This is a genomic window from Pseudoalteromonas sp. APC 3694 (assembly GCF_030407565.1).
In the GTDB taxonomy this organism is placed as follows: Bacteria; Pseudomonadota; Gammaproteobacteria; order Enterobacterales; family Alteromonadaceae; genus Pseudoalteromonas; species Pseudoalteromonas tetraodonis.
Window position 1 is genome coordinate 39,921 of sequence record NZ_JASDDE010000009.1, and the last position, 57,671, is coordinate 97,591.

General features: G+C 40.0%; 53 protein-coding genes and 3 pseudogenes (1 of these 56 only partly in view). 29 read left to right on the top strand and 27 right to left on the bottom strand.

Annotated features, from left to right (window positions below; translation table 11 throughout):
• Positions 1 to 177: 177 nt before the first annotated feature.
• A complete protein-coding gene (locus QMA00_RS05225) occupies positions 178 to 1,359 on the bottom strand; it encodes an FAD-dependent oxidoreductase (protein ID WP_138627458.1) in 1,182 nt (393 codons plus the stop codon).
• Positions 1,360 to 1,615: 256 nt separating this feature from the next.
• Between QMA00_RS05225 and miaB the strand changes: the two genes are divergently transcribed.
• The 5 genes from miaB to lnt are packed head-to-tail and all read left to right on the top strand — an operon-like array spanning position 1,616 to position 7,075.
• Complete coding sequence (gene miaB, locus QMA00_RS05230) at positions 1,616 to 3,061, top strand: tRNA (N6-isopentenyl adenosine(37)-C2)-methylthiotransferase MiaB (RefSeq protein WP_069439958.1); 1,446 nt, start codon at positions 1,616 to 1,618, stop codon at positions 3,059 to 3,061.
• A 54-nt stretch (positions 3,062 to 3,115) separates the two neighbouring features.
• Complete coding sequence (locus QMA00_RS05235; RefSeq protein ID WP_069439957.1) at positions 3,116 to 4,174, top strand: PhoH family protein; 1,059 nt, start codon at positions 3,116 to 3,118, stop codon at positions 4,172 to 4,174.
• 4 nt (positions 4,175 to 4,178) lie between these two features.
• On the top strand, positions 4,179 to 4,637 hold the full coding sequence (ybeY, locus tag QMA00_RS05240) for an rRNA maturation RNase YbeY (RefSeq protein WP_008115159.1): 459 nt from the start codon (positions 4,179 to 4,181) through the stop codon (positions 4,635 to 4,637).
• Between the two features lie 22 nt (positions 4,638 to 4,659).
• Positions 4,660 to 5,544 carry a CNNM family magnesium/cobalt transport protein CorC gene (corC, locus tag QMA00_RS05245; RefSeq protein WP_036982057.1) on the top strand — a complete coding sequence of 295 codons (885 nt, stop codon included), beginning with the start codon at positions 4,660 to 4,662 and terminating at the stop codon, positions 5,542 to 5,544.
• A complete protein-coding gene (gene lnt / locus QMA00_RS05250) occupies positions 5,525 to 7,075 on the top strand; it encodes an apolipoprotein N-acyltransferase (protein ID WP_290156290.1) in 1,551 nt (516 codons plus the stop codon). The genes corC and lnt overlap by 20 nt, the downstream gene beginning before the upstream one ends.
• 77 nt (positions 7,076 to 7,152) lie before the next feature.
• On the opposite strand, the pseudogene QMA00_RS05255 reads toward lnt, so the two are convergent.
• From QMA00_RS05255 to QMA00_RS05275, 6 genes and pseudogenes are all read right to left on the bottom strand, one after another.
• Positions 7,153 to 7,371 (bottom strand): annotated as a pseudogene (locus tag QMA00_RS05255) (2OG-Fe(II) oxygenase); the annotation flags it as partial.
• Between the two features lie 19 nt (positions 7,372 to 7,390).
• Positions 7,391 to 8,357 (bottom strand): IS630 family transposase gene (locus tag QMA00_RS05260; protein ID WP_290156333.1). Its coding sequence is split into 2 segments (ribosomal slippage): positions 7,391 to 7,963 and positions 7,965 to 8,357, totalling 966 coding nucleotides; the frame shifts between segments, so codons are not numbered across the junction.
• Positions 8,358 to 8,483: 126 nt separating this feature from the next.
• A pseudogene (locus QMA00_RS18930) lies at positions 8,484 to 8,613 on the bottom strand (2OG-Fe(II) oxygenase); the annotation flags it as partial.
• 34 nt (positions 8,614 to 8,647) lie between these two features.
• Positions 8,648 to 9,034 (bottom strand): FxLYD domain-containing protein, encoded by a 387-nt coding sequence (locus QMA00_RS05265; protein WP_290156292.1) that lies wholly within the window; start codon positions 9,032 to 9,034, stop codon positions 8,648 to 8,650.
• A gap of 82 nt (positions 9,035 to 9,116) precedes the next feature.
• A complete protein-coding gene (locus QMA00_RS05270) occupies positions 9,117 to 9,695 on the bottom strand; it encodes a hypothetical protein (RefSeq protein WP_008467987.1) in 579 nt (192 codons plus the stop codon).
• A 3-nt stretch (positions 9,696 to 9,698) separates the two neighbouring features.
• Positions 9,699 to 10,274, bottom strand: a complete 576-nt coding sequence (locus QMA00_RS05275; protein WP_290156295.1) for a hypothetical protein — start codon at positions 10,272 to 10,274, stop codon at positions 9,699 to 9,701.
• 147 nt (positions 10,275 to 10,421) lie between these two features.
• Between QMA00_RS05275 and QMA00_RS05280 the strand changes: the two genes are divergently transcribed.
• On the top strand, positions 10,422 to 10,946 hold the full coding sequence (locus QMA00_RS05280; protein ID WP_290156296.1) for a CIA30 family protein: 525 nt from the start codon (positions 10,422 to 10,424) through the stop codon (positions 10,944 to 10,946).
• Between the two features lie 22 nt (positions 10,947 to 10,968).
• On the opposite strand, the gene QMA00_RS05285 is transcribed toward QMA00_RS05280, so the two are convergent.
• The 5 genes from QMA00_RS05285 to QMA00_RS05305 all read right to left on the bottom strand — a co-directional run bounded on the left by QMA00_RS05285 (position 10,969) and on the right by QMA00_RS05305 (position 15,317).
• Positions 10,969 to 11,244 (bottom strand): hypothetical protein, encoded by a 276-nt coding sequence (locus QMA00_RS05285; protein WP_290156298.1) that lies wholly within the window; start codon positions 11,242 to 11,244, stop codon positions 10,969 to 10,971.
• A 236-nt stretch (positions 11,245 to 11,480) separates the two neighbouring features.
• Positions 11,481 to 11,738, bottom strand: a complete 258-nt coding sequence (locus QMA00_RS05290) for a hypothetical protein (RefSeq protein WP_290156301.1) — start codon at positions 11,736 to 11,738, stop codon at positions 11,481 to 11,483.
• Positions 11,739 to 11,879: 141 nt separating this feature from the next.
• Positions 11,880 to 12,356 carry an FKBP-type peptidyl-prolyl cis-trans isomerase gene (locus tag QMA00_RS05295; protein ID WP_036982055.1) on the bottom strand — a complete coding sequence of 159 codons (477 nt, stop codon included), beginning with the start codon at positions 12,354 to 12,356 and terminating at the stop codon, positions 11,880 to 11,882.
• Entirely contained in the window at positions 12,353 to 14,782 is a 2,430-nt protein-coding gene (locus QMA00_RS05300) for an AAA family ATPase (RefSeq protein WP_290156302.1), read from the bottom strand. The genes QMA00_RS05295 and QMA00_RS05300 overlap by 4 nt, the downstream gene beginning before the upstream one ends.
• 76 nt (positions 14,783 to 14,858) lie before the next feature.
• On the bottom strand, positions 14,859 to 15,317 hold the full coding sequence (locus QMA00_RS05305) for a zinc ribbon-containing protein (protein ID WP_214552859.1): 459 nt from the start codon (positions 15,315 to 15,317) through the stop codon (positions 14,859 to 14,861).
• A gap of 621 nt (positions 15,318 to 15,938) precedes the next feature.
• On the opposite strand from QMA00_RS05305, the gene leuS reads away from it, so the two are divergent.
• From leuS to QMA00_RS05375, 14 genes are all read left to right on the top strand, one after another.
• The gene (gene leuS / locus QMA00_RS05310; protein ID WP_290156305.1) at positions 15,939 to 18,527 is read left to right on the top strand and encodes a leucine--tRNA ligase; all 2,589 of its coding nucleotides are present in this window, start codon (positions 15,939 to 15,941) and stop codon (positions 18,525 to 18,527) included.
• 1 nt (position 18,528) lies between these two features.
• The gene (gene lptE / locus QMA00_RS05315; RefSeq protein ID WP_016898943.1) at positions 18,529 to 19,020 is read left to right on the top strand and encodes an LPS assembly lipoprotein LptE; all 492 of its coding nucleotides are present in this window, start codon (positions 18,529 to 18,531) and stop codon (positions 19,018 to 19,020) included.
• Entirely contained in the window at positions 19,020 to 20,060 is a 1,041-nt protein-coding gene (gene holA / locus QMA00_RS05320; protein WP_076922169.1) for a DNA polymerase III subunit delta, read from the top strand. The genes lptE and holA overlap by 1 nt, the downstream gene beginning before the upstream one ends.
• A gap of 12 nt (positions 20,061 to 20,072) precedes the next feature.
• The gene (nadD, locus tag QMA00_RS05325) at positions 20,073 to 20,702 is read left to right on the top strand and encodes a nicotinate-nucleotide adenylyltransferase (protein WP_076922170.1); all 630 of its coding nucleotides are present in this window, start codon (positions 20,073 to 20,075) and stop codon (positions 20,700 to 20,702) included.
• Between the two features lie 62 nt (positions 20,703 to 20,764).
• On the top strand, positions 20,765 to 21,082 hold the full coding sequence (gene rsfS / locus QMA00_RS05330) for a ribosome silencing factor (protein WP_013465348.1): 318 nt from the start codon (positions 20,765 to 20,767) through the stop codon (positions 21,080 to 21,082).
• A 37-nt stretch (positions 21,083 to 21,119) separates the two neighbouring features.
• Positions 21,120 to 21,590 (top strand): 23S rRNA (pseudouridine(1915)-N(3))-methyltransferase RlmH, encoded by a 471-nt coding sequence (rlmH, locus tag QMA00_RS05335; protein ID WP_008109455.1) that lies wholly within the window; start codon positions 21,120 to 21,122, stop codon positions 21,588 to 21,590.
• 9 nt (positions 21,591 to 21,599) lie between these two features.
• The gene (gene mrdA / locus QMA00_RS05340; protein WP_076922171.1) at positions 21,600 to 23,480 is read left to right on the top strand and encodes a penicillin-binding protein 2; all 1,881 of its coding nucleotides are present in this window, start codon (positions 21,600 to 21,602) and stop codon (positions 23,478 to 23,480) included.
• Positions 23,477 to 24,583, top strand: a complete 1,107-nt coding sequence (rodA, locus tag QMA00_RS05345; protein ID WP_076922172.1) for a rod shape-determining protein RodA — start codon at positions 23,477 to 23,479, stop codon at positions 24,581 to 24,583. The genes mrdA and rodA overlap by 4 nt, the downstream gene beginning before the upstream one ends.
• Positions 24,583 to 25,344, top strand: a complete 762-nt coding sequence (locus QMA00_RS05350; RefSeq protein WP_028834084.1) for a septal ring lytic transglycosylase RlpA family protein — start codon at positions 24,583 to 24,585, stop codon at positions 25,342 to 25,344. Before rodA ends, QMA00_RS05350 begins: the two co-directional genes overlap by 1 nt.
• A 53-nt stretch (positions 25,345 to 25,397) precedes the next feature.
• Positions 25,398 to 26,558: a serine hydrolase gene (locus QMA00_RS05355; protein WP_029609897.1), complete on the top strand. Its 1,161-nt coding sequence runs from the start codon at positions 25,398 to 25,400 to the stop codon at positions 26,556 to 26,558.
• A gap of 210 nt (positions 26,559 to 26,768) precedes the next feature.
• Entirely contained in the window at positions 26,769 to 27,047 is a 279-nt protein-coding gene (gene ybeD / locus QMA00_RS05360) for a DUF493 family protein YbeD (protein ID WP_016898950.1), read from the top strand.
• Positions 27,048 to 27,066: 19 nt separating this feature from the next.
• Positions 27,067 to 27,720 (top strand): lipoyl(octanoyl) transferase LipB, encoded by a 654-nt coding sequence (lipB, locus tag QMA00_RS05365; RefSeq protein WP_076922191.1) that lies wholly within the window; start codon positions 27,067 to 27,069, stop codon positions 27,718 to 27,720.
• Positions 27,717 to 28,682 carry a lipoyl synthase gene (lipA, locus tag QMA00_RS05370; RefSeq protein ID WP_013465357.1) on the top strand — a complete coding sequence of 322 codons (966 nt, stop codon included), beginning with the start codon at positions 27,717 to 27,719 and terminating at the stop codon, positions 28,680 to 28,682. The genes lipB and lipA overlap by 4 nt, the downstream gene beginning before the upstream one ends.
• A gap of 167 nt (positions 28,683 to 28,849) precedes the next feature.
• Positions 28,850 to 29,089: a hypothetical protein gene (locus QMA00_RS05375; RefSeq protein WP_008109433.1), complete on the top strand. Its 240-nt coding sequence runs from the start codon at positions 28,850 to 28,852 to the stop codon at positions 29,087 to 29,089.
• Positions 29,090 to 29,194: 105 nt separating this feature from the next.
• Here QMA00_RS05375 and QMA00_RS05380 read toward each other — a convergent pair whose 3' ends face one another.
• The 5 genes and pseudogenes from QMA00_RS05380 to QMA00_RS05400 form a co-directional block, all read right to left on the bottom strand.
• Positions 29,195 to 30,268: an aminoglycoside phosphotransferase family protein gene (locus QMA00_RS05380; protein ID WP_076922173.1), complete on the bottom strand. Its 1,074-nt coding sequence runs from the start codon at positions 30,266 to 30,268 to the stop codon at positions 29,195 to 29,197.
• A 44-nt stretch (positions 30,269 to 30,312) separates the two neighbouring features.
• A pseudogene (locus tag QMA00_RS05385) lies at positions 30,313 to 31,186 on the bottom strand (hypothetical protein).
• Positions 31,187 to 31,201: 15 nt separating this feature from the next.
• Positions 31,202 to 31,651, bottom strand: a complete 450-nt coding sequence (locus tag QMA00_RS05390; RefSeq protein WP_076922174.1) for a flavodoxin — start codon at positions 31,649 to 31,651, stop codon at positions 31,202 to 31,204.
• Entirely contained in the window at positions 31,652 to 32,416 is a 765-nt protein-coding gene (gene truC, locus QMA00_RS05395) for a tRNA pseudouridine(65) synthase TruC (RefSeq protein ID WP_013465362.1), read from the bottom strand.
• On the bottom strand, positions 32,409 to 32,729 hold the full coding sequence (locus QMA00_RS05400) for a YqcC family protein (protein ID WP_013465363.1): 321 nt from the start codon (positions 32,727 to 32,729) through the stop codon (positions 32,409 to 32,411). The genes truC and QMA00_RS05400 overlap by 8 nt, the downstream gene beginning before the upstream one ends.
• Before the next feature lie 103 nt (positions 32,730 to 32,832).
• Here QMA00_RS05400 and QMA00_RS05405 point away from each other — a divergent pair, with 103 nt between their 5' ends.
• Both QMA00_RS05405 and QMA00_RS05410 read left to right on the top strand, forming a co-directional pair.
• Positions 32,833 to 33,861, top strand: a complete 1,029-nt coding sequence (locus QMA00_RS05405; RefSeq protein ID WP_076922175.1) for a DUF3549 family protein — start codon at positions 32,833 to 32,835, stop codon at positions 33,859 to 33,861.
• The gene (locus QMA00_RS05410) at positions 33,862 to 34,161 is read left to right on the top strand and encodes a DUF3301 domain-containing protein (RefSeq protein WP_076922176.1); all 300 of its coding nucleotides are present in this window, start codon (positions 33,862 to 33,864) and stop codon (positions 34,159 to 34,161) included.
• Between the two features lie 594 nt (positions 34,162 to 34,755).
• Here the strand turns inward: QMA00_RS05410 and QMA00_RS05415 are convergent.
• A complete protein-coding gene (locus tag QMA00_RS05415) occupies positions 34,756 to 35,412 on the bottom strand; it encodes a GNAT family N-acetyltransferase (RefSeq protein ID WP_013465366.1) in 657 nt (218 codons plus the stop codon).
• A 295-nt stretch (positions 35,413 to 35,707) separates the two neighbouring features.
• On the opposite strand from QMA00_RS05415, the gene QMA00_RS05420 reads away from it, so the two are divergent.
• The 3 genes from QMA00_RS05420 (at position 35,708) to QMA00_RS05430 (ending at position 37,095) form a co-directional block, all read left to right on the top strand.
• Positions 35,708 to 35,944 (top strand): DUF2789 domain-containing protein, encoded by a 237-nt coding sequence (locus QMA00_RS05420; protein WP_013465367.1) that lies wholly within the window; start codon positions 35,708 to 35,710, stop codon positions 35,942 to 35,944.
• Positions 35,945 to 36,041: 97 nt separating this feature from the next.
• On the top strand, positions 36,042 to 36,308 hold the full coding sequence (locus QMA00_RS05425; RefSeq protein WP_024601586.1) for a hypothetical protein: 267 nt from the start codon (positions 36,042 to 36,044) through the stop codon (positions 36,306 to 36,308).
• Between the two features lie 13 nt (positions 36,309 to 36,321).
• Positions 36,322 to 37,095 (top strand): Zn-ribbon-containing protein, encoded by a 774-nt coding sequence (locus QMA00_RS05430; RefSeq protein ID WP_013465369.1) that lies wholly within the window; start codon positions 36,322 to 36,324, stop codon positions 37,093 to 37,095.
• A 56-nt stretch (positions 37,096 to 37,151) separates the two neighbouring features.
• Here the strand turns inward: QMA00_RS05430 and syd are convergent, their stop codons facing one another.
• Complete coding sequence (gene syd, locus QMA00_RS05435; RefSeq protein ID WP_016898959.1) at positions 37,152 to 37,691, bottom strand: SecY-interacting protein; 540 nt, start codon at positions 37,689 to 37,691, stop codon at positions 37,152 to 37,154.
• Between the two features lie 59 nt (positions 37,692 to 37,750).
• Here syd and queF point away from each other — a divergent pair, with 59 nt between their 5' ends.
• Positions 37,751 to 38,596, top strand: a complete 846-nt coding sequence (gene queF / locus QMA00_RS05440) for an NADPH-dependent 7-cyano-7-deazaguanine reductase QueF (protein WP_290156317.1) — start codon at positions 37,751 to 37,753, stop codon at positions 38,594 to 38,596.
• A 43-nt stretch (positions 38,597 to 38,639) separates the two neighbouring features.
• Here queF and QMA00_RS05445 read toward each other — a convergent pair whose 3' ends face one another.
• The 3 genes from QMA00_RS05445 to QMA00_RS05455 all read right to left on the bottom strand — a co-directional run bounded on the left by QMA00_RS05445 (position 38,640) and on the right by QMA00_RS05455 (position 45,228).
• A complete protein-coding gene (locus QMA00_RS05445) occupies positions 38,640 to 39,524 on the bottom strand; it encodes a peptidylprolyl isomerase (protein WP_024601583.1) in 885 nt (294 codons plus the stop codon).
• A 290-nt stretch (positions 39,525 to 39,814) separates the two neighbouring features.
• Positions 39,815 to 43,501, bottom strand: coding sequence for a translocation/assembly module TamB domain-containing protein (locus QMA00_RS05450; RefSeq protein ID WP_290156320.1), 3,687 nt, complete (start codon positions 43,499 to 43,501; stop codon positions 39,815 to 39,817).
• Entirely contained in the window at positions 43,501 to 45,228 is a 1,728-nt protein-coding gene (locus tag QMA00_RS05455; protein WP_076922181.1) for an autotransporter assembly complex family protein, read from the bottom strand. The genes QMA00_RS05450 and QMA00_RS05455 overlap by 1 nt, the downstream gene beginning before the upstream one ends.
• Before the next feature lie 192 nt (positions 45,229 to 45,420).
• On the opposite strand from QMA00_RS05455, the gene QMA00_RS05460 reads away from it, so the two are divergent.
• Positions 45,421 to 45,756, top strand: coding sequence for a ribonuclease E inhibitor RraB (locus tag QMA00_RS05460; RefSeq protein ID WP_076922192.1), 336 nt, complete (start codon positions 45,421 to 45,423; stop codon positions 45,754 to 45,756).
• Between the two features lie 44 nt (positions 45,757 to 45,800).
• Here the strand turns inward: QMA00_RS05460 and QMA00_RS05465 are convergent, their stop codons facing one another.
• Both QMA00_RS05465 and QMA00_RS05470 read right to left on the bottom strand, forming a co-directional pair.
• The gene (locus QMA00_RS05465; RefSeq protein ID WP_076922182.1) at positions 45,801 to 47,552 is read right to left on the bottom strand and encodes a DEAD/DEAH box helicase; all 1,752 of its coding nucleotides are present in this window, start codon (positions 47,550 to 47,552) and stop codon (positions 45,801 to 45,803) included.
• 138 nt (positions 47,553 to 47,690) lie between these two features.
• Positions 47,691 to 47,993, bottom strand: a complete 303-nt coding sequence (locus tag QMA00_RS05470; protein WP_002958250.1) for an H-NS histone family protein — start codon at positions 47,991 to 47,993, stop codon at positions 47,691 to 47,693.
• Between the two features lie 140 nt (positions 47,994 to 48,133).
• Here QMA00_RS05470 and QMA00_RS05475 point away from each other — a divergent pair, with 140 nt between their 5' ends.
• Complete coding sequence (locus QMA00_RS05475) at positions 48,134 to 49,018, top strand: IS982 family transposase (protein WP_008465638.1); 885 nt, start codon at positions 48,134 to 48,136, stop codon at positions 49,016 to 49,018.
• A gap of 303 nt (positions 49,019 to 49,321) precedes the next feature.
• Here the strand turns inward: QMA00_RS05475 and QMA00_RS05480 are convergent, their stop codons facing one another.
• From QMA00_RS05480 to QMA00_RS05490, 3 genes are all read right to left on the bottom strand, one after another.
• On the bottom strand, positions 49,322 to 51,262 hold the full coding sequence (locus QMA00_RS05480; protein ID WP_076922241.1) for a S9 family peptidase: 1,941 nt from the start codon (positions 51,260 to 51,262) through the stop codon (positions 49,322 to 49,324).
• 124 nt (positions 51,263 to 51,386) lie between these two features.
• Positions 51,387 to 54,041 carry a TonB-dependent receptor gene (locus QMA00_RS05485; RefSeq protein WP_076922240.1) on the bottom strand — a complete coding sequence of 885 codons (2,655 nt, stop codon included), beginning with the start codon at positions 54,039 to 54,041 and terminating at the stop codon, positions 51,387 to 51,389.
• 416 nt (positions 54,042 to 54,457) lie between these two features.
• The gene (locus tag QMA00_RS05490) at positions 54,458 to 56,803 is read right to left on the bottom strand and encodes a DNA polymerase II (RefSeq protein WP_076922239.1); all 2,346 of its coding nucleotides are present in this window, start codon (positions 56,801 to 56,803) and stop codon (positions 54,458 to 54,460) included.
• 60 nt (positions 56,804 to 56,863) lie between these two features.
• Here QMA00_RS05490 and dinG point away from each other — a divergent pair, with 60 nt between their 5' ends.
• Positions 56,864 to 57,671, top strand: partial view of an ATP-dependent DNA helicase DinG gene (dinG, locus tag QMA00_RS05495; protein ID WP_076922238.1) — the start only. Its footprint extends 1,268 nt past the window's final position; only the first 808 of its 2,076 coding nucleotides appear in the window; the start codon lies at positions 56,864 to 56,866; its stop codon lies beyond the right edge, outside the window.

Below are 57,671 nucleotides of genomic sequence, written 5' to 3' on the forward strand. Positions count from 1 at the left end.
GGCACCAGGTTTTGATCCTGGCATTCCCAGGTTCAAATCCTGGTATCCCAGCCAATTTGCATGTTTCTTTGATTGCCCCCACACTAGCTTCAAAACCACTAATATTTTTACTTTTATAATCCAATACCACATTTTTTCAGATATAAAAAAAGACCCAAATTTGAGCCTTTTCACCAACTAACTAAGCTCACCACTTATTGCGTATTTTAATACCCAGTTTTTTACCGGCCCTGTATTATTAGCTAACTTTAAAAATGTGCTGCGCGCCCATTTTAATGGGGCTATTTGGTTTGAGAAACCAAAGTAGCAAGCATCCATCATACTCATCATTAATAAATTAGCGTTACGACGACTACGTTCGTACTCTTTAAGCATTAGCGGGCAACCTACATCATCAGCTGTACGCAACACTTCAGCTAAGGCAGCCACATCTTGAAAGCCTAAATTAACGCCCTGTCCTGCCAGAGGATTAATGGTGTGCGCCGCATCACCCACTAAAACGAGTCGCCCTTGTGAATAATTATTGGCATGCTGCCTTGCTAGAGGAAATATAGCATGGCTTTGTACTTCAAAATCACCAGCGAGCTTTGGAAACTTTTCAATAATATGAGCTTTTAATGCGCTAGGTTGTAGGGCTTTAAATGCTTTGAGGGTATTTGCATCGTCATACCAAATTAAATTTGCATAAGGTGCTTGCATAGGTAAAAACGCAACGGGCCCTGTAGGTGTAAACTGCTGCCATGTTTTAACTTGTTGCGGTGCATCGAGCTTTATTAGCACGCCCATACAATGCTGCTGATATTGCCACCCAGTTATACCAATATTGGCTTTGCTACGTAATTGTGATTGCCCACCATCGGCTGCAATCACTAAATCAGCAGTATAGCTTTGTTCGTTATAGTGTAAGGTAATGCTATCGGGGTTTTGCTCTATTGCAGTTAAAGCCGATGAAGGATTAATCATTTCAATATTATGCTGCCCAAATTGCTGCCATAAGCTTGCTTGAATTAACTTATTCTCGATTAAATGACCTAAATGCGTGGTATTGATGGCATGGCAATCAAATAATAAATGATCGTTACCACGCTCAAAAGCTTCTAATTGCTCATAGGGAGCGAGTCTATTTTCGCGCAGCAATGGCATAGCACCGAGCTGATCAAGCAGTTTTTCCGAAAAGCGGTTAATAGCTGATACTCGTATATCAACTGCATCACTGCTAAGCACTAGTGATGCATCTATTGGGTGTTTTTCAATAACACGTACTGCTTTGCCTTGTTGCGCTAATTTAATAGCTATAGCGGCACCAACCATGCCGCCCCCTACTACAATTACATTACTTTTAGCCATGTTTTTCATCATTTTACTTCTGACTTAACTCTACTTTGATTGTATCGTAATTAGTTTGCTTTGTGTGAGCGCTTCGCTTAATTCTCTTATTAAACCCATACTATATTGATTTCAGATCACAAACATGAAATCTATACTTGGTTTTGAGCGTGTATCCAGCTAAAATACGCGTCCTTTAAGTCGAGCAAAATTTAATAATTGCGCCACTTATACCTGTTTCTAGCACATGTTTGTGCCACTATCGAATTGAACACGAGGCTATATTTCAATGAGCAAAAAGCTGCATATTAAAACCTGGGGTTGTCAGATGAACGAATACGACTCTCAGAAAATGGCTGATCTTCTAGATGCGACCAACGGCTATCAGCTAACTGAAGAAGCTGCTGATGCTGATGTTATATTACTTAACACCTGTTCAATTCGTGAAAAAGCGCAAGAAAAAGTATTTCACCAACTAGGTCGTTGGAAGTTATTAAAAGATGACAAACCAGACCTGATTATTGGTGTTGGCGGCTGTGTAGCATCGCAAGAAGGCGATTCAATTCGTCAACGCGCGCCGTTTGTCGATGTTATTTTTGGCCCACAAACATTGCACCGTTTACCTGAAATGATCAAACAAGTGCAAGGTAACAAAGGGTCATCAGTGGTTGATATTTCATTCCCAGAGATTGAAAAATTTGACCGTCTTCCTGAGCCAAAAGCGGAAGGTCCTACTGCGTTTGTATCAATTATGGAAGGGTGTTCTAAATACTGTACTTTCTGTGTTGTACCTTACACGCGTGGTGAAGAAGTAAGTCGCCCTGTTGATGACGTGTTATTAGAGGTTGCACAGTTAGCCGAGCAAGGCGTACGTGAAGTTAACTTACTAGGTCAAAACGTAAATGCGTACCGTGGTGATACACACGATGGTGAAATTTGCTATTTCTCAGACCTTATCCGTTTAGTAGCCGCAATTGACGGGATTGACCGTATTCGTTACACCACTTCACACCCCGTTGAGTTTACGCCTGACATTATTGACGCTTATGCCGATGTGCCTGAGCTGGTTGATCACTTACACCTTCCAGTACAAAGTGGCTCAGATCGTGTTTTAAACTTAATGAAACGCGGCCATACTGCACTTGAGTACAAATCAACTATTCGTAAGCTACGTAAAATTCGCCCTAACTTAAGCATGTCGTCAGATTTCATCATAGGTTTCCCAGGTGAAAGCAAGGCCGATTTTGAAGCGACCATGAACCTTATCAACGATATTGGTTTTGATATGAGCTTTAGCTTTATTTACAGTGCACGCCCAGGTACGCCAGCGGCCGATTTGCCAGATGACGTAACCGAGCAAGAGAAAAAAGAGCGCCTGTACTTATTACAAAACCGTATTACACAAATGGCACAGCAAATTAGCCGCCAAATGTTTGATACCGAACAACGTATATTAGTTGAAGGTCCTTCTAAGAAGAACCCGATGGAACTACGTGGCCGAACTGAAAACAACCGTGTAGTTAACTTTGTTGGCCCACACACAGTGATCGGTCAGTTTGTTGATGTACGTATTACCGAGGCACTACCAAACTCTTTACGTGGCGATTTAATTCGTACAGAATCAGAAATGAACTTACGCCGCGAAATTGCCCCTTCTGCTATTTTAACCAAAGCAGCGAGCGAGCAAAAAACCGAGACAGCTAACGAAATTGGCGTTGCTACTTTCGTACCTTAGTTGCAAAAATTCATTGCGTCAGTTAACGCTGGCGCACTGTAATAGGAAGTAATTTTGAGTAATCAGTTAAAAACATTAGAGATTTATTTAGAACCTGCCGACAACAAACGCCTTTCTTCATTATGTGGCCCGTTTGACGAAAACATCAAACAAATTGAACGCCGTCTAGGTGTTGAAATTATTCATCGTGATAACTTTTTTAAAGTAACCGGTAAACTACACAGTAGCGCCGGCGCGGTAGAGATCTTAAAAAACCTTTATATTGATACTCAGCCTGTACGTGGGGAAATTGGCGAAATTGAGCCTGACAACGTCCATTTAGCCATCACTGAGTCTAAAGCGCTTGAGCAAGACACCTCAAGTAGCGCCTACGGCAAAGAAATGATGATTAAAACCCGTCGTGGCGTGATTAAACCGCGTAACGATAACCAAGGCTCATATGTTGCTAATATTTTGCACCACGACATTACCTTTGGTATTGGCCCTGCGGGTACAGGTAAAACCTATCTTGCCGTTGCGGCGGCAGTTGATGCACTAGAGCGCCAAGAAATACGTCGTATATTGCTCACTCGCCCTGCGGTTGAAGCGGGTGAAAAACTTGGCTTTTTACCCGGTGATTTAAGCCAAAAAATAGACCCTTACTTACGCCCACTTTACGATGCCTTATTTGAAATGCTTGGCTTTGAACGTGTTGAAAAGCTGATTGAAAAAAACATCATCGAAATTGCTCCACTGGCTTATATGCGCGGACGCACACTTAATGATGCGTTTATTATTTTAGATGAAAGCCAAAATACCACCACAGAGCAAATGAAAATGTTCTTAACCCGTATTGGCTTTAATTCTAAAGCGGTGATCACCGGCGACATAACCCAAGTTGATTTACCTCGGGGAGCGCGCTCTGGCCTTCGTCATGCTATTGATGTGTTAGATGGCGTTGATGAAATTAGCTTTAACTTTTTTAAATCGCATGATGTAGTACGCCACCCTGTGGTAGCACGTATCGTTGAAGCCTATGAGCGCAACGACGAACGTGAGCGCCTTAAGCGATTAGAAAAACAACAAGCTAAAGAAGCGCTTGCCTCTCATGAGCAACCTGCGACTAAAGAGTAATACAGTGAAAACAGAACTTGATTTACAAATAGCGTGTGAGTTTGACAACTTACCCAGCCTTGAGCAGTTTGCAATGTGGGCCGATAAAGTACTTAGCCAATACCGCGATGAGTCTGAGCTGACCATTGTCATTAGCGATGAAGCACAGTCACAACAGCTCAATAATGACTACCGCGGTAAAAATAAGCCTACCAACGTATTATCGTTTGAATTTGAAGCGCCACCGGGTATTGATATCCCACTTGTGGGTGACTTAATTATTTGTCCAGCCATCGTTTTGGCTGAGGCCCAAGAGCAAGAAAAGTCATTTCATGACCACTTTGCCCATATGGTTATTCATGGATGCTTGCATTTACTTGGATTTGACCATATAAAGAGTGAAGATGCGTTAGAGATGGAAAGTATAGAAAAGCAATTACTTGCTGAACTAAACATAGCAGACCCATACCGGGACGATATTTAAATAAACGGAGCAATTAGACGTAATGAGCGACGATAACTCGCAATCTAGCCAGGGTTCTTCTGGCAGGACTTGGCTGGGCCGTATAACCCACATGTTGCAAGGGGAACCCCAGAATAGAGAAGAACTGGTTGAGGTGATTGCCGATGCCCAAGAGCGGGATGTAATCGATCCTGAAACCAAAGAAATGATTGAAGGTGTGCTTGGTGTGTCTGAGCTTAAAGTGCGAGATATTATGATACCGCGCTCACAAATGGTCACCTTGGAAATTGATAGCCCGCTTGAAGAGCATATACCTATGATGGTTGACTCTACCCACTCTCGTTTTCCGGTTGTGTGTGAAGATAAAGACCATGTAGAAGGGATTTTACTCGCAAAAGACTTATTACCTCTCATTTTAAACAAAGATGAGCATTTACCATCGCTACGTGACTATTTACGTCCTGCTATGGTGGTGCCTGAAAGTAAACGGGTTGATACTCTGCTTAACGAGTTTCGTCAGCAACGCTACCATATGGCAATCGTGATAGACGAATACGGCGGCGTATCTGGTTTGGTCACTATTGAAGATATTCTTGAGATCATTGTTGGTGAAATCGAAGATGAGCACGATGAAGAAGAAGAACAACAAGATATTCGTCAACTAGCTAAACATGTTTACGTTGTGCAGGCACTGACCCCTGTAGATGACTTTAATGAGCATTTTAAATCAGGTTACAGCTCGCAAGACGCCGATACTATTGGTGGTATCGTATTACATGCCTTTGGCCATATGCCGAGTCGTGGCGAAACTATTGATATAGACGGGTTTCAGTTTAAAGTAACTAATTCTGATAACCGTCGTATATTACAACTGCAAGTCACCATTCCTAAGGCTGATGATAACGACAGTGAAGAAACTGCTAACTAGCCTCACCCTACTAGCAAAAGATAAAAAAGCATGGCTCGCACTGGTTGCGGGCCTTGTTTTGACTTTTAGCTACGCGCCTTTTGGTATTTGGCCAATTGTATTTTTTAGCTTGGTCGCATTATTTTATTGTATCCCTGCAAACCTCACTGGAAAAAAACACGCTAAAACCGCGGCTAAATATGGCTTTATATTTGGCCTGGGCTGGTTTGGTGCAGGTATAAGTTGGGTACATGTTTCTATCGCCACCTTTGGTGGTATGCCACTTATCGCTTCCATTTCGTTAATGGTATTACTGTGCAGCTACCTTTCATTATTTCCTGCGTTGGCACTATGGGCAACCACTCGTTTTTCAAACGGCTCTATAAGTTTTGCAGCGCTACTACTCCCTTGTTTTGCGATTAGTGAATATTTGCGAGCCAAGCTATTAACCGGTTTTCCTTGGTTAAGCTTTGGCTATACACAAACAGATAGCCCACTGAATGCCCTTGCTCCTTTTATTGGTGAATTTGGACTCACGCTATTATGTATTGCCATTGGTTTTGCATTGTACAGCTTAACGCAAAAACAATTTAAAATGCCTGTTGTTACCGCTGCTGTGGTTGTTTTAGCTTTTGCAGGTGCACATTTTACAAAGGCACCCCATTACTCCAATAAAGACCTTTCTGTGCTGCTTGTACAAGGTAATATAAAACAACACTTGCGCTTTGACCCCAGTGAGTTTTGGACCACCATGAGTAAGTATCAAGATATGACGCGCCGTCACTGGGATGCTGATTTAATTGTGTGGCCTGAAGCTGCAGTGCCTGAAATAGAAGCCCTCGCCGATTCATATTTAGCAGGCTTAGACAGTGCCGCCTCATTTAATAAAACCGCGCTAGTAACGGGTATTGTCGATTACCAACGCGATACAAAAACCATTTTCAATACGCTGATTGTGGTCGGTAACAAAGAGCAAAATGATGAACATGGCCACTACCGTTACTTAGACAGTAACCGCTATCAAAAGCATCAGTTATTGCCTATTGGAGAGTTTGTTCCCTTTGAAGACATACTACGCCCCATAGCTCCGTTATTTGATTTGCCTATGTCATCGTTCTCTCGCGGAGATAAAGTACAAGATAATTTACGTGCGAATGGCTTTAACCTGCTGCCTGCTATTTGCTACGAAATAGTCTTTGCTGATTTAGTGCGCGGTAACTACAAAAGCGACTCAGACATATTATTTACGGTGAGTAATGATGCTTGGTTTGGTGATTCAATCGGCCCCCACCAGCATATGCAAATTGCCCGCATGCGCGCCCTAGAACTACAGCGTCCATTAGTGCGTGTTACCAACAACGGCATAAGTGGTGTATACGACCCCATAAGCCAAACACGCCAAACTATGCCACAGTTTGAATCAACAACACTTAAAGCCAATATAAAGCTCATACAAGGAGACAGCGTATACAGCCAATACGGCAATAAGTTTGTATGGGGATTTGTGTTGCTACTGGGTGTTGCTGGCTTTGGGATTAGGTTTAGGAAGTAAATTATAGCTGATAGCTATTAGTGGTCAGCTATCAGTAAGAGAAAGGTTGCTCTGGTATCTGACCAAGCTACGCAAATCTATTTTTTAATCCAGCCTATGCTTAAAATATAACGAGTCCCTTTATTTATTTTTAATACTTGGTGCTGTTCTACATCAGGCCTAAAAAGTTTAATACGACTGTAATTTATTATCAGATTTTCACAAATAAATTCACCGCCTTCTTCCGCATGTTTTAGCACAATGTTAAGTCTAAAGTGCTTACCAGTTCTCACTTTATCAGTATGCGGCTTTATTTCATACCAATATCATTAAAGATTAAATCACTTTTATCCAATCTCTAGAACACATTTTTTTGATCCTATCTGGTACAGAAATGAATGTGTTCCATGCTTTTGACACCTGCTCTACAATATCGTCATAGCCTTTAAATACTCTGTTGGATAAACAATGCTGACGCATCCAACTCCATACTTGCTCTATTGGGTTCAGCTCTGGCGAATATGGCGGTAGTTTTATCAAAGTGACATTGTCAAATGGCTGGACTGTATCGAACGTATGCCAACCTGCACCATCCATGATAACGACAGCGTGCCTGCCAAACTCAGTTGCTTTAGATATTTGCTCCATATGCAATGTCATTGCTTCTTTGTTAACGCATGGAGTGATTAACGCTTCTGTTTTTCCATTACTTGGACAGACGGCTCCAAACACGTATCCATATTCAAATTGTTGCTGTTTTACCGCTCTTGGTCTAGTGCCGCGCTCTGCCCAAACTCGTGTTGTTTGATTTTGCTGACCGAAACGAGCTTCATCCTGAAACCAGATATCCATATCTTCAGGCATCACATTAAACGGGGTGTGAAGGATCGTTTCCAAACGGAACTTTTTTAAAAGCCTCTTGTCTTTCCTGTGATTGCTTAGGATGTTTTGAACGAGTTGTTATCCAACTTAGATTAAGACTATGTAGTAACCGATAAACATTGCCTATTTGGTAGTTCACTTTGAAACGAGTGCTAATATAGGTTTGAATATCAGCAGCAGTTAGTCGGCCTCCTTCACTAGACTCTGCCTGTTTCAAGATAAAAGCTTTAACTTCTAATTGTTGTTTTGCAGTCAACTTAGCAGGACGACCTGAGATGGGTTTGTTATCTAATCCAGCTAAGCCAAACGCCAAATAATTCGATACCCATTTGTTAACACTACTTCTAGCTGTGTTTAAGCGTCGAGCTATATCGGCTCTATTTACACCTTCAAAAAACAAGGATACCGCTAATAAACGCATTCTCTTTCTGGCGTTGGTCTCTTTTCTTGAAAAGACTAAAAGTTTTTTTGATGTTTCTAAATTCAAGGCTAAATATACAGGTTATGAAAACAGCCTCTATTAGATCAGATATTTAATTAAAAAGGTATCACTCCCTTGTGGGAATTTAATTAAGTAGGCATCAAACTTAAAACGGAGCGAAAATACGGCAGAGTAGCATTTTGTCGTAGCCTGACTTTTGTCGCCCACGCTCCCAACTAAATAACTTATTTGGCATCTATAATTACTCTAAAAAAACTCGAATACATGCTCTAAAACCACTTAATTTTAAGCTTTGTCGAGTGAACTTTACTTGCTTGTGATCTAAATAAATTACATTTAATGTCAACATAGCTAATTTGGTTAGGCTCTAGAAAGTTGTCTGTGCTTTTGCCTACACAGTTACCAATAAACTTGCCACTTTCGTCAAATGTAGAAGCAATAACGGTTCCCGTATAAATGCTCTCATCAGTAATATTTTTTAATTCAGCCGCTATTCTTACTTGACCATTTTCTTTGTATATTTCAGAAAAAGTAAGTTTATAGTCATTATTAAATTCATCACTGGTTTCTAATGCTTTATTTGAAACCATTGTTTTGAATCCACTGTCAACATCAGCGGCGATTGTTAGGGCGAACACACTAATACCACCAAGCATTGCTATTACAAACCCAACTCCCCAAAAAAGCCCTTTATGCTCTCATTAAAATTATTACTGTCCATTTAATTCCCTTTAGTTTTTACCATTGTATTTCGTTAACAAGATAGCCAAAATAACTTTTTTCACCAACTAAATTTATTTTCTTGTTTTTAAGTGTTTGTAGCTCTTTAGTATCTAAGTACCAACGTATGGAATAGTTTTTCTTGGTTGATAAGTCTAATAAATTTAGCTTAATACATTGATTGCCGTAATCACTACGACATACTCCTATGCTTGTTAATAAATATTCTTTTGACCAAATTTCTCCCAACCTATGCACTGCCATATATTTTATAGGTACTATGCTTAAAGACCATAACGACATATAAATTAAACATGGGTACATTAGAAAAAGAAACCCTTTAACGAGTTTACTTCCTGTAAAAAATTGGCTTTTAACGTCGTTATTATTTCTGTATTTTTTCAACAGTATATAGATAATTAACACTGTTAAAATAGGTAGTAACTTAAATTCTATAAAAGCGAAGCGCGCATTCGGTATAAATGCAGGATCATAAAATTCATCCCAATCCAAAGAGAGTCCAATTAGCATCGTAAAAACAAACACGAATAGAAGAAATAAAAAACCCCGTCGTACCTCTTTTTTATAAAACTGCATAAATCACCACTGTATTTCAGTAACAACATAGCCAAAGTAACTTTTTTCACCAACTAAGTTCACTTTTGTATTTTTAAGTTTTAAAAGCTTATGCTTATCTAAATACCACCTGATGGTGTGCAGTTTGTTTGTCGATGTATCTTCAAAGAGTAAACGAACGCAATTCGGCTCATAATCGCTATAACAAGCTTCAGACTCAACTAAGGTATATTCTTCAGACCAATAATCGCCTAAATGATAATGCGCCCATAGTTGAATCGGCGCACAAATGACAGCCCAAAGATATGCATACAGCAAAATAGGTATCATAATGATACTTGAATATTTAAGGATAACCCCTTCTTGATCAAAGTGAGTATTAAACTCTTCTTTTGCATTTGGCGTTTTTATTAAATGAAATAGAAAGGCACACTCTAAAGAAATAGTAATAAAGCCTAAAACCCAAAAACTTAAAAAGTCATAAAAACGGTTAGGGATAAAGGAGGGGTCGATTGAAGTGTACCACTCATATAGGCCAACAGGCGCGATCATCATAACAATAAATGCTATGATAACGAGAATCACAGGCTTTTTTGTCATATAAATTAATATCCTTATATTTTATGACGTCTTTAATTTGGTCAGTATTTTAATCAAGGATTGCCTTATCCCAGTATTAAAATAATTATGTGAACAATTATTACATCAAAACGTATTATTGTTAATAATGGTTTTAAGGAATTACTCATGACCGCCAAACAACTCTCATCACTTTTTGTTTTTAACTTACTGTTTGCCACTACCGAGGCAAACGCCAATGCTCGCTGGTATGTAGTGAATGATTCGGTGATGGGTGGCATTTCTAATAGTCAGGTTTTGTATGAAAACGACAATTTAGTGTTTACAGGCAATGTATCGCTTGCAAACAATGGCGGGTTTGCTTCTATTCGAACGCTATTGGATGTACAAAGCCAAGACATCACTAAAATTATGCTACGTATTAAGGGCGATGGTCAAACCTATCAATTACGTTTAAGAACCAATGAGTACATGGATGGTGCGGCTTATACCCGCTCGTTTAGTACCACAAAGAACGAGTGGCTTAATATTGAGTTTTTACCTGAGGATTTTCAGCTTACTTATCGCGGCCGTTTACTTGAACAACAGCCTACAATTAGCTTCAAAGAGATAAAGCAGCTTGGCTTTATGATTGCTGGTAAGCAGGCGGGAGAATTTAGGTTTGAGGTAGAAAAAATTGAGTTTAAAAACTAACTTCTCTGCGTACATTAAAAGGTTAAACAGTGAAGTCGTCGCTTCGCCTTTTCATTTCGTTGATTACTAGCTCAATAATTTGTTGTTTTATTGCTGCCTGCTGAGACTTTACCTCACTAAGTTGCAGCTCCAATCTATTTATCTCTTCTTGTTGCTCGGTTTTATACTTTTTAGCTCCCATATGCTCAGCATCCATAGTTAAGCGACTATCGTCTTCAGCTGGCCCATATTGGCTATTATCAATGGTTAAACTGCGTTGTACCGTACTCTGCTTAAGCTTATTTACTTGTTCTTGCAATGCAACCACTTGCTGGGTGACTATTTATACCCAAGCCACCTCAAGATACAGAATTCAGCGCTTCACAGGGGCTTAATATCAAGGCGTTATTTTGCAAGAATGGCCGTCCCTTTTAAGAAGTAACAACGATGAGAGTAAGTGCATGTGAAACGCACAAGGGGTTGGTTTAAAAGCGATTTATACTGCGTTATTTATTTTAACAATAGAACCACTATTATTTGCAATCAATGCCTTGCCTAAATCACTTTTAATTCCAACTGAAACTCGCATCTTGAGGTGGCTTGGGTATATGCCTTTTCTAAATTTTGATATTGCTCAGCAAATGTTGCGTTATCTTCGCTGTATTTTTGAACTTTCGCATCTAAAAACTCTGATAAAACATAGTCAAGTTCTTCTTGTGATTCGTCACCTGTAAGTTGCCGCTCTGTTTCTACTAAAGCCTGATTGTTATAATTAGATGCTTGATATTGAATTGAGGCGGTTGAAATCTTCATTATTTTATCCCTAAAATAAATTTGTAACTATTTTAGGTACCGACTGATATTTTTAAACTCTTGAGTAGGATTGACTGATAAGAGCAAATAAAAAAGCCCTACTTGATTAAAGCAGGGCTTAACGTATTTTTTACCTTAAAATTACGACTCAATAGCCAGTAATTCCACCTCAAAAATAAGCAATGACGCAGGAGGTATACTCCCTACCCGCTTTTCACCATAGGCAAGCTGGTGCGGTATATAAAACTGAAATTTATCGCCCGGGCTCATCAGTTGCAGACCCTCAGTCCAGCCTTTTATCACTTGGTGCAAGCCAAAGCTAATCGGAGTTTTACGCTCTACTGAGCTGTCAAATACAGTGCCGTCGATTAAAGTACCATGATAATGCACTTTCACCATACTTGTTGGGCTAGGTGTATTTTCGCTCTGTCCTTTATGGATTATTTTATATTGCAAGCCAGATGCGGTTTCATTTACGCCTTCAGTTTTTGCATTAGCAATTAAATAATCACTTTCAATTTGTGCGTTAGCGATTGCTTGCTGCTTAGCTTTTTTACTGTTTTTAAAAATTAAAACGCAAAAAATCGCAATAACAATCAGTAAAATTATATTGATCATAACTCCCCTTTTTCATCTTCTGAGTCGTGGTCTTTTTCGTCACTGTTATCGCCATTAACAATATCGGCAATGTCTTTTAATCGCGCTAATGCAATGCCATTAACCGAATCTTCTGGGTAGTGTTCATCAACCATGTCACCCGCGTCAATATCCATTAGTAAGTTTAATGCTTGGTCAACGGTTTCAACGGCGAAAATATTAAATTTACCCAGTTCAACCGCATTGAGTATTTCATCATCAAGTACTAAGTTAACTTGGTTTGATTTTGGAATAATAACGCCTTGCTCACCCGTTAAGCCGCGCATTTTACATAGCTTAAAGAAACCTTCTATTTTCTCGTTTACACCACCAATGGCCTGTACATCACCATGTTGGTTAATTGAACCGGTTAGAGCAATAGACTGACTGATAGGTAAGCTCGTAATGGCGGAAATTAGCGCACAAAGTTCAGCAAGAGAGGCGCTATCACCATCTATGTAGCCATAACTTTGTTCAATAGCGATATTCGCACTGAGTGTTAAGCTAAAGTGTTGCGCGTATTTGTTACCTAAATAACCAGTGAGCAGCATTACCCCTTTTGAGTGAATTGCTTTACCCAGCTCAGCTTCGCGTTCCACATCAATTACGCCGTCGGCGCCCGCATAAACGGTAGCAGTAATACGTGCAGGTGTGCCAAATGAAGTGTCACCAATGTGCAGTACAGTTAAACCATTTACTTTACCTACGGCTTGCCCGTCGGTCGCAATTAAGGTGTGCCCTTCTTTTATATCGCTGAGCATATTTTCACTAATTTGCCCCGTACGATATTGTTTGCCTTCAATCGCTTCGTCAATATGGCGTGCATCAATCACCGTTAGCTTGTCTTGTTTAGCGTAAAAACTAGCCTCAGCCACCAGCTCTAATACATCAGCAAAACGGGCTGAGAGTTTATTATGGTGCTCAGCTTGGCGATAACTAAACTTAAGCAATCGCACCATTGCTGATTCGTTTAACGTGCACTTTAATGTTTGCTCGCAGTAATCACTGACTTTAGTAATAAACTGATACTGCAGCTTATCGCTACTTGGTAAGTAATAATCAAAATCGGCAAGTACTCTAAATAACTCGGCAAATTCTTCGTCGTATTCACCGATGGTGTAATAAAGCTCACGTGAACCAAGCAAAATAATTTTCACATCAAGCGGTATTAACTGCGGGCGAAGCGTAAAGCTACTGCCAACTACACTGTCTTGATAAGGTAAGTCATTTTTAATTTGATGCGTTTTTAACGACAGTTTTAGTCCATCCCACACTTGGGGTTGAGCCATTACTTTTTCAGCATCCATAATTAAATAGCCGCCATTCGCGCGGTGCAATGCACCTGGCTGAATTGAGCGATAGCTGGTAATTAACGACCCTTGCGATGTGGCGTATTCAATTTTGCCAAAAATATTACCAAAAGTTGGGTTTGGCTCGTAAACAACCGGTGCTGCATCGCCTTCTTTGTATTCAACTAAAATATTAGGTGCAAAAAAGTCGGTAAGCATACCCTTACGGTCAAAGTCTTCTTTGTTTTCTTCGTTTTCACCTTCATCATCAAGCCATTCGAGCACGGCATCAATAATTTCTACACGTATATCTTTTAAATAACGCAGTACACCAATATGGCTGGCATATTTATGTTCTAAATCTTTTAATAACGGTTTAGTAGCTTGCTCAGCGGTAGACTTTTTAAGGTTGCGAAGCTTTTCTTTGGATTCACGTTTCCAGCGCGGTAACTCAATAAGCGCCTCAATGAGGGCATCTTCTAATTTTTCTATACGCTCAAAAAACATCTCGCGTAAGTCATCTTCAAGATCAGAAAACTCATTATCGGTAAGTTGTTTACCATCAATCAGCGGTGCAAAGCCGACTACGCCTTTTTCTTCAATTAGTGCCACACTTTGCTCAAGCGCGGCTATTTCTACCGATGTAATGGCGCCATCGTAAGCATCGTTAAACTCACGGTCTATCGATTTTTTCTTACGCTGATAGGCTGGGTTATCAAATGCAGCAGGAAAGGTGTCGAGTACTTCATCAATAAACGAGTCAATATCATCGGCTAATTGTTTGCTTTGCCCTGCATGCATAAATAACGCAATAGGCTCACGGTGATCGTCGTAGTTATTAACATATAACCATTCATGCGGTGTTGTGCGCTCTTTAGCGTGTTGTTTTAATTTGTCTTTTACTAAGGTAAAACGCCCGTGTGCCGCCTCTCCCATTACGTAAACATTATAACCGGGTAGGTCCATTCCTAAAGAAAAGTCCAACGCACTTTGCGCACGTTGTTGGCCTATAAAGGTAAGTTGCTCAGGGTATGGATTGCTCATGCAAGTGCTTACATGGCTCGAAGAAATACTCGGTGCAAGATTTGATACAGGTAGTGGCAGCAGTTTTTTCGTCATTCTAACTTCTTTTTTTACCAGCTTAATTGCTAGATTTGGGCATATTGAGTGGCCTACAGCCACTCAATACTTATATTTAGGGTTGTAAAGCCTGGCGGCTAAAATAGATGCCATCACACTGCGTACAAGGAATAATTTGCGTTGCATGGTAAACATCGTAACTATGGTTGCAATTCTTACATACTAATGTGCCCATGGCTATCCATTCACCTGCGTGATAAACACCATTATGCTTAAAATCTTCACTTAATGACTGCCATTCAAGCTGTGTTTTGTCTTCAATATGAGAAAGTTCAAACCACAATGACTCTTTAAGCTCCTGCCATGCAAGCGAATTATAGTAGCTGTTATTTTCTTGTAGATGAGAGATATCGCGCATTAAGTAATTACGATAAAGCTGATATTTTTCTTCACCTAAATCTTTAAGTGCCTGCTCAGATTCAATAAATCGCTTTACTGCAGCTTTAACCTCATGCTCTTTCACATCTTTTAACCAATCGGTAAAATCACTAAGCCATGCTCTGTAATCTGCCATTTTATACTCCTTCAAAATTGTGAGGGGACTGATATTTATACGGCGCTATTAGCTGTTGATAAAAACAACACCATACAGGCTTTGTTTAGGGTCTGTTGACCTTTTAAGGTTAAATTTGCAGCAGTCTGTTTGGTATTTAGGCAAGGCAGAGCCTATGTGGTGTGGTTATTCCCCATAAATAGGCGATAACGCAGCATCAATGCCAAACAGGCGCTGCCCGAAGGGTTCTGCCTAGGGGTGATTTACTCTTTGTTGCCTACATGGATGTAGGTAAGGGGCGTGAGCAGGACGCGGAAGCTTTGCTCGGTTTTTACTTAGCCCACTAGGTTACAAACCTCGCGCCGCGATTAAATCGCCCCTAGTTTGAACAAATTGTAATCCACAAAGATCAACAGACCCTAGCTTAAACCTCAAATACTTGCGTGTAAACTCAACTAAGAAGATTAACAAACGCTAAGTTAAAACTGACTCCTAACGTAGATAAGTATAGGTTAACCTGCACTGAAAACTAATTTAACGGCAAATTTGTAAAAAGCGCCACTTTGGCGCTGTGAATAACCCTTTATTTGGGGTATCCTATCGACAATTTTTTATTAGTATGCAAGAAGTTTGGAAACGTAAATGCAAGAGCAATATAACCCACAAGACATAGAGTCAAAAGTCCAACGCTACTGGGAAGAAAACCAAGTATTTAAAGTCACAGAAGACGAGAGCAAAGAAAAGTACTACTGCCTCTCAATGTTTCCTTACCCAAGTGGTCGACTGCATATGGGTCATGTGCGTAACTACACTATTGGTGACGTGGTTTCTCGCTTTCAGCGCTTGCAAGGCAAAAACGTAATGCAACCTATGGGTTGGGATGCGTTTGGTTTACCTGCAGAAAACGCCGCTATTAAAAATAAAACAGCCCCAGCAAAATGGACTTACGAAAATATTGACTACATGCGTAACCAGCTTAAGCAATTAGGGTTTGGCTACGACTGGGATCGCGAAATTGCGACGTGCCACCCAGAATATTATAAATGGGAACAATGGTTCTTCACTAAGCTTTACGAAAAAGGCCTAGTGTACAAAAAAATGTCAACGGTTAACTGGGATCCTGTGGATCAAACAGTATTAGCTAACGAACAAGTAATTGATGGTCGTGGTTGGCGTTCAGGCGCAGTAGTAGAACAAAAAGAAATTCCACAGTGGTTTATAAAAATTACCGACTATGCTCAAGAGCTATTAGACGACTTAGACAAACTAGAAGATTGGCCTGAGCAAGTTAAAACCATGCAGCGCAACTGGATTGGTCGCTCTGAAGGGTTAGATATCGAGTTTACGCGCACCGACAATAACGAAAAGTTTAGTGTATACACCACTCGTCCAGATACGTTTATGGGCGTGACATACCTAGCTGTGGCCGGTGGCCACCCAATCGCACAAGAAGCGGCTAAAAACAACGACGCGATTGCGATGTTTGTTGAAGAGTGTAAAAACACTAAAGTTGCCGAAGCGGATATGGCAACCATGGAGAAAAAAGGCATTGCAACAGGCTTTTACGCCACGCATCCCTTAACGGGCGAGCAAGTGCCTATTTGGGTTGCAAACTTTGTATTGATGCATTACGGCTCAGGCGCGGTAATGGCAGTACCAGCGCACGACCAACGTGACTTTGAATTTGCCACCGCATACGGCCTCGATATTAAACAAGTTATTGCCCCTGCTGAAGGTTCAGAGCTTGAGGTAAACCTTAGCAAAGAAGCATTCACCGAAAAAGGCGTACTGGTTAACTCAGGTGAATTTGATGGCCTTGATTTTGAAAACGCCTTTAACGCTGTTGCCGACAAACTAGAAGCATTAGGTGTAGGTGAGCGTAAAGTAAACTTCCGTCTTCGCGATTGGGGCGTAAGTCGCCAACGTTACTGGGGCTCTCCAATCCCAATGCTGAGCGATGAAAACGGTAACGAGCTTGCTGCTACTGAAGATATGCTCCCTGTGCGTTTACCAGAAGATGTGGTAATGAATGGTGTTACATCGCCAATTAAAGCCGATCCGAATTGGGCTAAAACAACTGTAAACGGTGTACCTGCTACTCACGAAACAGATACTTTTGACACCTTTATGGAATCATCGTGGTATTACGCTCGCTACTGTAGCCCACGCCATGACGAAGGCATGTTAGACCCAGCAGCCGCTAACTACTGGTTACCAGTAAACCAATATATTGGTGGTATTGAGCACGCCATATTGCACTTATTATATTCGCGCTTTTTCCACAAATTATTACGTGACTTTGGTTTAGTTAATTCAGATGAACCATTCGACCGCTTACTTTGTCAAGGTATGGTACTTGCTGAAACATTTTATCGTAAAGATGAAAAAGGTGGCGACATTTGGATTTCGCCAAGTGATGTAAACACAGAAACCGACGACAAAGGTCGCGTAACTAAAGCATGGCATAAAAAAGATGGTGAACCGGTGTTCTCATCTGGCATGAGCAAAATGTCTAAGTCGAAAAACAACGGTATAGACCCACAAGAAGTTATTGCCCAATACGGTGCAGATACAGTGCGTTTATTTATGATGTTTACAGCACCACCAGAGCAAACGCTTGAATGGTCAGACTCAGGGGTTGAAGGCGCACATCGTTTCTTAAAACGTGTCTGGAAATACGCAGTAGACGTTAAAACAGTAGGTTACCAAGCACTTGATAAATCGGCGCTTACTAACCCACAAAAAGTACTACGTCGTGAGCTACACAAAGCAATCGCAAAAGTGAGCGATGATGTTGAACGTCGTCAAACATTCAACACTGCGATTGCCGCAATCATGGAGCTGTCTAATAAGTTATTAAAAGCGCCATTAAACGACACTCAAGATGTTGCCATTGCTAACGAGGCATTAGAAGCATTACTTATTATGCTAGCACCAATAACACCGCATTTATCGCATCAGTTATGGCAAGAGCTAGGTAAAGAAGGTGATATTTTAGATGCAACATGGCCAAAAGTTGACGAATCTGCCCTAGTTGAAGATGAAAAACTAATCATCGTACAAGTAAACGGTAAATTACGTGCAAAACTAACGGTTGCAGCTGATGCAACGCAAGAGCAAGTAGAAGCTTTGGCATTTGCCGAGTCTAACGTGACTAAATTTACTGATGGTGTAACGATACGCAAAGTCATTTATGTACCAGGTAAATTACTTAACGTGGTAGCTAACTAATATGGCTGCTTTAAACGCCATTAAAAACGGACTAGCCTTAGTGCTAGTCTGTTTTTTGTTATCGAGCTGTGGCTTTCATCTTAAAAAAGCATCAAGCCTACCCGATGATTTAAAACAGCTAACTCTGGTGGGGGATGATCAAAAATCTGCTTTATTTAGCTATTTGCAAAGCGAACTGGCTATGAGCGATGTCACTTTAGTGCCTGCGAGTAAACAGTCTGCGCAGCTTTATTTATTTAAAGAACAACTAGAGCGTCAAACCTTATCGTTGTTCCAAAACGGACAAGTAGCTGAGTACGAACTGGCATACAGCGTAAGTTATGTAGTAAAACGCCCGAAACAAAAAGCCATCGAAAAACGCTTTGAGTTATACCGTAACTACCAAGATGATCCTGACAACGCACTAGCAAAAGCAAAAGAGCTTGAGCTGCTAATTAGCGAAATTCGCCAACAAGCGAGTCGTCGTATTGTTAGAGAGTTGTCGCAACTATAATGCGTTGTTATGCAAATCAGCTATCGAGTGAATTAAAAAAAGGCTTAAAACCTTTTTATTTGGTTTTTGGCGAAGAGCCTTTTCAAGAAGCGCAATGTGTACAGCTCATTCGCGACACGGCAAAGGCACAAGGTTTTGATGAAGTAATTAAATTCACTTTAGCTCAGGGCTTTGATTGGCAAGAAATAATCGCGCAATACCAAAGTATGTCGTTGTTTAGCGCGCGCACTATTATTGAGCTTGATTTAAACCAGCAAAAACCGGGGACACCCGGCGCAAACACCTTTAAAAAAATAGTAGAGCTTGAAAACCCTGATACGATCTTAATCGTAAAAGGCGCTAAGGCCAGTCAAGATGTTCAGCGCGGCGCGTGGTTTAAAGCACTCGATAAGCAAGGGTTATTTGTACCCTGTTACCCACTTAGCGGAAATCACTTAAAGCGTTGGCTTGATGAGCAGTGCCAACGCTTGTCACTAAATATTCAAAACGAGGCCAAACTCAGTTTAATTAATGCCACTGAAGGCAACTTACTTGCGTGTTACCAAGAGCTTGAAAAACTAGCATTAATACACGGTGACGCTCTGATCACGCAACAGCTGGTGATGCAAGGACTACTAAACCAAGCTAAGTTTGATATTTTTGATTTAAGTGATGCGCTTTTAAACGGCCACACCGCTCAGGCTATAAAAGTACTTAACAAACTTGCCAGTGATAACACTGAGGTTGTGAGTATCTTATGGGCCATCAATAAAGATTTAAATACCTTAATCAGTGTACAGCAGGGATTATTGCAAGGTGAGTCATTAGCAACCTTGTTTAAACAAAAAGCGATTTGGAAAAATCAGCAAGCGCCGGTACAAACAGCGATAAACAGACTAAATATTCATACCCTAGAGAATATTAGCAGTGAACTGGCATTATTTGATGCAAGCTACAAACAAGGTGTATTAATTGCCCCCTATCAAGCATTAGCACATATTTGTATTAAATTTTGCCAGCCGCTCGATATTCCACTGCCGTGTCATACTAACCGTCAGTAAAGGAAAAATACCATGATTGCAATTTTTGGTGGCACTTTTGACCCTGTTCATTTTGGGCACCTTAATATGGCGCAGCAATGCGTTGCGACCTTTAAATTACACTCACTCTATTTTATGCCCTGTGCAATACCTGCGCACAAAGCGGCACCGGGGATCAGCACCGAGCATCGTATTGCAATGCTTAAAACCGCAATTACACCTTATACGCAGTTCAAGCTTGATTTACGAGAACTGCAACGCAGCGGCCCGTCGTATTCTTTATTAAGTTTGCAAGAGCTAAGAGCAGAAAACCCCGATACCCCTATTTTATTTTTAATTGGCATGGACTCATTTAACAACCTTGATAAATGGTATCAGTGGCAAACAATAACTAGCCTTTGTCATCTGGTAGTGTATCAACGCCCTGGCCAAATTTGTGATACACAGGGTGAACTTAAATGCTATCAACATAACGCTGTTACCACTGATATTGCCTTGCTGCAAAAAACAAAAGCCGGACACCTTTACTTTTTAGAGGGAGAACAGCTGGATGCCGCATCCAGCGAGATCCGTCAAACCCTTAAAAAAAGTACTAAAAAGAGTGAACTATTACCCGACGCCGTGAGTCACTATATTAAGCAGCACCAGCTTTATCAAGAGTGATTGGTATAAACCCCTCAGCGTGTTAAAATAACCGCTATTAAATTTTAAATTGAGACAAAACCTTGGATTCGAAACAACTACTCGCTTTTGCACTAGACAAAATTGACGATATGAAAGCACGTGATGTGATTCAACTTGACGTAACTGGCAGCTCAGACGTAACCGATTACATGATTGTATGTTCAGGCACATCAAGACGTCATGTATTGTCAATTGCTGATAACTTAGCAAAAGAAGCTCGCCACGCTGGTGAAGAGCCATTAGGGTATGAAGGCCAAAGCGATGGTGAATGGGCACTCGTTGATTTAGGTGATGTGATTGTTCACGTTATGCAAGATCAAGCACGTAGCTATTACGATCTAGAAAAGCTTTGGGGCTAATAGCTCCCTATTTTAGACAACGCTTGGAAGTAACGTCGTGAAAATACAAATGATTGCTGTTGGTACAAAAATGCCAGCATGGGTAGAAACAGGTTTTGCAGAATATCAGCGCCGCTTTCCCAAAGATATGGCACTGGAACTAATCGAAATACCTGCAGGTAAACGTGGCAAAAACGCAGATATAAAGCGTATTTTACACACCGAAGGTGAAAAAACCTTAGCCGCTATACCTAAAGGCAATCGTATTGTCACATTGGAAGTAACCGGTAAAGCACTGGATACTCACCAGCTAGCGAAAAACATGGAAAAGTGGCAACTTGATGGTCGCGATGTCAGTTTATTAATTGGCGGACCTGAAGGCTTAGCCCCAGAGTGTATTGCTGCCTCTGAGCAAAAATGGTCGTTATCAAATTTAACGCTCCCACACCCTTTAGTACGCATTATTGTTGCTGAAAGCCTCTACAGAGGCTGGAGCTTAAATAACAACCATCCTTATCATCGCGAGTAGTTTCTTGCTATGCTAAAACGAAGACCCACTATTCGCGACCACTCAGCAGAAGCTAATTTATTTGCTCGGCGTGCATTCGTGGGTTTTATTTTTATATTAGTCCTTGTAGCCATATTATTGTCTAACTTGTATAAAATCCAGGTAGATGATCATCAAGATTATCAAACTCGTTCTAATGATAACCGTATAAAAGTTATACCTATAGCCCCCAATCGCGGTTTAATTTACGACCGCAACGGTGTTTTACTGGCCGAAAATAAGCCCGTTTATAACCTTGAGGTGATCCCCGAAGAAGTTGATGATTTAACCGCCTCTTTGAAGTCTATCAGCAAAATCATTGAAATAACCGAGCAACAACAAGCTGATTTTCTTGATGATATAAAACATACTCGACGTTTTAAAAGCCAAGTCCTCAAAGCCCGTTTAAATGAAAACGAAGTAGCGATGTTTTCAGTAAACCAGCATAAATTTCCAGGGTTTAGCATTGAAGCGCGCCTAGCAAGATATTATCCCTTTGGCGATACTTTAACCCATGCATTAGGCTATGTTGCAAAGCTCAATAGAAAAGAATTAAATAAGCTTGAACAACAAGATGAAGCCACAAACTACCGAGCCACGCATGATATTGGTAAACTGGGTATCGAAAAATACTACGAGCCGTTATTACATGGCCAAGTTGGCTCACAGCGGGTTGAAGTAAACAACCGTGGCCGTATTATTCGCACCTTAAACATGGATCCACCGCAGCCGGGTGACGACTTAGTACTTACTCTCGACATTGGTTTACAACAAATAGCCCAACATGCACTTAAAGATATGCGCGGCGCTATTGTGGTAATGGATGCAAAAGATGGCGGCGTTTTAGCGCTTTATTCAAACCCAAGTTATGACCCCAATTTATTTGTGCACGGTATTAGCAGTAAAGACTACAAAGCCTTACTCAACCCTGATCGTCCACTGATCAATCGCACGACTCAAGGTCGCTACGCACCAGCATCTACTGTTAAACCACACATGGCTATTTTGGCATTAGAAGAAAATATAGTGCAAGAAACCACCAGCATGTGGGATCCGGGCTTTTTTCAAATTCCCAACGTAGAGCATAGATGGCGTGATTGGCGACGTTGGGGCCATGGCCATGTTGATGTTTATAAAGCAATAGAAGAGTCATGCGATACCTACTTTTATGACGCAGCCTATCGAATGGGGATCACAAAAATAAGTAACTTTATGGCTCGCTTTGGCTTTGGTGAATTATCCGGTATTGATATTCATGAAGAAACAACCGCTATTTTACCCTCAAAAGAGTGGAAAGAAGCCCGTTTTAAAGAGTCTTGGTGGCCTGGCGATACTATTTCTGTAGGAATTGGCCAAGGTTATTGGACTGCCACCCCCATTCAAATAGCGAATGCCACTAATATTTTAGTTAACAGAGGGGTAAATCACCCTCCTCATTTAGTGCAAGTTGCTAAAAAAGAGGATCAAATTACTCAGCTCAATAATGAAGAAAAACCGCCGGTTGTACTTAATAACGAGGATAACTGGCGCATCGCGATTGATGCCATGCATAACACCGTTAAAAAAGCTACCGGAACTGCCCATCGTGCGTTTAAAGGCGCTGCCTACGATCCAGCAGGTAAAACCGGTACAGCCCAAGTGGTGAGTATTGCTCAGGGCGAGCGTTACGACGCCGATGCACTTAAAGAGCGCCAACGTGATAACGCCATTTACGTCGGTTTTGCCCCCTACAACAACCCACAAATAGTGGTCTCTATTGTGGTAGAAAATACCGGTGGGGGAAGCTCAGTAGGTGCGCCCATTGCGCGCCAATTAATGGATTACTATTTTGCAGCTAACCCAATCAAACCTTCAGGGGACAAAGCACCATGACGGCTTTACATGATAAGCGCTCTATTTGGCTGCGACTGCATATTGATTTGCCACTTTTTATTGCGTTATTGCTGATGATGGCCGGTAGTATTACCATTGTATACAGCGCCTCAGGGCAAGACTCTGCCATGATGGTTCGCCATATTACGCGAATGGCTGGCGCCATTATAGGTATGTTTGTACTTGCTCAAATTCCACCAGCGACTTTAAAACGCTTAGTTATTCCCATGTATTGCCTAGGATTACTCATGCTGGTTGGGGTACTGCTATTTGGTGTAAGTTCTAAAGGCGCTCAACGCTGGTTAGATTTAGGCATTACTCGCTTTCAACCCTCAGAGCTAATGAAACTAGCGGTTCCGATGATGGTTGCTTGGTATATTGGCCGCCACCATTTGCCGCCGCGTCCGTTACATTTAGTCATTGGCTTTGCCATTGTTATGCTGCCTACCCTACTAATTAAAGAACAACCTGATTTGGGCACCTCAATTTTGATTGCCAGTTCCGGTGTATTTGTGTTGTTTTTATCAGGCTTGAGTTGGCGTTTAATCGGCTTTTTAAGCTCGGTTGTTGCTTTGGCAGCATGGCCATTTTGGCACTACGGTATGCACGATTATCAAAAGCAAAGGGTACTGACCTTTTTAGACCCTGAGAGCGATCCGCTGGGTTCTGGCTATCATATTATTCAATCAAAAATTGCCATTGGTTCAGGCGGTATCGAAGGAAAAGGCTGGCTGCAAGGCACGCAATCGCAGCTAGAGTTTTTACCTGAACGACATACTGACTTTATTTTTTCAGTACTGAGTGAAGAGTTTGGCTTATTTGGTGTGTGTGTTTTACTTAGCCTGTACTTATTCATCATTGGCCGTGGATTATTTATTGCAGTTAACGCACAAGATGCGTTTGGTAAACTATTAGCCGGCTCACTCACACTTACATTTTTTGTTTATATTTTTGTAAATATTGGCATGGTATCGGGTTTGCTGCCTGTTGTAGGTGTACCGTTACCATTAATTAGTTATGGCGGTACCTCAATGGTGACCCTGATGGCTGCATTTGGCATTATTATGTCGATTGCCACAGATAAAAGGATGCTCTTAAAATAATGCGCCTTTACAAACAACTTATAATTATTATTCTCGTTAGCCTCTTTTTAAGTGCATGCAGCAGTTCAAATAGTCGTTACAGCATGCGCCATGATGCGGCGCCGCTTCGTGCACCGACCGAATTAGAAATGCAAGATGCCATTGTTACTCAAGTTATTAAAAGTGCGAGTACCACGCGCCCCTACGAAGTGCTTGGCAAACGTTATACCCCGATGCTCGATGAAACCGGCTATTCAGAAACGGGTATTGCTTCGTGGTATGGCCGTAAATTTCATGGGTATCACACCTCTAATGGCGAAATTTACGACATGTTCGCTATGACCGCAGCTCATAAAACGTTGCCTTTACCTAGTTTTGTGCGGGTAACAAATACGGCTAATGGCAAATCAATTATTGTTCGTGTTAATGACCGTGGCCCCTTTCATGATAATAGAATTATTGACCTTTCTTATGCCGCTGCATACAAACTTGGATACCATAAGTATGGTACAGCAGAGGTTAAGCTAGAAGCTATTACTCTAGCCGATACCCATGCACGAAAAACCTACGTTCAAGTTGCCGCGGGCAGTACCTTAGCCAACATAGAAGCGTTAGCAAGTACACTGCGAGAACAGTATAAGTTACCGACAAATATCGTTGAAAAAGACGCTATTTATAGATTGCATTTAGGGCCAATAAAAGATGCCCAACATGCGCAACAAGTACTAGAAACATTAAAACAAAATCAATTTCAAAACGCGTTCTTGCTTTACACTCAGTAAGCCCTTTAGAATGGGAATACGCATATTTTTAACTTTAACCATTAATGAGTATGATGAAATCTATTAAACATAAAATTCTTACTGGTGTTTGCGGCTTAGTCTGTTCTGCCGCCGTATTTTCAGCCACCGCCCAAATTATTCCAGCGCCTCCTCAAGTTAATGCAAAAGGTTACTTTTTGGTGGACTTCACCACAGGTAAAGTCATTGCACAAGGCGAGGCTGATACCAAACTCGCACCGGCCAGCTTAACTAAAATGATGACCAGTTATGTAATTGGTACCGAAATTAATGCTGGTAATATTGCGCCCACCGATATGGTTACTGTTAGTGAAAAAGCGTGGGCAAAAAACTTCCCTGAATCATCAAAAATGTTTATTGAAGTCGGTAAACAAGTTAGTGTCGATGATCTTAACCATGGCATTATTATTCAATCAGGAAATGATGCATGTGTTGCTATGGCAGAGCATATTGCTGGTAGCGAAAGCGCGTTTGCAGATTTAATGAATGCTCACGCCGAAAAAATAGGCATGACTAATACGCATTTTGTTAATAGTCATGGCCTTGATACTGATGCGCATTATACAACGCCACGCGACATGGCGACATTAGGGGCTGCACTTATCAGAGATGTGCCTGATGAATACGCTCTATATAAACAAAAGTCTTTTACCTTCAATGGCATAAAGCAATATAACCGCAACTCTTTGTTGTGGGATGAAAGCCTAGATGTAGATGGTATTAAAACGGGTCACACATCTGATGCCGGTTACAGCTTAGTCACCTCTGCAACAAAAAACGACATGCGTTTAATTGCTGTTGTAATGGGCACCTCAAGTGAGCGCGCGCGTAAGGTAGAAAGTAAAAAACTACTAAACTACGGTTTTCGCTTTTTTGAAACAATTACCCCGTATAAAGCCGGCGACAGCTTTGCTGAGCAACGTGTTTGGATGGGCAATAAAGAGAATGTTTCTTTAGGAATTTTAGAAGATACACCTATTACTATTCCTCGTGGTCAGCATAAAAACCTTAAAGCAAACTTTGAGCTAGACGATACCCTTGAGGCACCTTTAGCTAAAGGCACAAAAGTAGGTACTTTATTTTTACAGCTTGAAGGCGAAGATATTGCACAATATCCGCTAGTTACACTTGAAGAAATACAAGAAGGTAGCTTCTTTAGTAAAATATATGACTACTTACGCTTACAGATTATGTAATTGCGAGTAAAGTAATATGAACGCCTCCACTGTGAGGCGTTTTTTTTTGCTTGAAAAGTGCTAGAATGCGCCCCATATATACCAATCGTATTGAATGACTATCATTGGCTTGGGTCAACAATAGCATCATTTCAAGATTGCCATTAGCCTGTCAGTTTTAAGCTTCGCGTTTTAGCAAAGCCAACACTTTTTGTTTGAGGAGTTCCCGTCGTGGTTGAACCTGTTAAAGACACTAAATTTGATGAGTACTTAGAGTACCCTTGCCCATTTACATTTAAAATTATGGGTCTAGCTAATGTAAACTTAACTGATCAAATTTTAGCTAAATTACAACCTATTGCTCCAGGTGATTATGCGCCAAAAGTAAAACCAAGCAGTAAAGGTAATTACGAGTCTGTAACGCTAGTAGCTACTGTAACAAGCGGCAAACACATTGAAGAAATTTACAACGTGATCAGCAACATCGATGACGTACGCCATATGCTTTAATCCATAGTTGAGATTTGTTGTGAGCGAAAACACCCTAATCGTACGCCAACTGGGTCGTCAGCGTTACATGCCGATTTGGCAAAAAATGCAAGACTTTACCGACACCCGTGATGAAAATACCCCAGATGAAATTTGGCTGGTAGAGCACGAAAGTGTATTTACCCAAGGCCAAGCCGGTAAAGATGAGCACTTGCTCGCCCCAGGTGACATTGAAGTGATTAAAGTGGATCGTGGCGGACAAGTAACTTACCACGGCCCAGGTCAGCAAATGATGTATGTATTATTTAACTTACGTCGTTTAAAGATTGGCGTACGAGAGCTAGTAACATGGCTTGAGGAATGTATTATTGAATCCCTTGCTGAGTACGGTATTGATGCATACGCAAAAGCCGATGCACCCGGTGTTTACGTGAACGACAGCAAAATTGCCTCTTTAGGCCTAAGAGTTCGTCGTGGCTGCTCATTTCATGGCTTAGCATTAAATGTTAACATGGACCTAAGTCCATTTTTACGCATTAACCCTTGTGGTTATGCGGGCATGAATATGGTGCAAACTAAAGAATTAAATGGCCCTCAAAACCTTGAAGTTGCAGGTCAAGGGCTGGTAAAACACATGATCAAAAAGCTTAATGCAACACAGGTTAAGCATACTGAAGGGTTTGAAAACGAATGAATAAACCAGTCAAAATGGAACCAGGTGTAAAACTACGCGACGCAGAAAAAATGGCGTTGATCCCCGTTAAAGTTTTACCAACAGAAAAAACCGAAATGCTCCGTAAGCCAGAGTGGCTTAAAATCCGCTTACCTAAGTCAACCGAGCGGATTGACGGCATAAAACAAGCAATGCGTAAGCATGGCCTTCACTCTGTATGTGAAGAAGCCTCGTGCCCTAACTTATCAGAATGTTTTAACCACGGTACGGCGACCTTTATGATTTTAGGGGCTATTTGTACACGTCGTTGCCCATTCTGTGATGTTGCACATGGCCGTCCATTAAAGCCCGATGCAGCAGAGCCTGAAAAGCTTGCACTGACCATTAAAGACATGAAGCTAAGCTACGTAGTGATCACTTCGGTAGACCGTGATGATTTACGTGACGGTGGCGCTCAGCACTTTGCCGATTGTATCCGTGAAATTCGCAAGCACAATCCAGAAATCACCATTGAGATATTAGTCCCTGATTTTCGTGGTCGTATGGACAGAGCGTTGGAAATATTAATTGAAACGCCGCCAGATGTATTTAACCACAACCTAGAAACAGCACCACGTTTGTACAAATTGGCGCGTCCAGGTGCTGATTACAAGTGGTCACTTGAATTATTACGCCGCTTTAAAGAAGCACACCCTGAGGTTAAAACTAAATCGGGGTTAATGGTTGGTTTAGGTGAAGAAATTAGCGAAATTGAAGAAGTACTGCGTGATTTACGTGAGCATAACGTTGATATGCTAACCGTAGGCCAATACCTACAACCCTCTAAGCATCACTTACCAGTAAAACGCTACGTGCCGCCTGCTGAGTTTGATGCACTAAAAGAGTATGCTGATGAAATTGGCTTTACGCACGCGGCTTCTGGCCCGTTTGTACGCTCAAGCTATCACGCCGATCAACAAGCAGCGGGTAAAGAAGTAAAATAAGCCTTGCTGAACAACCGGCTGGCAAATAAGTCTGCTGATAAACAAAAAGCTGCCAACGAGCAGCTTTTTTTGTTTATGGGCGTTATTTTCAGTAAATGTAAAATAAAGTTAGGCTAAAGCGGGGTTACTTGAGATAATTAACGCTGATACCCTTAATTAGGTTCATTATGAAACTATTAGTTCGCAACTTATCTCGTGCTACCACTGAGCATGAGCTTCGTACTTTATTTACAGCGCACGGTAAAGTGACCACCTGTAACTTAGTACTCGATAAAGAAACTGGCCAATCAAAAGGTTTTGCTTTTGTAGAAATGCCAAACGACATTGAAGTTAAAGGCGCAATTAAAGCCCTTAATCAAACAACCGTTGATAAAAGCAAAATCCGCGTAAAACTAGCCGATGCTTAATAACGATTGAGGGGTTAGAAGTTTATACGTATTTTTAGCGTTTAACCTCGCTTTATATTGCTCAAAGCTTAACTTTAGCACTTTGAGCAATATAACCGATTGGGCTTATATCTTAGTTAACATCGCCTTTAATACCTGCTGCTTACTTACTATATCCCTGTACAACGCAAATTGATTTTTTGCGCGATCTAAATTGTGTTTCTCATGTTTAACGCTAAAGTAATTATCACCATCTATATAGTCGGTTAAAAAGCGTAAGCCAATCATAAAAGGCATCACTTTAGCACCTAACCAAAAGCTTTGTTTTTCCGCGGCCGTTAATATTGATTTTAATGGTTCAACATAGCCTTTAACAATCGCTGCAAAAATATCTTCACGAACACCTACCTTTTCAAGCGCCGTTGAATCTTCTTGCTCTGCAGAGCAAAATGTTCTGACCATATCGCCAAAATCATTAAGCCAATAACCAGGCATACAAGTATCTAAATCTATCACCGCTTTTGCATTATTAGAGTCTAAGCAAAATAGCATGTTGTTTATTTTAGTATCGTTATGGCACACACGAATAGGCACTTTTCCCTCAAGGGCATTAAGCTCATCGATAAGTGAAAGCTGCGACAGGCAAAAATCAACTTCTTCCTGACAATGAGCTACACGTTTATGAGGATCGGTGCTAACAACTTGCTTGAAGACTTCTGCACGCATGGCCAAGTTATGAAAATTGGGAATAACCGCATGTAAATTGTTCGCGTCAAAGTCTTGTAGCGCTTGTGCAAATTGGCCAAATGCATTGGCCGCTGTTTGTGCCTGGCTAGCAGTATTAACCACATCTTCACTGTAGCTGCCACCAATAAACTCAAGTGCTCGCCAAGTATCATCATCATTATTAACTAAATAGTCATGCTGAGTCGTCGCTACATGGCGTACTATTGCTAGATTGAATTCACCTGCTTGTTGTTTTTTACTTAAGTGTTGCTCTATTAATCGCGCATTATCAACAAGTAACTGTGGTTTTGGAAACACCACCGTATTGAGCTTTTGTACAACCAGTGACCGCTTCGAAGTGCTTAATAACATAGTAGTATTTATATGCCCACTGCCTATGGGTTTTATGCTCGCATGCTTCTCGTCAAGGCCAAAACTCTCAGATAAATAAACTTCTATAGGAACTGTATTCATTTTCTACTTCACTCTTTTCGCCCAAGGCGATAATAATTTAATAGCTACGCTTGACGTAATGCGCACAAAGTAGCCGCAATGCTTGTCAGTTCTGATTTATAGGTAACACCAAACCAAGGCTCTTTTGCAGTGTATACAAATACAGGCTGTGCTTTTACATTAATCGCTTGCTGGATTTGATCAGGTAAGTAGTACTCTTGCTGAGTATTCACCTTATATTGCTGTAAAAACGTTTCAAAGCCTTGTTGCAAATAGTCAAAAAAGCAGGGGGTGATCCCCCAAAAACTCATAGTTCCTAGCGCATCTCGGCTAATTTTTTCACGCAAGCCCTGCGGATTATTCCCAACAATATGTGCAGACTCTTTTTGAATATTTAAATATTCCGTCACTGCAACAAGCCTTCCATCAGCAATACTACATACTCCGCGATTAACCCCACCGTGCTCAGAGAGGGTGTTGATAATCGGGTACCCCACCATTGCCCATTCGGGGCTATTTTTAAAATGCTCACTAAGCAATAAAATGAAGACGCACCATAATAGTCATCTGCGGTAATAACAATTGCAGGGTTGTTAATATATGCTTTGGCACACAGTAACGCATGCCCTGTGCCCCATGGTTTTATACGTTGCTGTGATAGTGCTTTGTATGCATCAGGAACAAGCGCGTTATGTTGCTCTACTAATAACACGTCAAGGGCTTTAGGTAAGCGAGGTAAAATAATGTGTTCTATCTCACTGCGAACGGCTTGATTGATGATCAGTACAACCTGTGTCACACCGGCGCGATACGCATCAGTAATGCTTAACTCCATAATCGTGCAATCTAGCCCAGGTATTTCTGCTATTTGTTTATTGCCACCAAAGCGACTACCTAAGCCACCGCAAGCACAACCAAACTCAGTTTATGTTTTTTCATTTAGAGTCTGCGCATTTATGAGGGTAATTTACCAAGCCAAGCTTGCAACCAAGGCTCAGTTACCGGCCATGGCTCAAAGTCTTCACAGGCATCGATTTCTAGTCGGTTACCAACAGGTTTAGCTTGTAAATCACGTAGTAGCTCATCAAAGCTGCGCCCTGCCCCACAAAACGTATCACCGTAACTTCTATCACCCATGGCAACAATACCAAAAGGCTTGTCTGTTAGCATTGGAAAAGTACTATTTAATTGATGATAAAGATCCGCTAAATTATCAGGAATATCGCCTTGCCCAGTGGTCGAGGTAACAATTAAAATATGCGAAGCATTTTTTATATCATCTAAAGTAGGCTCTGCGAATACGCTTACCTGATGACCAGCTTGCTCTAGGGTGTCGCTAACTTGCTCACTTAATCGCTCTGCACCGCCATACACGCTGCCAACAAAAATACTAATATGTGCCATTTAATAATCCTCTTCTTGTTCTGGCCACCCCAGCTGTTTGCAAATGTTTAACATTGCATCACCCAGCGGCGCTTTAATTGTTATGGGTTCATTATTATAAGGGTGCACAAAGCTAAGCTCTGATGCAAACAACATTAGACGGCGAAGCGAAAAATGCTCCCTAAAAAACTGATTATGCTGGTTATCACCATGATTTACATCACCAATAATAGGTAAAGACAAGTGCTTTAAATGCCGGCGTATTTGATGTTTACGCCCTGTTTTAGGAAAACACTCTACCAAAGAATAACGAACCGTTGGGTATTTTCCTATTGGGATAGGCAGCGCAGCTTGATGCAAACAATTAAATTGGGTTTGTGCTTCTTGCGCGGCTTTGTCTTGATCAGCAAACTTATCGGCTATTTTGTCGAGTTCTTCTTTTAACGGTTTATCTAAAAAAACAGATTCAGGCGCAAACCCGCGTACCAACGCTAAATAACGTTTTGTTATTGTGCCCTCAATAAATAATTGATTCATATCACGCGCCGCCTCTGAGCTTAATGCAAACAGTAATACACCCGAAGTAGGCCTATCAAGACGGTGAACAGGAAACACATGTTGCCCTATTTGATCGCGCAGCATTTGCATTGCAAATTGAGTTTCATGTTTATCTAAAAATGAGCGATGAACAAGTAGCCCAGAGGGTTTATCTATTGCTACATAATTTTCATCTTGATAAAGAATCGACAGTTCGCCGTATTCAATAGGCTCTGGGCGCTCACTCATTAGGCTCTCCTAAATATGAATCTAATTGGGTCAGTAAAGCGATAATGTCTTCGCTGCCTGATTTATCAGTGAGTGTCATTTGCGCCATCGGGGCGACTGCAAAATTGCGCGGTAACGGCTGCTTGTTGTCAATTAGCCGCTGTAACTTTTCAATAAATACAAACTGCAACCATTGTTCAAATGCCAATGTATCGTGACAAAACGGTACGCTAGAATCTAATAAATCGGGATTCAGCGGCTCAACCTGCCACAGTTGATGCTTTTTAAGTAGCGCCGCTAATTGCTGTAAATATATGTGGGTTTGCTGGTACATAATCACCCTTTGGTCTGTGTATTATGCAATTATACCCTGTTCCCACAACAGTCGCTATGGCGTATAATTAAGGTAATTTTGTAGTAAAAACAGTTGGAAATCCATGAGTGAACATATAGCTACGTTAGGCCAGCTTTTAGATGGTGCAGGCACTCAATGGCGTGCTTTTGATATTGGCAGGCACATTACCAAGCTTGATAAACAACAATTTTTAGCCGTTGAACAAGCGCAAATTCCTTACCCTTACCCATTAGCAGGTCATGCATGGTTAGCGATTCAGTTTTGGGATAGCAAAGCCAGTAAAGAACCCTATGTGTGGTTCTTAAAATTCCCACTTGATGAGCAAAGTAAGTTAGTAAGCGCGAGCCGTGATCACTTTGCAGATATGGTTATTCAGGCACTAGGAACAGAAATTACCGGCGAGCAAGCCGATGGCACACTCGATAACAACCCTTATGTATTTACTCCGAACGCGAATAAATTAGCGGCGTTTAATGCGCAAGTTAAAGTGTTGCTAAAGCAACCAGCGTCGCAATACTACGAGCACGCCCAACTCTACTTTAGTGGCCAAATTGGCTTTGATAATTGGCAAAATGTCGCGTTACAAGGCATTGCCGATTTTGCTTATCGTCTTCATAGTGCTGATAACTTGAAGCACTTACAAGCAGCGTGGCCTAAATTACCAGTTGAAGTATTACAGCCATTAAGTGCAATGCTTGAACACATAGAAATACCGCCCTCGTTAAGTGAGTTATTGTTAAGTTATGGGCAAACCGCCCTTACTAATAATGATGTTGTTGCGGCCTCTGCCGCGCTGCGTGCAATATCATCAGGGCAAGCAGCAGGGCTTAGCGCACAACTTGTTGACTGCGCGCTTAACTCACCTTTAGGGCAAGATTCTGATATTTTGTTGACCATTGCTGGTCGCTGCTTTAAACAATTAGAAGAGCCACAGCGTTTACATGTGTTTATGGATAACTGTGCGCATCATGAGAAAATAGCTGAATTATTTCCTAGCGTTTTTGCAGATTTAGTTGCAATTGCGACTATTCGCCCTCACTTATTAGCTTTATTACGTGAAGAAAACAGAAGCGAGACATTAGCTCGCGCAATTGGAAGGTTATTCTCTTAAATGGCTAGTTTATGGACGTTCATACTTATTGGTGCTGTAATTTATTTTTTTTGGCTAAATCGTAAAATAGCCGAAGCAGCGAACGTTCATGCCAAACGCCAAAGCGAGCAATTGCAAGTGCAACTTATGAGTGTAGCTTGCAACAAGCGTCGATTTGGCATTTTAAAAAGTGGTAAACCGGGCATGAAAAGCGAATTTATTTTTGAGTTTTCAAGTGACGGTGAAAACACCTACCAAGGGGTATTAATCATGGAAGATGAAAAACTAAAAAGTGTGGTTGTGCCACCACATAGAATATAATTTCTTAGCACAAAAAACTAAGGCGTAACATCAGTTACGCCCCAATTGCAAACATCCTGTAAGGTATCCTTTACCTATTCCCTGTTTATCATCCTCTGAACGAGCAAACTACCGTGTTTACTCTCCATTGCATCCTGCAATATCCACTTGCCGCCTTGGCTATCCTGCGTAAACTAACGCTCCTGCTATTTCCTATCGCATCATCCTTGGTGTCCTTTAAATAGCTCCCAGCTATTTTAGTACTCCGTGTACTTCCTGTTTCATCCCTGCATCCGTGTTAACTTGTCCTTTGTGCTTCCTGCTAGTAACTACTTAGTTGCCTGATTCCTTATCCGTGGCAGTAGCTCAATCATTGGGCTATGTCGTCTTGACAAAGTAAAGTTTAAAGCAAACGGCTTAGTATGATAGTTAGGAAAACAAAAAATTACGGTCATAAAATTGAAAAATAAAATAACTATAAATAACAATAACTTGATGTTTTTAAGAAGATAAAATACGGAGTTAAACTGACAAGGCGCACGTTAATGTAAGATATATCTCACGTAAGTGCGCCCTATTTGGAACATTGGCTTACATAATCACAATTCTAAACACCTAGCCTTGTACAGATAGAGCAGCTTTAAAAAGTAATTCACCTTTAACTCGGTTAAATGTGAGCTGCTTAAAGTGCTCAAAGCCTTGTGATTTAAAAAATTGCGTATGTTCGTCACGAGTCACAAATACCGCTATACCAGAGGACTCAGGATTGTCATGTAATAAACCATCTAAGCCTTTAAGTAATTGGCGGCCAAACCCTTGACCATGAAAATGTGGGTCAACGGCTATAAACGCTAAAAAGTAGTAATTGCCTTGCGGCTTTAGTGCATCACGAATAGTTTTTTCTTTTTCAATTAATTGATTCGTTTGCAAATAACCGGCACTTAACATCAACTTTAATCGCCAATGCCAATAACGCTCTGCTTGAAGTTGGCTACTTGACTCAAATACACAAGCAACTGCTTTTAACTTATCGTTACGGTAAAGGCCAATTAAAGGCTGTTTTTCTTGCCAAAAGCTACTGAGCTCTTCGCGAATAAGCGCACGGAGTTTTTTTTCATAGTCCAGAGGGCTTTTTTCGTTATATCCTAGCAGAGTTTGTAAAATAGGGTCATTTTGGTAGGCCTGATATATAAGGCTTGCAGCGGTACTGATATCTTCTGGTGCAATATGTTGCACGCTAAACGTGTCTGTGGATTCTGCTGTGGCTGTCATTTTATTTCCTTTATTATTTTATACCCTTTGTCATTACGCCGCGTAACTTGTTTGGGATTAATTTTGAACTACAACGATGACCAAATGCTCATATAACTATATACCTAAGTGGGACAAATAAGCGAATTTACATTTTAGTTATTACACTTATTCTCTGTATTGAGTCAGATCATGCTTTAGCGACTTACTACTGAGTAAATAAAGCGTAAATTCAGTAAGGGTTAAACTGGCTAGATATATCATTCCCCCCTAGAGTTAATAAGTATTAAGTATTAATTCATTAAGGAGCACGATTATGGATACGACTAAGCACGACATAAATACATTGTTCGCACAATTAGGTTTACCTAATACAGAAGCAGAAATAGATGCATTTATTGCATCGCATGCCATTTCGGATACCACATTATTGCAAGATGCTCCCTTTTGGGATGAAGCCCAACAACACTTTATTGCTGAATCGCTGGCGGTTGATGGCGATTGGAGTGAGGTAATTGACGAACTCGACTCTCGCCTTCGTCAAAATAATTAAATCGCACATTTTAATGTGTCTGAGCCACTTTATTGTTACCATACCTGCTCGCAACTTCCATGTTGCGAGCTTACTTTATTAAAGAGTTATAAATCGAATGAATGCTGCTGTATTTGAAGCTATTAAAGTCCTTCTTGATGAAGGCAAAGTCCCCACTGTTGCACTAACTAAAAGCCGTTTAGTAAAACCACTTCCTATGCCGGTTATTATTGCGGCAGTGAGTCAATATAAAAATAATCCCGATTCAATTTATAATTTAATGAAAACACCCGAGCAAGCAAGTAACTCAGATCCTAAAAACACTCAGTTAGATAGAATTGAGCAAAAACTTGATCGATTACTTGCTTTGCTAGAGCAAAAATAATTTGAGACTATAAATGTTTGTTGTTGATTTAACATTTGATTGCTACCAAGACACAACCCTAGAGCAAGCCGAGCAGGCAATAAACCGCTTAGTGAATGCATTACGCTTTAATGGCCAAATCATTGGAGAGGAATTTCCAACGGTTTTAAAAGATGGCTATTTTATTACTCGTGTAATGTGCCCGACCGAAGACGCCATGCACCCACTTAATAACAGTGCGTTTGTTAAACACAGTGTTGAAAAGCTTCATGGCGCTGGTTTGCTTGCTCCCAAAGTAAAGGTCATCGGCCAAGATATTCACTCCAATGGTGCCGATGGCTGTAAAGAGCCATCAAGCTATATTTTATATACCACCTATGTGCATACATGTAGCCCACTGTATTGTGGCGATGACTTTTTACCCGTGCCGCTATTTAATATTCCTGCGATTGCTAATGGTGACTATAAAACACTAATTAAATGGCAAGAAGATTGGCAAGCGTGCGATCAAATTCAAATTAATGGTGCAACACGCTGTGAATTTCCAGCGCTTGAAGAAATAGCCAGCACCCAAAGTGATTTATACCGCCGTGGTAAAGATATAACTAAACGGATTAGTTTTTTAACTAAAAAGCCTGTTTACTATTATTTATACCGTGTAGGGGGGGTTGATAAAGCCTCTGAACTTGAGCGTAAATGCCCGAGTTGCCATGGTGAATGGAAATTACCCGAGCCTTGGTTTGGCTTGTTTGATTTTAGGTGTGAACCGTGTGGTATAGTCTCTAATATTTCGTGGGATTTTCAATAAATCCCACACTTAAGATGCTATGTCTAAAAACATCACACCTTAAAACTACCTTATAATTATACTGTCAACGACGCTATAAATTCACTGAGGTTTTTGGCAAGTACATGATGTGGCTTTTTACCTACATACTCTAGGCACACCTCACCTGTTTCTACTAATACGGTAACAAGCAAATCGTCTTGGTCGGTTAACCCAATAAATACACTTGGCGCTTGTTTGAGTTTACGTTTCATTAAAACATGACCGGTGATATTTTGTTGCAGTAGGTCAAAATCATCTTCATTCCATGCTTGTAATAATTCCACTTGATGTCCGTCAATATTGGCTACAACACTGCCAGCAAACATATGGCCATAAAATTGACTCAACGCCTCTGGAAACTCAAGCTCCAATGCGTTAGCGAGATCGATTAATGAACCTGTAGGCTCTCTAACTATCGCTTGCCACTGGATCATGCCATGTTCATCGGCGCTACCTATTTCACATGGGCTTGGCCATTGCTCATCGTGGACGATTAATGGGCGCTTTTGTGTATTAGTAATCGTTTGTTCGCTAAATTTTTCGTGAAGTTGAGCTAATTGCATTGCAACAGACATACTGTGAAACTCATTTAATTTATATATAATGCATCCATTGTAACTATTTAAGAGCAAACATGACAGATTACAGCAATTCTCCCGATCTTAAAGGCAGCGTACTTGGTCAATCTACTGAGTATGTCGATCAATACACGCCCAGCTTGCTTTTTCCTATTGCTCGCAAGCTTAATCGTGATTCATTAAGTATTGATGAAACTGCGCTGCCGTTTAAAGGCCAAGACATATGGACAGGTTACGAACTGTCTTGGTTAAATACTAAAGGTAAACCTCAAGTTGCGGTGGCATTGTTTACTTTCGAATGTCAAAGTAGTCATATTATTGAATCAAAGTCGTTTAAGCTTTATTTAAACAGCTTTAATCAAAGCCGTTTTGGGAGTATTGAAATTGTTAAACAACATTTAATTGACGACTTATCCAATGCGGTAAACAGCCCTGTAAAGGTAACCTTATACAATGCTGATGACTACAATTGTATTCCTTGCACACCACTGCCAGGTGAGTGTATAGATGAGTTAGATATTGAGATAGATAACTACCATATTGATGCCCATTCACTTAAATCACAAAGCAATAAAATAGTCACCGAAACTTTGCATAGCCACTTGCTTAAGTCTAACTGTTTAATTACTTCACAACCGGATTGGGCGAGTATTATTATTCGCTATACCGGTGAGCAAGTTTGTCGTGAGTCATTATTACGCTATTTAATTTCATTTAGAACTCACAATGAGTTTCATGAGCAATGTGTGGAACGTATTTACAGCGACTTAACCACTCAACTCCATATTAAAAAACTTGAAGTATACGCTCGTTATACGCGCCGTGGTGGGCTTGATATAAACCCATATCGCTCAACACATTATAACGAAACCCCATTTGCGGTAAAAATAAACCGACAATAAGTGTCGCGTTACCTTAACAAAAAAGGAGCCTGAGGCTCCTTTTTTAGTCATTAAGTTGCTTAGTTGGCACCGCCATGCCACACACATCAATATAATTATGGCTGTACGCAAACCATTCCTCGCTGCGGTTACCCCTAGCAATAATTAATTGTTTGAATGAATCAGAGTCTGTTTTCATTACTTTAAATTGGCTGCTATCGTCTGCTACATCCGCTAATACTTGTAGATCAGTAATGGGGTTAAACTCGGTATTCTCAGTTGGCGTTCGCGCTAGCTGATGAAAATGTGCCATGCCTTTAAGCACCCGACCAAACACGGTAATATTTTTGTCTAAATAACGCGGCCCTTGACCTATGGTGACAAAAAACTCACTGCTGGCACTGTTTATATCGTTATCGCGCGCCATTGCAAATATGCCATGACAATGGACTTGCCACGTTTGTGTATGCGCTTGGTTTTGTGCAACCGCAAAGCCACCTAAAAACCCCGTTACGGGTGCATAACCATCACTGCCCATCTCGGTTATTGAAAGTGGCTCAGTGGTGGTTAAATAAAATTCCGCTGGCACCGTGCTATGTTTAGTTTTGGCTAACTTTTTACCCGTACTATCGCCACCTTGAGCTACAAACCCTTCAACAAAACGGTAAATGTGAGTACCTTGATAAAAGCCTTGTCTTGCCAGTTTTTTAATATTCGCAGTGTGTTTAGGCGCAAGTTTGGGGTTAAGCTCAATATATGCAGCGCCTGTGGGCAGGGTTAACTTTAGAATATTCTCTGATTCAACCCATCGCCATTCATCATCTTTAGCCGCCGCAATAATCTCACTGCTTGTTAGCTTTTTAGCCGATGAGGCTGGTGATTGAGTACTGTGCTGGGCACACCCACCTAACAAAGCCGACACTAAAAGGGTCACTACACACTTTTTCATACCTTTCCTTTTTATTGTTATCTATTAGGGTCTGTTGACCTTTCAAGGTTAAATTTGCAGCAGCCTGTTTGGTATTTAGGCAAGGCAGAGCCTATGTGGTGTGGTTATTCCCCATAAATAGGCGATAACGCAGCATCAATGCCAAACAGGCGCTGCCCTTCGGGTTCTGCCTAGGGGCAATTTACTCTTTGTTACTCGGTTTTTACTTAGCCCACTAGGTTACAAACCTCGCGCCGCGATTAAACCGCCCCTAGTTTGAACAAATTTTAATCCGCAAAGGTCAACAGACCCTAGTCCCAATCAAACTTATACAGTATGTCTACGTTTTGGTATAAGCCACTGGTTATTTCTATGTATAGTTTAGAGAGTAACTGATAGCGCACAGCCACTTCACTGAGTGAGTCGAACACCCCGACACTGTACTTAACCTGTAAGCTTGGGGCTATATAACCCGATATCTCTACTTTTGTTTGCTCACCACTGCCTTTAGAGCTTAAGCTTACATCAGATAAACCAAAGGTTTCACCCACCTTAGAAACCACTCCCTCACTGCGACTCACGCCTTGAGAAAGTAATAATTGAGTTAACATAGCATCTGTAGAGCTGTCGCCCTCTCCTAATGGTTGCCCATTGAGTAAATAGGCTAAGGCTTGGGCTTGATCCATCGCAGGCTCAGAAAATACTTTTAACGTAGGTTGCTCAACACTGCCGGTTAAAGTCACCCCGGCAATCACACCATCAGCGGTATTATCTGGGTTACGAATCGCTTTAATGTTGAGATACGGTTTGTCGATTGCGCCACTAAAACCTACTTGCCCTGTTCTAATTATCAAGTCTTGCCCGAAGGCTAAATACGTCCCTTCTATTAAATTAAGCTCTCCGGTTGCAATAATTGGCGTACCTTGGCTCATTTTAAGCGCTAAATCACCAGTTACTTTAGACTTGAGTCCAAACGATTCGACTTTTACATCATTTTTTACTGTTACTTTTAAGTCTATATCGTAATCAAAAGGGACTTTTTTAGCCGCTTGTGTTTTTTGATCAATAATTATTTCATCATCGCTTACTTGCACTGCGCCCTCGGGCAGCTCTTCAATTTCTATACGTCCATAAGGCACAACCACTTCACCAACAAGGTTAAGCGCGTTATCTGCTATGCCGATTTTTAGATCGGGTGATACTTTAAATATCACACCCTGCTGCGCTCTAACAAAAAACTCATTGCCAACAACTGCAACATTAACCGCGGGTTGCTCACCTTGCCAATCAACATCACCGGTAAGTTTAACTTGCCCGCCTTGAGGATCACTTAAGTTACCTTTAATTGTTGCCGTGGTTTTATTAAATAAAATATGTATATTAGAGTCTTTAAGTGCAACAGGTAATTGCTCTCCCTCTAAATTAATGTCTGCTATATTAAGCTCACCATCTAACTGAGGATCTTTGAGCGTTCCAGCTAATGTAACCTGTCCGCTGATTGCCCCTTTAAGTTGCTCAAGCGTATCTAAAAATGGCTGAATGTCTGAGAGTAAAATTTTATCTATATTAACGTTACCAGAGAGTGTTTGTGTATTTTGAATGTCGTCAATATTTATATCGGTTGCTATTTTACCTAACACACTGGATGCCAAGTTAGCTTCAATTTTACCAACTTGCGAATCTGAAAAAGCACGAATACTGAGTGTTTCTATTGGGAGTTTAAATCGATCCTCTTCTGAGGTTAGCACTGCATTTAATCCATTAGAATTTACATTGGCTCTGAGGGTTTTAAGTGCACCTGACTGCCAATTAGCAGCAAAATCACCTGTTAAGTCTCCGCGTGTGCGAATATTATCTGGTAATAAGTGCTTAAGCTCTGCAAGTGAGAGGTTAGCAAGCTTTGCATTAAACTGCCCTAGCGCTTTTGTTTGCGACAAGGTATCTATACACAACTTACTTTGAGCTGATTGCCAACAATGAGCGCTCACATCAAAATCCCCGTTTTGTGTATTCACCATAACGGATATTTTTTTAGTATTATTAAAACTCAGCTTTTTATCACTAAGGGTTATGTCACTTAGCTCACCATTCCAAATGGCATTTTTCATTTTGCCATTAAGCTCAAGTTCCACCGCGCCTTTTTCGGCATCAATCGACGCGCTAAGTTGATGATCTGTTTTATCACCACTGGCAGCTATGTTTATATTATTAATTTGCTGCCCAGCGACCAGTGCAGATGCAACATTAACACTGAGATCAGTTTGCCAATCAGCGGCCGTATCTAGTTGAGATTTTATAGCAAGTTTATTAATGTTTATCTCATTAAAAATAAAACGCTCTAGTATGACGGCTAAGTTAACCGAAGGGGTTAATCTGTTGCCGCGTACTTTTAAATCCGCTTTACCGTTAGCAATAAAAGGAAGATTAGCCTGCTCATCACTATTAAGCGTGATATCACCGTCAACTTGCCATGTATCATCTACCTGCCCATTCAAAGTTAACTTGTTAGCACCACTACTTAAATAAAAACTATCGATATCCGCTTTTAATTGATTATCTAACTTAAAGTTTGCAGCAAACTCTAAGGGAGCGTTGTTTAAAAAGCCAGCTAGCTTAGTATTGTTCATTTGTAGCTGCCAGGTATCGGCTTGAGCGTTAAATACGCCTTTAAAAGTCCCTGAAACATCACTGGTTAGGGCATCGGTTAAGTATTGCGCTTTTAAATTTGATAAAACGCCGGTAAAGTCCGCTTTAATTCCCTGTTGCCAATCAAGCTGTGCTTGAATATTCGCAGCACTATCGTTAGTTTTTAAAGCAAGCGTTTCAAGCGTTGCCTTGGTTAGTGTGCCTTTTAGCTGAGTATTTAAATCTACACTTGGATAAGCATCTAGCTGAGTATTACCCGTTAAACTTAATTGATAGTCGTTAGCATTACCTTGGGCACTTAAATTGATGTTTTTAACCTTTAGCTCATTATTTTGTGTATTAATAAGCCATTGATTAATTTTGCCATTAACACTAAAGGGATAATTTTTCTGTTTGAGGTTGGCTGTTGCTCTCAAATTTAAAGGAAATAATCCTGTGGTATCAAGCGCAATGTTAAGCTTGGCTAGATCACCATTTATATCAAGAGTAGCTCTGTGTTCATTCCCTTTTAAGCTAATGTTGCCGTTAATAGGCATAGCCCCTTCCAGTGTTGCATCAAGCTGAGTATTTAACTGCCACTGCTGATAACCTGCCGATAGTGACTGTACTTTAATAGTGGCATCTTCTACGCTCATTTGCAGGGCAATATCATCAATTGAATAGTGTTGCTCGCCCTGATTTATTGTCACGTTGGTGATATTGAACTGCTCAACATTGATGTTAAGTGGCGAGATAAAATCGATATTAGGTAAAGCTGGTAATTCCTTAATAGCCGTTGTTGTTTGTTGATTAGCCGCTGCTTGTTGAGCTGCGGTTTGCTCTTTTAATACCACATTAATACGAGGAATGGTTAAGCGTTTAATTGTAACATCAGACCCTTCAGCCTTTGCCGACAATTGCAGAGTGTTAAGTGTTACATTTGCACTTGAATGATTTAAAATAAATTCATCAATAGCTAGATTTTTTAATGCAATATTAAAGGGTAAGGTTATTTTTTCTACTGCTGCGGTTGGCGTCTCATCTTTATTTTCAGCGCTTTTTGGCAAGGTTAATTTAATCGACTTAGCGCTTAAATTATCAATACAAATACCATCACATTGCCACCAAAATAAATCTATCTTTAGTTGCTGTGCATTAACACTTACGCCATTTTGGTCGAACTGTAAGTTAAACGTGTCATTGTATAAAAATCGGCCATTTTTTATTTCAATGGTTAAGCCATCAACCAATTTATTCGCTGTATAAGCAAGCAATTGATTACCAGGGGCGGTAAACAAAACGCAAAACAGTGTAACTAACAGCGTTGCTAAAACGGCGCTAATTATCGCCGTTACTTTTTTAAATACTGACATTAAATTTCAGGCCCTATGGTAATACTTAAACGGGTACTTTTACTTTCTTTTGTGAGCCCCCACGCGTGATCAACTCTTATCGGACCAACCGGTGTTAAATAGCGAAAACCAAATCCTGCACCTACCTCAAATTGTTCTGAAAAATCATTGGTTGCGGTCCCCCCATCAACAAACAGCGCAGCCCGCCAATTTTTAGCAAATTGGTAGTTGTATTCAACGGTACTCGCTAATAAATATTTACCACCAATACGCTCACCCTGCTCGTTTTGCGGAGAAATCGACTGATAAGCAAAACCCCTGACACTTTGATCGCCACCGGCATAAAATCGCAAAGAAAATGGCACGTTATTTATATCATTAACAATCATTGCGCCCACGTTTGCTTTTAAAAAGATCAGATGGCGGTCAAGGTAAGTACGTAACCAAGCATGCTGTAATTGAACTCTAACCAAATTGGTACTTGAGAGTACGCTATCGAGTCCAAACTCAGCTGAAATAGACCACTGCACCCCCCAATAAGGTGTGGTGCCACCCTTTGATTGTTTACGCGCATAACTGATCCCAGGCATTAACATTTCAGTTGTTTTTTCTTCGTCATCCCCTATGCGGTAGGTTTCTTGCTCACGCCTTAAAAAAGCCGTTCGTACCCATTTATGCTCAGTTAACCACTGGCGCTGTAACTGACCTGTTAGTATTTCACTGTAGGTTTCATTGGTTAATTCATCTTCCAACTTATAACCGACAGAAAAGCGCCATAAATCATCGTTCGGATCATTCACCGGCACGGTGTAAGCCATGGAAATATCTTGCTGTTTTTGAGAAACATTTAAATTGCTTTCAAGATAGTGCCCGTTATCGGTGATCCATGGTTTACTCCATTTAAAACGTACTTTCGGCCCTAAATCTGTACTAAAGCCACCACCAATTTCATAACTATTTTCTGGTTTATGTAACACATCGACTTTTATAGGAACTTGCTTGTTTTTTCTCGCTGTAATATCGGCGTAAACACGCACGCTTGTAAAATAAGGAGTGCTCGATAAATCAAGATTATAATCGGCAATATAGGATGCTTTGTACGACTGACCCATTTTAAATGGCGCCAAAGAGCGGATATATTTTTCGGCTGGAGTATTTCTGGCAATTAAAATATCACCAAATTGATAACGAACTCCGCTATCAATAGTAAAAGTAATGGTTGCGCTGTGTTTTTTGAGTGATACTTCAAATTTTCTAACAGGCCATTTTGCATCGAAATATCCATACTCTAGCAACACTGACTCTATTTTTTTATGCGCGCTGCTATAAACCCCATGATTTAAAATATCACCTTGTTTTAAATTAAGATCTTCAATCGTTTTTTGAACGAACGGATCCTGTTTTGCTTCACCATTAACCGTTATATTAAGTGACTCAATACGTGTGGCTGGGCCTCGCTCTATATTTACAACAAGTTCGCGCTCGTCTTTATCAAAATCAATATTTACTACTGGACTGTAATAACCTAAGGCTTTGATACTGTTCTCAACTTGCGTTTTTGCATACCGACGAAGTGTACGGGTTGGTTTTTCACCAACAAGTTGTTTTAAATAAAGTGCAACGTTATTTTCTAAGTCGCCACTGATCCCTTTAATTTCATAATCTTCAATAATATTTTCAGAGGCAATAGAAGACAGGCTTACTAATAAGCAAAAAAAACAAAAAAACTTTAAAAGCTGATTGAACAAGTAAATATCCTTACTGTGGTATCCATAAAATAAACCGCTAGACAGAGATATACTACCATAGCCACAATGAGCCTAACATTAACTTAATCGCAATTAACACTCAAAGATGCAGTCAAAATTTAGTACGCGTTAACGGTTTATTTTGGTTACAATAGCTATAACGAGTACAAAATAAAATTAATGAGTTTTTTAATGCAATTCCCTGATGATGACAATGGCCAGCTACTTGCTGAAATTTCCGCCGCTGGTGTAGATTTAAGTAAAATGCAACAAATTGATTTTTACATTTTATTTGAACAACAGGTTGATGCCGAAAAATTTGCAACTGAGATTGTAAACGATGCATTAGTGCAAACTGCTGATGTTGAAAAATGCAAAGATACTGGCGTTTGGGAAGTAATCACTCAAGTACAAATGGTGCCAGAGCACACCCTTTTAGGCCAAGCTGAGCAATACATTGAAAGCATTGCTAATAGCTTTAATGGATATGGTGACGGCTGGGGATTAATGGACGGTGACGAAGCTTAATTGCCTTTTAATTGTATTAGTCCAATGTACTCTATCAGTTAAGCTTAACGGCTTAACTGATTTGCCTTCCTAAAATTGCCTTTATAGTCAAATAGCTTATCAGCCACTTTCCAACCATACTTTTTGCTTTTTCGTGCAATAACAAAATCTGGTGGTACTAATTCAAATTGTGCGCTTACTACTTGCGCTGCAGTTTTAAAATTAATAGGTGTTTGTCCAAGTCCTACTCGTAGACCAAATTGCTTATTAAATATAAATTGCCCGCCCTTATTTGCGAGGTTATATACCTCATCGCAACTTGCGCCATCTTCATCAAAATACGTTACTTTAATAAGTTCATCTTTAATTAGAGTTACCGATAACCCACTACATCGAAGCACAAGTGCGTCTTTTAAGTTTAATGCATTGCGTAACTTATCATCAGGGTCGGCCATTACCGCGCCGCAATCATGGCATTTACGTGCAGCAATATCATTTTGGGCACCGCACTGCTCACATTCTTTAAACCTAAAACGATAATCGCACTGCTCTTTTGTACCTTCATCATTTTCTAACAGCCCTTGGCAACGCCTGCCAAAGTGCTCTATTACTTTGCCAGTGGAGTCTGTTTTACCCCAAAATATATTCGCAAACCCACAACCAGGGCAAAGTACCTGCACAGGTTCATTATCACTATCGCCTTTTTTATCACCTACTTCTGGGTGAAATAAATTAAAACCATTGCCAGCATAATCTATTACTAAGCAATCCGTTTTTGATTCAGATAACCTTAAACCTCGCCCCACAATTTGTTGATATAAACTAACTGATTCTGTAGGTCTTAAAATAGCTATAAAGTCGACATGTGGCGCATCAAAGCCGGTTGTTAGTACCGATATATTAACTAGATACTTTAATTGCTTAGCTTTAAATTGCTTAATGATTTTATCGCGCTCAGTGTTTGGCGTATCACCTGTGATTAGTGCACTTTGATGAGCTGGCAAGTAGCTTAATATTTCCTGGGCATGCATTACCGTGGCGGCAAAAACCATAACCCCTTCGCGCTCTTCACTGTATTGAATTACTTGCTGTAATATAGCCTGCGTTGCGCGCTCACTGTTTTTTAAAAGCGCATTCATGTCATCAGTCGTATATTGCCCAAATGCATTGCTATCTAAGGACGAAAAATCATAATGGCTAATTGCTGCATCAACTTCGTTAGGTGGCGTTAAATAATTATGTTTGATCATATACCTGAGCGACAATTCAAAAATACAACTTTTAAACGGGCTTTCTTGAGTACCCTTAACAAAACCATGATAATGGTGGTGGTATATCCACCCCATTCCTAACCGATAAGGTGTTGCTGTTAAACCCAATACTTTTAACTGAGGGTTATACTCTTTTAAACTGTTTATTAATTTACCGTACTGACTTTTTTTATCCCCATTTACCCTATGGCATTCATCAATAATAAGTAATGAATAATGCTCATTTAATTTATTTAAATTACGAGAAAGTGATTGCACACTGGCAAAGGTTACTTGATGGTTTAATGATTTTTCTTTTAAGCCTGCTGAAAATATACTCGCCTCTAAACCAAAACTTTTATATTTTTGCGAATTTTGCTCTACTAGCTCTTTTACATGAGCAAGCACTAATATTTTTTGCTTAGCTATACGCGCAAGTTCAGCAATAACCAAACTCTTACCTGCGCCGGTTGGTAGTACAATAACGGCAGGATCATTACTCTTTCTAAAGTGTAAAACGGTGCGCTCTACGGCTTCTTGTTGGTAAGGTCTTAGTTTATAGCTCATGGGAAAACAAATAGATTTTAATAAGGGGATTTTAATAAGGGGATTTTAGCAAATTACTGCTATGACATTTAGACTTTAATTATATTTTATTGAGAGGTAAACAAAAAAGAGAAGCCGAAGCTTCTCTTATATTTAGCTTTAAGCTAAAAACTTTTCAAGCTCAACACCTTCAAACGCTTTAGGACGACGGCCTCGGCCAGTCCATTCAATAGTCTCACCATTAAGTTCCATGCGGTACTTAGGCTTAACTTTAGTGCGCTTGTCTGATGCTCCATCTTGTAAATCTTCTAGCGTAAGTCCTTTTTCTTTTAAAAGATCCAAAACTTCCTGTTTCGCTTTTTGCTGCTGGGTATATTTTGAAATTGCATCATTGATAAGCTGTTGAGCTTTTTCAAGCTCTGTTAATGATGCTGTTTTAATAAAAGATCGGACTTCTTTCATCTATATCTCGCTAAATTGTGTGATTGGAATTATTTAAATATTCCTACTTAACCTGAATCTCGTTTAAGAAAATTGAACTAAATGCCTGTTCCGAGATCCGATCTTTCGACCAAGAACGATTGGATAAACAAGGAACAGGCATGATTAAATTAGTTGAATTGTTTTGCGATGTCGACGATTTTTGCAAAGTATTTATACCTCAATGGGAAAAACAATTACTCGAAGACGGTACCCAAAAACGTCAACGAGCAGGACGTATGACGACCAGTGAAATCATGACAATTGTCATTAGTTTTCATATGTCACATCACCGTGATTTTAAAAATTACTATCTTGGCTATGTTTCACTTATGTATAAAAGTGAATTTCCTAACTTACTCAGTTACACACGATTTTTAGCCGTTATGCCGAGGATACTTGTACCGATGTGTGCTTATTTTACTTCACTTAAAGGTAAACCCACAGGCGTTGAATTCATTGATTCTACATGTATTAAGGTGTGTCATAATATTCGTATTCCCAGACACAAAACCTTTGATGGAATAGCCCAGCGAGGCAAAGGAACGATGGGGTGGTTTTATGGCTTCAAGTTGCATTTAATAGTTAATCACCACGGTGAAATTGTCGCTGCCAAAGTGACAACAGGTAATGTGCATGATACGCAACCAGTGCGTGAATTAGCGAGCTGCCTTACAGACAAATTGTATGGTGACAAAGGGTATTTAAGTAAAGCCTTAGAAGCGGATTTACTCGATAAAGGTGTGAAGCTCATTACGACTGTTCGCAAAAATATGAAAGCAAAAGCGATGTCATTATGGGATAGAGCGATGCTTTCAAAGCGGTTTATAATCGAGACAATTAATGATCAACTCAAGAACATATCCTTCATTGAACATTCGAGACATCGGAGTATGAACGGTTTTATGTTGAATTTAGTAGCTGGGTTGGTGGCTTATTGCTTGAAAGAAAATAAGCCACACCTTAATTTAACTGACGTAGAGCTCAACGCACTAGTTATCGCTTAAGCAGATCTCAGGTTACTTAGTATAATGCCAAGTAGTTATTTTTACCATTCAAAGACACCTGCTGCTTTAAGCTTTATAAAAAAATACTTTTACAATAGTATAATTATCAAATCTAGGGGCTATAAAATGACAATGCAACACTTTTAACCGAGTAGACTCAATAACTAGAGATTACCCTTTTTTACCGTGGCTAAAAACACTAAGTTCATATTTAGCCTATTTATTAAATAGTACATGCATATAAAAATCACAATATTAAAATTATTTAACTTTATATACATGTATTAATAAAATGGTAAATAACTATAGATGTTTAGCTAAAAACTTTTCAATTTTAGTATATAGCTCTATTTTATTCTCTTCTTTTTGGAATCCATGTCCTTCGTTATCTTTCATAATCCACTCATCGTCAGATAATATAATTCCGCGCTCTTCTAAAGAATCTCTTAAATCGAGTGCATGTTTTTTTACAACACGAGGATCCTTGGCTCCTTGCACAATCATTAATGGCGCTACTATTTTATCTACATGATGAAGTGGAGACATTTTTTTCATTAGAGCTTTATCATCAGGGTTACCAATTTGCTTTTCTAGAAGCTCTCTTTGTGGTTCCCAATGCTTAGGAAGCGAGTCAAAAAGTAACTCAACGTCAGTTATACCTACATAATTAATACCACATTTATAAAGCTCTGGAGTAAAAGTAAGACCGGCCATAGTTGCATAACCGCCGTAACTAGAACCATAAATACATACTCTTTTTGGATCTATAACCCCCTCACCTACCAAGTACTCAATAGCGTCGGTTAAGTCATTTTGCATCTCGGCGCCCCATTTACCGCCATAGCCTGCTTGTTGAAATTTTCGCCCATAACCACCTGAACCACGAAAGTTGACTTGAACTGTTGCATAGCCCCGACTCGCAAAAAATTGCGTTTCAGAATTAAAACCCCATGCGTCTCTAATACCATAAGGGCCGCCATGTGGATTAACAATCAAAGGTAAATTTTTACCGTTGCTATCTTTTGGTATTGTTAAATAGCCACGAATAGTTAAACCATCACGGCTATTAAACTTAATTGGTTTCATAGGTGATAACTGACTTTTATCAATCCAGCCCATAGGTGAAACTAATGATTTGAGCGTATTTTTTGATTTATTGAACAAATAATAATGACCAGGATCTGTATCACTACCAACATATACAACGTTCAGTGCTTCATTTTTTGAGCTGCTAACTACATTAACAACTTTATCTTTAAAAGCGCTCTTCAATGAGGCCATCATCTCAGCAGTTTCTTTATCAAAATAGGCTACTTCAGGATACTCATCTAAATACCTAACTCCAATTAGCTTTTTACGTTTAGTCGATAACATTAAATTAGAGACATCAATCTCTGGCATGCCAAAAATTAATTCACCTAATTCGTTTTTATCAGGATGAAAATAATAAATAGCCGACGTATCTCTATTAATATTTGAAGCTACAAATAGTGTTTTATTATCAAAATCGAAAGCCAGTGGTGTAATATTTTCTTCTTCAACGTTATAGTCACGTAATATACGAAACTCTTTTTCACCTTTATTCTTATAATAAAATTTACCTTTTAAGCCATTGATAGCAACAGCACCTCTCACTTCACCATCATGATCTAAAAGCCAACCCTGAAAATCACCTGGGTTCTTAGCCAGAATCTTCATTTTAAAATTTCTTTCTCGCTTTCTATCCCATTTACTATTAAGAGGTAATTTATAAAGATCCGGGGCTTTAATATTTCTTCCATTATATTGAATAACAATATGCTCTGGATCATTAGGTAGCATATGGACAATACTTGCAGAACGGATACCTGAGGCTCCTACTTTAGAGCCAACTAACTCAATAACTCTCGCTTTTTTGGCGTTTACATTGATTTTATAAAGGCTAAAAGCTTCATTTCCATCACTATCAAGCTTAAAAACAATTTCATCATCATTAGCCCATGAAAAATCATTAATATCTTGATCATCAAACTTCGTTACCGCCTTTGCATTTTTTAACCCGTCAGTTTCAAGTATAACAATATTTTTTCTCTCATTTATTGGAGATAGTACTGCTAAATACTTACCATTTGGGGAAAGCTGAAGATTAGAGAATTTAGGATTTTTAAAAAAATCTTCAATTTTTGGCTGTGCCTTCTGCGCATTGATTTCAAAAGAAATAATACACAAGTAAGAAATTACTATTAACTTAAATATTGCTGACATTATACTTCCAAATAAATTAAGTGCTTACTAACAACAGCTTGCTGAGAGAGACTTCACTTATTAGTAAATAAAAAGCCCTACTAAATAGCAGGGCTTTATTCTTTGTAACTAAATTAGATAATGCTTAGAACGACTGCTCTAAACGTAAGTACAATGAACGACCTGTTTGATCATATAGAGACCAGTTAGAGTCTCGGTAATCACGGAAGCCATCGTAGAAGCTAGGTGCAACTTTATCAAATAAGTTATTTACACCTAAAGCAATTTTGGTATTTGTAGGTGCAACATAGCTTACTTGAACGTTATGTTTGAAATAGCTAGGAATATCAGCATAGTAATCAACGCCGTACTCTTCATTACCTGAATCTTGAGTACCAACATAGAACATAGTCCACGTAGCTGAGAAGTCTTCATAAGCGTAGTTAACCGCTAAATCTGATTTCCATTCTGGATAATCTTGTAAGCCAGCGTAATCAAATGCATCAGATTCTGAATCAGCTACTTCTTCAAATGATAAAACTCGAGATACATTTAATGTGCTCGTAAAGTTACCAAAGTCAGTATCAAAACGGTATCTAGCTGTAAAGTCTATACCGTCAGTAGATAGCGAGCTCTTGTTCACGTAACCAGTGTACATGTAATCAATTTTACCTGTATCAGCATTACGCTCAATTGCATTTGGAGTAGAGTTTAAACCACCTTGTTCAATTTCAAGGCGAAGAAGTTCTGAATTATCTACACTATCAATTTTATCATCGTAATTGATTGAGTAATATGTTAATTCAAGCGAAAGGTTTTCAACTGCATCCCAAACGAAACCTACCGTTGTAGAATCACCTGTTTCAGCTTGAAGTTCAGTATTACCACCAAACCACGTTGCAACTTGCTCACCTGCATCAGCACAATAACCATCAGTTTCTTGTCCTGGGTTAGCAGAACACCAAGCTGTATCACGTACAGTTGGGAAACTTAATGCGTAAGATTGGAACATCTCACCCATGTTTGGAGCACGGAATGACTCCCCCCAAGAACCACGAAGTAATAAAGTATCTGTTGGACGCCAAGTTAAACCAACTTTTGGTACAAATTTGTCAAACGTAGTACTTTTTTTACCAAGATTTGTTGTACCACTTTGCTCATACTTTTCGTATCGACCAGCAACTGTCAAATCAACATCATGTGGGAAAGAAGCTTGTACTTCAAAGTATGCAGCTGTACGGTCACGATCTGCATAAACATCATCACCACCAGAACCACCAGAAATAAATCCATTCGCTGATTCTGGATCACTGATTTGGGTAAAATCAATTTGCTCAAATTCACCACCAACAACACCGGCAACCATGAACTCGCCGTCATCTAAAAATGTCGTTGAAACTAAACCATCAATTTGTTTACTTTCGTAACGACCTTCATAAGTACCAGTATGATTAGCTTGTTGATAAAGATCAGTCATACTTGCGCTCCAGGCATCATAACTCATGCCTGATACGTTAAACACATCGTACTCACCAGTATCAATTGCCGCTTGGAAAGCAACGTCATTAACTAGGTTTTTACCAAATGAATTAGTTTTTGAAACACTGTTTTGGAAGTTTACTTCCCAATCAAGGCCATTGCCAATATCTGTAAAGCCTTCAAGGCCAACTAAAATATCAGTTGTTGTTACTTCAGTTGTTGTATCACGGTTACCGATTGGTACTGCACGAGTGAAAATACGTACTTCTTCATCAGAAGGATTGTATTGGTTATCTTCGCTCATATAGATAGGTGTAGTAGATACTGGAGTACCAGCATAACGTGCATCAGTTTCGTTGAAGCTCGCCATAGCGCGACCAATAAAACGAATGTCGTCTGATAACTCATATGTAAAATTAGTTAAAAATGAGTTTTTGTTTGTATCTGGGTAAAACTTAGTCACTTCACCGTAGCTATATGTACAACGGCCATTACCATCAGCATCGATAGTGTTTACAGTATTAGGTTCTGCATCACATAAATCTGAATTTGCATGGTAGCCAGTACTATCTAAGTAGTTAGATACTGGGCTGTAAGAGCTGTATGCACCGTATGTTTCGTCATCAAGTGCCCAAATATCTCTATCATAAATAGCATCGCTTTCAGAGTGTTCGAAAGTGAAAACAATATTACCTTTTTCAGCAGTAAAACCTGACGATACAGAGAAAGTACTGCTATCACCGCCGTCAACGCTTGGTTGGTTGAATTCATATTTAAGATTTAAACCATCAAAATCTTTTTTAGTGATGATGTTAATTACACCAGCAACCGCTGCAGAACCATATACTGCAGATGCGCCATCACGTAAAATTTCAATACGTTCAACGATAGCCATAGGGATAAGAGATGTATCAGCAGAAGCACCTGAAGAAGTACTTGTGCCAGGCATACGACGACCATCTAATAATACAAGTGTTGCGTCAGAACCTAAACCACGAAGGTTAATACTTGAAGTTGCAGAAGAACCTGCACCGTAACCAGATACACCCGTCCAAGAGCCAAATGAGTTTGAAGATAAGTTATTTAATACATCACCTACAGATGGCTCACCTGACAAGTTAATATCTGCTGCAGTAATAACTGTTACTGGAGAGCTATTTTCAAGATCAACCTGTTTAATACGAGAACCAGTTACTTGAATACGTTCTACTTTATCTGCGCTTTCTTCAGCTGCGAATGAACTAGCCGAAAATGCAGCTGTTGATACTGCACCGAAAGCTATCGCTAAGCGAACTGCTTTTGAAACTTTGTTATTTAACATTTGATTCTCCCTAGAATACTATTTGTTTTTGTATTTTTTTGATCACACCTTGTTAATTAATTTGTGATCACGCTTCAGATGATAATACTTCAAACACAAGTTGGTCAACATTAAATTAACTTTAAAAGCACTTTGCATGACTTTTCATTATCATTTTTGGCGGTATTTTATTAGTTTTTTAAATTAATTTATGGATACGATTTAGAAACAAACTTGAGAATTAAAAACAACATCACGGTAACCAGTTGATTTTTATGAGTTTGAATAAATGATTTTTTAAATTACGCTTTGTATTCTTTTTAGATAAAATTGTAACCAAGGCCACAATTGTTAATTTACCTTTAAATTTTTTATTCACCTTTGACGTTTATAGGCGAATAATTAACTATAAAAGACTTTTTAAGCTCATAGTTAAGCTAAAACAACGAGGCTTGTGTAGATTCAGATGTTGTGTTTAATGCGCTTAATATCATTTGCGCAACAGGGTCGAGTTGTCTTTGAATGTACAGTGGGTAGTTCAGAGTGTTTTTACCGGTATAAAGCTCAGCGCCGGTTACTGCGTAAACATATTCAATCACCTGCCCGCGTTTTATTTCAAACTCAGGATGATTCGCTTTATATTTTTTAACAGCTTGAACATGAGGAGGAATATTTTTGATGTAATCGTTAAGGTGCTGCCCTAACCGCTTTCTATATACTAATTTACGGTCGAACTCACCATTATAAAGTTTTTGCGTGTAGCTGTTTATTATATTGTGCAGTTGCTGTATTTCGAAGTCGTCGGTAAATAAAGTCTCGAATAACTGTGTTTGAAACTCTTGTGCAAACTCAGTCCAATCACTGCGAACTGTTTCCATACCTTTAAATACCAGTTTTTTTTCATTATTTTTGGTTACTTGCCCTACATACCGCTTTTTAGAGCCTGTTTTTTTACCTCGTATAGTTGGCATAAAAAATGGACTGTAATGGGTTTCAAATTCAATTTCTAAATAGCTTTTTAAACCATAACGCTGCTTTAAATCTACTTGCCACTTTTCGTTGATATGTCGAACAAGTTGGCAGCCAATTTCGTTGCATTGCTCAGGACTGGTATCTTCACTAAGTTTTACAAACGTAGAGTCGGTATCACCATATATCACCTCAAAGCCTTGCGCTTCTATCCATTTACGGGTTGTTTGCATTATCTCATGGCCACGCAAAGTAATAGAGCTCGATAAACGCGGATCGTAAAACCGACAACCCTTAGAGCCGAGTACGCCATATAAGCTATTCATAATAATTTTAATCGCTTGCGAGAGCATGGGTTGATTAGTGTCTTTTGCTTCTTGGCGAGTTTGTGTCAGGTGCTCAATTAATTTTGGCAGGTGGTGCTGCGTTCTTGAGAATAACGCCTGATTAAATCCTTCAACTGCATGCTCTGGTGCATTTAACCCTGCGATTAAACCTAGCGGGTCAATACAAAACGTACGCATAATTGAAGGGTATAAGCTTTTAAAATCAAGTACCAAAACGTTTTTATACAGCCCTGGAGTCGACTCCATCACATAGCCACCGGGACTTTCAAATGAGAGCCCATGATCGCCTAAATTGGGGGCAACATAACCACTGCGGTGTAATAACGGTAAGTATAAGTTTGTAAATGCGGCAACCGAGCCACCCATGCGTTCCAGTTCGAGCCCTGTTATTTGGGTTCTGACTATGGCAAATTCAAATAACTTTAATTTTTCGAAAATTTGATTAACCAAAATACAATCTTGGCGGTTATAAGCAGCAAGAGCGAGCTTGTCTTCATTAAATTGGCGTACAATTTCAGATAATCGGTTATCGGTTTTTATTAATTTAGATTCGTTAAGCACACGCTCTGCAACATTAGCTAACGAAAAGCTGTCAAATCGGTAAGTCGCATTTTTTAATGTATCAATGCCATCTATTACGCACCGCCCTGGAAGAGTCAGTCGGGTGTAATGGCCTTTATTAATATATAAAGGTTGATTATCTCGGCCAAAGTTAAGGGCAAGCCCTAACGCCTCAGCGCGTTCTTGCAATAAACTAAAGTCAAAATCAATAACATTCCAACCAATAATAACATCAGGATCGTTATTTATAATGTACTGCTGCAACTTGGTAAGCAGGTTAATTTCGTCATAGCACCAGTCTATTTCAAATGTCGAATCACTTTGCTGCGGCTCCCCTATCATCAATACACAATCTAAGCCATTTCCCACCAGTGCTACACTAAATAACACCCCGTCCCCATTACATTCTATATCCAAAGAAACAGACGTAAGCGTTGGCGTGTAATCTTTGTTTGCTTTTAACTTTGCGTCACTAATTTCAATAAAGCCATTTTTAGTTGTGGCGTTACCCGTTACCCACACACCTCCTTTAATAAAGCGCTCCATTAAAAAGCGGTCGCTGTGGCGTACATCGGCCTCATAAATTGGCATTACTTGTTCTAGTAGAGTTCGCGCAGTATATAAACTATGTATGTCGTTGAAATAACAAGCCACACATTCACTACCACTAAAGTGACAAAGTTCAACGTTATTAAACTGCGCTTTTATGTTTGCCTGAGCCAGTAAAGCACTTGCAGTATCTTGCTCAGCCAATGGGATGAAAAACAACGCTTGCTGGTTTTCAATAATAACTTTAAGTGGGCCCTGATCAGAGCTCAGCCAATAGCACAAAGTAATACCTTGCGTATTTTTAGCGCTGTATTGTTGCCTTGATAAAATAAAGCCCTGATAGATTGCTTGTGTCAATGTTCGATCCCACTTAATATATACACTGTAATTATATACATATTTTAGGTTAATCATCACATGCTATCGAGCTCACTTAAAAAAACAATTAGACAAGTACACCAGCATGTTGCAAATAACCTAACCGATTACCGCCCTCGCAGTAGTCAAAACTATTTAGTTGCTGAAATCGCCAAAACATTAGCCGGTGAATACCATAAAAAACAACGTATTTGTGTTATTGAAGCAGGCACAGGCACAGGCAAGTCATTAGCTTACTGCCTAGGCGCTCTGCCACTGGCATTAGCACAAAAAAAGAAACTGGTTATTTCTACGGCTACTGTGGCTTTGCAAGAGCAATTAATCGCTAAAGAGCTGCCGTTTTTTAAAAAGCACTCAGGGCTCGATTTTAAATTTGATTTAGTCAAAGGTCGCCAACGTTATATTTGCGCTCACAAACTTCATAATGCGCTAAACAGCGATAGCCAAACTCAAATGGAGTTTATGCCTACTCTTACATCGCCATTAAGTGATATGGAAACTAAATGCTTAAAGCAACTTTACGATGCCTATGTAAACAAAAAATGGCAAGGCGATAGAGACAGCTGGGCCGATACCATTCCTGATAGAGTATGGGGGCTCATTGCTTGCGATAAGCATGCTTGCCAACGCCAGATGAAAGCACACCAAACATGTCCTTTTCAACTGGCTCGCCAGCAGTTAATGCAAATGGATGTATTGGTTATAAACCATTCGTTACTGTTAGCCGATTTAGACTTAGGGGGCGGAAAAATTTTACCCGAGCCCGACAATACCATTTATGTAATAGATGAAGCGCACCACCTTGCACATATTACCCGCGACTTTTCATCTGCCGCCGCCACAATAA

Bases quoted from the DNA above. Each gene is read 5' to 3' on its own strand.
- QMA00_RS05445 (WP_024601583.1), bottom strand. From the start codon at position 39,524: ATGAAAAAGTGTGTAGTGACCCTTTTAGTGTCGGCTTTGTTAGGTGGG.
- QMA00_RS05270 (WP_008467987.1), bottom strand. From the start codon at position 9,695: ATGCAGTTTTATAAAAAAGAGGTACGACGGGGTTTTTTATTTCTTCTA.
- QMA00_RS05280 (WP_290156296.1), top strand. From the start codon at position 10,422: ATGACCGCCAAACAACTCTCATCACTTTTTGTTTTTAACTTACTGTTT.
- QMA00_RS05465 (WP_076922182.1), bottom strand. From the start codon at position 47,552: ATGAGCTATAAACTAAGACCTTACCAACAAGAAGCCGTAGAGCGCACC.
- QMA00_RS05425 (WP_024601586.1), top strand. From the start codon at position 36,042: ATGAATGCTGCTGTATTTGAAGCTATTAAAGTCCTTCTTGATGAAGGC.
- lipA (WP_013465357.1), top strand. From the start codon at position 27,717: ATGAATAAACCAGTCAAAATGGAACCAGGTGTAAAACTACGCGACGCA.
- QMA00_RS05420 (WP_013465367.1), top strand. From the start codon at position 35,708: ATGGATACGACTAAGCACGACATAAATACATTGTTCGCACAATTAGGT.
- QMA00_RS05225 (WP_138627458.1), bottom strand. From the start codon at position 1,359: ATGATGAAAAACATGGCTAAAAGTAATGTAATTGTAGTAGGGGGCGGC.
- QMA00_RS05475 (WP_008465638.1), top strand. From the start codon at position 48,134: ATGATTAAATTAGTTGAATTGTTTTGCGATGTCGACGATTTTTGCAAA.
- lptE (WP_016898943.1), top strand. From the start codon at position 18,529: ATGGCTGCTTTAAACGCCATTAAAAACGGACTAGCCTTAGTGCTAGTC.
- QMA00_RS05295 (WP_036982055.1), bottom strand. From the start codon at position 12,356: ATGATCAATATAATTTTACTGATTGTTATTGCGATTTTTTGCGTTTTA.
- QMA00_RS05290 (WP_290156301.1), bottom strand. From the start codon at position 11,738: ATGAAGATTTCAACCGCCTCAATTCAATATCAAGCATCTAATTATAAC.
- QMA00_RS05450 (WP_290156320.1), bottom strand. From the start codon at position 43,501: ATGTCAGTATTTAAAAAAGTAACGGCGATAATTAGCGCCGTTTTAGCA.
- mrdA (WP_076922171.1), top strand. From the start codon at position 21,600: ATGCTAAAACGAAGACCCACTATTCGCGACCACTCAGCAGAAGCTAAT.
- holA (WP_076922169.1), top strand. From the start codon at position 19,020: ATGCGTTGTTATGCAAATCAGCTATCGAGTGAATTAAAAAAAGGCTTA.
- QMA00_RS05380 (WP_076922173.1), bottom strand. From the start codon at position 30,268: ATGAATACAGTTCCTATAGAAGTTTATTTATCTGAGAGTTTTGGCCTT.
- leuS (WP_290156305.1), top strand. From the start codon at position 15,939: ATGCAAGAGCAATATAACCCACAAGACATAGAGTCAAAAGTCCAACGC.
- QMA00_RS05350 (WP_028834084.1), top strand. From the start codon at position 24,583: ATGCGCCTTTACAAACAACTTATAATTATTATTCTCGTTAGCCTCTTT.
- QMA00_RS05275 (WP_290156295.1), bottom strand. From the start codon at position 10,274: ATGACAAAAAAGCCTGTGATTCTCGTTATCATAGCATTTATTGTTATG.
- rodA (WP_076922172.1), top strand. From the start codon at position 23,477: ATGACGGCTTTACATGATAAGCGCTCTATTTGGCTGCGACTGCATATT.
- QMA00_RS05375 (WP_008109433.1), top strand. From the start codon at position 28,850: ATGAAACTATTAGTTCGCAACTTATCTCGTGCTACCACTGAGCATGAG.
- QMA00_RS05470 (WP_002958250.1), bottom strand. From the start codon at position 47,993: ATGAAAGAAGTCCGATCTTTTATTAAAACAGCATCATTAACAGAGCTT.
- miaB (WP_069439958.1), top strand. From the start codon at position 1,616: ATGAGCAAAAAGCTGCATATTAAAACCTGGGGTTGTCAGATGAACGAA.
- QMA00_RS05405 (WP_076922175.1), top strand. From the start codon at position 32,833: ATGAGTGAACATATAGCTACGTTAGGCCAGCTTTTAGATGGTGCAGGC.
- QMA00_RS05410 (WP_076922176.1), top strand. From the start codon at position 33,862: ATGGCTAGTTTATGGACGTTCATACTTATTGGTGCTGTAATTTATTTT.
- QMA00_RS05300 (WP_290156302.1), bottom strand. From the start codon at position 14,782: ATGACGAAAAAACTGCTGCCACTACCTGTATCAAATCTTGCACCGAGT.
- QMA00_RS05430 (WP_013465369.1), top strand. From the start codon at position 36,322: ATGTTTGTTGTTGATTTAACATTTGATTGCTACCAAGACACAACCCTA.
- queF (WP_290156317.1), top strand. From the start codon at position 37,751: ATGACAGATTACAGCAATTCTCCCGATCTTAAAGGCAGCGTACTTGGT.
- QMA00_RS05390 (WP_076922174.1), bottom strand. From the start codon at position 31,651: ATGGCACATATTAGTATTTTTGTTGGCAGCGTGTATGGCGGTGCAGAG.
- QMA00_RS05305 (WP_214552859.1), bottom strand. From the start codon at position 15,317: ATGGCAGATTACAGAGCATGGCTTAGTGATTTTACCGATTGGTTAAAA.
- QMA00_RS05355 (WP_029609897.1), top strand. From the start codon at position 25,398: ATGAAATCTATTAAACATAAAATTCTTACTGGTGTTTGCGGCTTAGTC.
- QMA00_RS05415 (WP_013465366.1), bottom strand. From the start codon at position 35,412: ATGACAGCCACAGCAGAATCCACAGACACGTTTAGCGTGCAACATATT.
- QMA00_RS05265 (WP_290156292.1), bottom strand. From the start codon at position 9,034: ATGCTTGGTGGTATTAGTGTGTTCGCCCTAACAATCGCCGCTGATGTT.
- QMA00_RS05400 (WP_013465363.1), bottom strand. From the start codon at position 32,729: ATGTACCAGCAAACCCACATATATTTACAGCAATTAGCGGCGCTACTT.
- QMA00_RS05485 (WP_076922240.1), bottom strand. From the start codon at position 54,041: ATGTTAAATAACAAAGTTTCAAAAGCAGTTCGCTTAGCGATAGCTTTC.
- nadD (WP_076922170.1), top strand. From the start codon at position 20,073: ATGATTGCAATTTTTGGTGGCACTTTTGACCCTGTTCATTTTGGGCAC.
- syd (WP_016898959.1), bottom strand. From the start codon at position 37,691: ATGTCTGTTGCAATGCAATTAGCTCAACTTCACGAAAAATTTAGCGAA.
- QMA00_RS05460 (WP_076922192.1), top strand. From the start codon at position 45,421: ATGCAATTCCCTGATGATGACAATGGCCAGCTACTTGCTGAAATTTCC.
- corC (WP_036982057.1), top strand. From the start codon at position 4,660: ATGAGCGACGATAACTCGCAATCTAGCCAGGGTTCTTCTGGCAGGACT.
- QMA00_RS05480 (WP_076922241.1), bottom strand. From the start codon at position 51,262: ATGTCAGCAATATTTAAGTTAATAGTAATTTCTTACTTGTGTATTATT.
- truC (WP_013465362.1), bottom strand. From the start codon at position 32,416: ATGAGTGAGCGCCCAGAGCCTATTGAATACGGCGAACTGTCGATTCTT.